Genomic DNA, 57,671 nt, shown 5'->3' with positions numbered 1-57,671 from the left:
GCTCGAACAGAATTACCTGAAGTCAACTGAATATTGACTTCAGGGAAACACCACATAACCGGAGAATTGGCGCATTCCTCCCACCAACCTTGACAGCTCCCCCCACCTTTTAGAACAAAAAGATGATTTACTCTGATAAGGCCGGAACTTAACCGCCGATGCAGAGAGCTTTTAAATCTCAGGTTGTTGTGTAAACTTTTAGTCATCACTCAAATGTTTAGGCTATTGGCTATTCTGTATTACTTGCTTCCGGTTTTGATTCAGAATGTTTATAGCCAGCGCCGTCTAGAAATTTATGTCCAAGGATGTCAATTGTAAGCGATCGGAATGCCAGTATTCAGTTTAATACAGTGATGGATAAAATGGCTAACATTTTTTCAGCCAGTAATCTTACCTCGTTCCTAATCTCGCTCCTAATGCTGAGAACTACTCACTTACCCGCTATCCCTTAAATCCGGCCCGGCAGAGTCCGAGCATTCTTTAAAGGTATCACAGCCTTGGTAACAGAGCTAGTTATTTAGGAAGATTTCAGTCTGAATTTAACGGAAACCACATCTGAATCACTTTTGAGAATTCATCCGGCACAGCAAAAATAGCGATCGAAAAAAAACAGCCGACAAGCGGCTGGCTGTACTTGCTGTGTTGGGATGTTGACAATTTTTACGCAATGCCTTATGGGATTTTAGCCAACTAAAGTTATCGCGCTGTTTGGTTCAATCCAATTGCTGTAAACTAATGTAACAGAATGCTGGCAAAAAAGCAACTTTTCTTTACGAAGGAAGAGGCAAGAAGGAAGAAGACTGTAGGCATTAGTGTCAACTTAAGGCTGAAACCCCTGATAAATCTCGCTTTTACCTAAGTCTAGATCCCCCTAAATCCCCCTTAATAAGGGGAGTAGGGGTTGACTTTGAGGATATTTCTTGTCCCCCCCCTTAGTAGGGGCGGTGCCCCCGTGCCCGCCCTTGGCTAGGGGCGATCGAACCCTAATCGTCAAACAGCAGACCGGTACTACGTTTGACGTTACGTTGACACCAATGGATAGTAGGCTGCGCCACCAGCACCGAGAACATCGCCCATCCGCTGTTTAACTCAAAACCGATCGAGGCTGCCCGTTGAGACCGATTCACCTGAGATGTTGCACCATTCTCAATAAGCTGTTTATGAACAGGCAAGATGCCTGTTCCACAAGAAAATGCACTCTTTGTGGAACAGGCATCTTGCCTGTTCTTGAGAATGGTGCAAGATGTGAGATCCACCCCACAATCGGACAACTATTCCTCACCTTGGGCCCTGGATAATGATGTATGCGCCCCAAATTGCAGCAGCAAAAGCCAAAATCGCAGACCAAATCGGATGTCCGCTGTCACTAATCCTCCCTCCTTGACTGCGGAGACTTTCAAGGTCGATCGCCACAGTAGCACCCCGGCGCAGCCAACCAGTCGCCACAACAGATGTTCCGATCAAATCGCTAGGGCGAGTAGTCTCTTTGAACAAAAATGGCCACAAAGAGCCAAGGTAGCCAAACCTCGAAACATAGTGCAACCTCACCAAACCCGTCGCCGTCTGCAAAATCAAATCTTGTCCCAGCCAATTACTCATACCCGATCGACCCAAAAGTTGCCCTTCCAGCCGCACCGGTTCAGCATCCAGCGGCAAACTATCGGGATTTGACAAAATTTCCGGCAAACTCGGCGAAGCGGTTTCTCGCGGTATAATATCCGGGAAGAAATAATTGATCCGCATCAAAGTACCGATGCTAAATCCGATCGGCAAACAGCCCCAAAGAATCGATCGATCGCCCCACAGCCAATCCAACTGCCAGATACTCGTCCTCGAAAAAATCCCCCCAATCAGCCAAAGCACCCCGACTATCGCCAAACTCATCGGAATTCCAAAAAACGGCGCACCCTGTAAAAATAGTTTTGAGTCTTTAAATTCGAGTATTGACTTCAACAGAGACAATTTTCCTTTGCGGGGTTGTTCTGGCACTCCCGCGTTTGCCAAATCTAACTCTGTCTCTAGCTTCCAGAATTGAGCATAAAGAGCCAACAGCTTCAAACGCTCTCCCAGCAAAGGATGCGCGCGGTTAACCGTCAACCAATTGCGCTCGCGATTGCTGACATCCCACAGCAAAATCTGTTCTAGCGGCGCGTGTAATGCAGCAGAACCAAGGCTTACAGCTTGTCCAACGCCTACAGGTAACAATAGATCGAAACTTTCCAGGAAAAAGCTAGTTTGTTTTTGCTGTTCGATATTATCAGCAATGCCGATCGCAATTTTAGACAATGCCCGCGTCAAACCGTTAGGATTCCCCGTAATTTCCGCAGCAGTGCGATCGCTAAAATATACTCTGCGGCGCGACAGCCACAACATCGGCCAGCGCAACAACTTATAAATCCCATAACTCGTAGCAGAAATTGCAGCGGCCACAAATTTGACAGCAGAACGCAAAAACTCGATCGTCATTAAATCACACAACCGCTCTTGCCAGTGCGCCACCTGCCAATAAATCAAGTAAGGAATCTGAATCACCAGCAGCGCCAGCGACATCGGCGCAAAATCCCAGTGAGAGATATGGCCCAACTCCCGCGCGAAAATAGTAGCAATTTCATCATCCGTCAATTGTTCCAACAGCCCCCGACTCACAGCAATCCGAGCAAAACGGGGCAAACCGCCGTAACTGAAAGCTACAGGAACATTCAGCGGCAAGAGTTTCAGCACCGGCACCGGCATATTTTGCTTGCTACAATAACTTCGCAGTACCCGGCTAGCTTCTTTGCTGTGCTTGGATAAAACTGACCCGCGCAGGGTTTCGATGCCGCAAAAAAGTTTCAGCAGCGCGTCTATCAGCCAGGGAGACGAGGCCAAAAGCAATCCAAAAACCATCTGAACAAACGGAGTTGGATCGCGGTAAAAAAGCTGAATCGGCGCGAAAATAGGCAGTCTACTGAATATGTAAAGCTGAACCAACAGAGAATTAGTGTTTGTCAGCAGGAGTTGCAGGACAAACCGGGCTAGGAAAAATAGGGCGATCGCACTTGCAACGGCTTGTATCCGAAACTCCAGCAACTTCAGCGGTTTGAGCGGGCGCGGGCTTTTGGCGCGCCCGGTGTCGCGCCAAGTGAGTTGGTAAGTATCTGGGCTGGCGACTCCGGGGATATCTGTTGGGGAACCGGAACTATTTTCGCCGCTAATTTCTGCGGTATCGGGTGCGGTTTCTGTCGAGTTTTCCGGTTCGGAAGTCTGGCCTGTGGGGGGTGGAGGTGGCGGGTAAATATGTTGCGATTTGGCGTTTCCAGACCCTACAGTCGGCTCTAAAGGTAAAAATCCTGTTTTTTTATCTGCGGTCGGTCGTAGCGAAGCGGGGCGTAAGCCATCGCCCCCAATCGATTTTTTCGGTGATTTTGTTCCGGCATCAAAGGCGACAAAGCCTGTTTCGGGGGGAGTTTCTGCGGATTTTGGTTTATTTTCCGGTGGTTTTGGGGGGCGAGGGGGGGTTAATTCTGTTAAAGCGCGATCGGCCCAAGTTTTGACTTGAGGGTTGGGACTTTTGGCGAGGGAAGAGCACAGGGCGATCGCCTTTTTGACATTACCGGTGGCTTTGTACGCAGCCACTAACCCCATCTGCGCGCGGATTCCCGACGACTGATTGGCGGCGGTTTGGGTAACGGATTCTAAAAGGGCGATCGCGGTGGGGTAATCCTGCTGTTTCAAAGCTGCTAGCCCAGCCTCTAGAGACTGTTTTGCAGATGAATCCGCCGGATTTGGATTAGTGGGAGGTGCCATGACTGTGCTTTCGCTAGCGTCCTTTCTAAGATAGCTTGGCTGGTCGATCGATAGCTGTTCTAACACAGCTATATTTCTCTGTCACCATTTGTTGCAGTTTCTTCGGCGGTTGAAACCGCTTAATAGTCAAACTTTCGGCCACTCTCAGCGGACGATCGTTGCGATCGGGCAGGAGTTTAAACCCCTGCCTCAAAGTTAAAGTCTTCGCTATGAAGACTGAAGATTTATGCTAAATCCGGGTTAAATACTTCCTTTATCTCTTAGTCCGCGAAGGCGGACTTTGTTTGACAAGAAGCGATTTCAATCGCCGATTCAATCTAATTTTTGCTTATAATTAAATTAACACCTCACCCGCACACTTATGCCAATTGACGACGAAGATTTTGAAAGCGAATCAATCGGGGACGATCGCAAACTCCAACTCTTCACCGACAGATACGAATTTACCCGCCGATTTGCCTTTTATTTAAACGAAGACCCGCCTCCAGAACAAATTTTGTATTTTTTCGGGGATGGAGGCAACGGCAAGTCATTGCTGCTAAAACACTTGGAGTTTCACTGCTGCAAAAGATTTGCACCGGAGGTGTGGCAAAAATGGCGCGAACTCCCTGACTCGCAAGCCGCCGAAGTTGCTAATTTCGTCCGCTATGCAGCAGCTAAAACCTACACTCCCATCCCCGCAGTCAGGCACGATTTCGGATTGATACCGATTAAAGAAGATAAACCGCAAGATAGATTTTACGGCTTGCTGATGCTGCGGCGCAATATTGCAGCAGCCACTAAGAAATATAAATTTAAATTTCCAAATTATGACTTTGCTTGCTTTTGGTATTTGCTGAACAAAGGCGAATCACAGGCAACTCTCAACCAACTTTTCCCCGATGATATGGCGGAATTGGTGGTACCTATAATTGAAACTTTTGCAGATTTTCCGGTGGTGGCGCAAGCTGTAGCGGTGCTCAAAGGGATAGATAAATTGGGCGGGATTAAGCGGGCGATGAAATTAATTCAAAATCGCTTGGGCGTCAGCGATGAAAAGGCGGAGGAAATTCGCCGTCTAGATATTGATACTGAGTTAACCGACTATTTGCCGAAATTGTTTGCTGGGGATTTGAATGCGGCAATGGCTGGCAAAAATAAACCCGATCGCCTCGTGATGCTGTTCGATACTCACGAGAAAATGTGGGATGAAAAACGCAATTCTCAAGGCGCAACTTTTTGGTATCAAGATGAGTGGTTTCGGCGGTTGTTGAGGGCCTTGGATTACAAATTGGGGATTGTAGTTGTTGTGGCGGGGCGAGAGTGTCCGGTGACGCAATTGCGGTGGCCGAATGCGTCGAGGTTTCCGATTCCTGAAGATTATATAGATGCACAATTGGTGTGGCATTTGTCGCCGGATGATGCGAGGGATTACTTGCACAAAGTGAAGATTGACAAGACAGATTTGGCAGATGCTGTGATTAAATATGCCAGCGTCAATCCCGACGATCCTTGGGAAAATTTGCAGGTACATCCGTTTTATTTGGGTTTGTGCACGGATGCGGTGCTGGCAGAAAGAAAGCGGGGAATTGAGTTGATGTCGTCGGATTTTGCGCGGATTCCGAAGTTGGAAAACAAGACTGCGGAATTAACAGATCGGTTGCTCAGTTATGTCGATCGCGAAGTGCGATCTGCCGTGCATTCGCTGAGTGCTAGCCGCGCTTTTGATGAAGATTTGTACGTGAAATTGGGATCGGGTTGCCACTTCCAGGCAAGCAGTGCAAATTTTGAGATGTTGACGGGTTTTTCCTTTGTGTGGAAATCGCAGAAGCGGGGGGATAACTGGTATCGGATTCACGATTTATTGCGACGATTGGATGCCGATCGGGACGATCCGAAAACTCGCAAAGCTCATGAAATTTTAGAGCGGCATTACCGAGAAGTGGGGAATGTGGCGGAGGCAATTTTTCATGCTAATCGCTTGGATTGGCAGCGAGGTGTAGAAGAATGGAAAGAGGTGTTTGATGAAGCTTTGGAAAAAAGTCGCTATGGGGAATGCAAGTCGCTGCTGGAAGTTAGAGATGAGTTGTGGATTAAAAGTGATTATTGGCTTGGTAGAGTTTCGCGATCGGAGGGAGATTACTATGCTCAGTTTGCTCGATATGTAGAGGCAAAACAAGAATATTTAGAGGCAGTTGCAGCCTATAATTCTGCTTTACTTATTGCACCGGATGATATCAATGCTCTCAACAACAAAGGGAATGCGCTGCAAAGTCTGGGTAAATTGCAAGCAAAGCTAAGTGAATTTGAGGCAGCAAAACAGTCTTACTTTGAGGCGCTCGCAGCCTATAATTCTGGTTTACTTATTGCACCGGATTTTATCAATGCTCTCGCCAGCAAAGGGATTGCGCTACTACGTCTGGGTAAATTGCAAGCAGAGCTCAGTGAATTTGAGGCAGCAAAACTTTCTTACTTTGAGGCGATCGCAGCCTGTAATTCTGCTTTACTTATTGCACCGGATTTTATCTGTGCTCTCAACAGCAAAGGGATTGCGCTACTACGTCTGGGTAATTTGCAAGCAATCCTAAGTGAATTTGAGGCGGCAAAACAGTCTTACTTTGAAGCGCTCGCAGCCTGTAATTCTGCTTTACTTATTGCACCGGATGATATCGCTGCTCTCAAAAACAAAGGGAATGCGCTGCGAAGTCTGGGTGAATTACAAGCAAAGCTCAGTGAATTTGAGGCGGCAAAACAGTCTTACTTTGAAGCGCTCGCATCCTGTAATTCTGCTTTACTTATTGCACCGGATGATATCGCTGCTCTCCACAACAAAGGGAATGCGCTGCAAAGTCTGGGTGAATTGCAAGCAAAGCTAAGTGAATTTGAGGCGGCAAAACAGTCTTACTTTGAGGCCATCGCTGCCTTGAATTCTGTTTTACTTATTGCACCGGATGATCTCGGTGTTCTCAACAACAAAGGGAAGGCGCTGTTAAGCCTGGGTAAATTGCAAGCACAGCTAAGTGAATTTGAGGCGGCAAAACAGTCTTGCTTTGAGGCGCTCGCAGCCTTGAATTCTGTTTTACTTATTGCACCGGATTATATCGCTGCTCTCACCAACAAAGGAAATGCGCTGCGATGTCTGGGTGATTTGCAAGAAAAATTATTTGAGAGACAGGAAGCACTCAAGAATTGGCAAGAGGCGCTGGAAATGTTCGATCGCTCTTTAGCCATTGCTCCTAATCGCGATTCTGTTCGCAGTGGCCGCGATGCGCTGCAAGAATCTCTCAATAATTTTGGTGAGGATACTGTCAGCAGTTAGCTCGATCGCAAGGAGTAAAAACGCCGCATTAAGGAGGAGGATGTGTCGAGTTAACTTACACCGAAAGTTCACAGGATTTACGCACTCCGACAAAGAAACCGGGTTTTTGGTCGAATCTGCGAATCACAACGAATTATTCAAGGGAAAACCCGGTTTCTGGCTACCCGTGCGTCAGCCCTCAAAGAAACTGCGGGGTAAGTACCGATCGCTATTTTTTGATGCTAAAATTGAAAACAGTAGCTAAAGGAAAAATGCCATGTCAGAACAAGACATCGCTAAGATCATTACGATCGAACCGGGTAAGCGAGGTGGTAAACCTTGTATTCGAGGTATGAGAATTACGGTTTATGACGTGTTGGAATATCTCGCTTCTGGGATGACTTATCAAGAAATCCTAGAGGATTTTCCCTATCTCACCCAACAGGATATTTTAGCTTGCTTGAGTTTCGCAGCTAAACGAGAGCAGTTTATGTTAGTTGTTGGGTGATGAAACTACTGTTATTTGACCAAAATCTCTCTCCTCGTCTTGTCAATCTCCTTGCTGATATTTATCCAGATTCCGCTCATGTTGATGCAATTGGATTACCTACCGCACCCGATCGCGAAGTTTGGGAGTATGCTCGTCAGCATGACTATATTGTCGTTACCAAGGATGCGGATTTTAGCGAATTGAGTCTATTGTTGGGATTTCCTCCGAAGGTAATTTGGATACGGCGCGGAAATTGCTCGACGCGGGATATCGAGAGGCTACTAAGAGAGAACTATGATGCGATCGCAGTTTTAAGTGACACTCCTAATAGCGGTATTATCAGTTTATTTTAACTCATATCTTGCACCATTCTCAAGAACAGGCAAGATGCCTGTTCCACAAGAAAATTCACTCTTTGTGGAACAGGCAAGATGCCTGTTCCTAAACAAGTAATGGAGAATGGTGCAACATCTCAGTTTTAATAAAAACGTTTAAAGAAACCTGGTTTTTGGCCGCATCTACGCATCACAACCAAGAATTATCGAAAAAACCCGGTTTCTGGCCACCCGCGCGTCAGGCCTAAATTTGCTAAAATAGACCCAGAAAATATCAAAATATAAATATGAACGAATCCCAAATACCGCAAATTCCTTGGCTGCCATTAAGCCGAGAAGCCCACAAACTATCAGTTACCGACAGATTAGCTCTAGTCAACGCGATTGTTGAGTCCATCAGACAGGAACTCAGACCCCGCCAACCTCTGCTAGATGACTTTGTGGAACCCATGACGGGGCTAGCAAAAACTGATGCACCACCCGCAACAGATGCCGAAATTAAACTCAGATTGCGGCCCGATCGCAAAGGTGCGGCCAAGCGACTCAGAGGCCTAGCAAAAACCGATACGCCACCTCCAACAGATGCCGAAGTGGCAGCCATGCTAGAAGAACGTTTGGTGGAGAAATACCTAAAATGAAGGTATTAATAGACACCAACATTATCCTCGATAGTTTGCTAGAACGAGAACCGTTTGTAGAGGATGCTGATGCTTTATTTGAGGCGATTGAAAATGAGCAAATTGAGGGATATGTAACGGCAACAACCTTAACAAATATCTTCTATATTGTCAGAAGGCAAACTCGCAGCCTCGATCGCGCTAGGCAAGCTATTGCTGAAACACTAGCATTAATGAAAGTATCTGCCGTCGATCGCCACGTTTTGGAAATAGCATTTGCATCTAATTTAACCGATTTTGAAGATGCCGTGCAGTTAGCTTGTGCGCTGTCAGATAACTTGGAGGCGATTGTAACCCGCGATGCAGGAGATTTCGCCGGCGCGACCTTACCAATTCTCTCACCTAAAGAGTTATTAGAACGTTTGAGATAAGCTTGTAGGGTGCATCAGTCTTCAGTTTACTCATAAAAATTAGGGTTTTCCAACTGACGCACCTTACGAATTGGGCGACACTCCGACAAAGAAACCCGGTTTTTGGCAGAATCTACGCATCACAACGAATTATTCAAGGGAAAAACCCGGTTTCTGACCACCCGCGCGTCAGCCCTAAGACTTGATACCTGATGGCGCATAATTCTTGCCCTTTTCCGATTCCAGGTATTGCTTGTAAGCCACTTCATCGCCACCAAAAGAATCGATCGATACCTGTCGTTTCGGCATCGATTTCAGAGGAGCATCGATCGGGCTATACCGACAGTAACACATCACAATTACGTCATAGTCGCTCATCGGAGTTGGAATATCAGGCGTGTATGTTTGCACCCGTACAACTTCCCAATCGCTGACGCGATAATGAGTATTGTGCGCGTGCTCGTTTGGATCGTGTTCTGACTCCACCCGCACAAATTCTACAGGGCGATATCCCGGTTCAGGAATCGGTTCCTCAGAAGAATCCCAGTTTTCTGCAATGATAAAAGTTAGAGCTTGGCTGTGTTGGAGTTTTCTCTGTCTCCAGCCTTCATCTTCACCTGACTCAGCTTGAAAAACAATGTATTTTTGCATTACTCTTCCTCCTTTTCTTCGAGATAGTTTCGATCGCCTCCTTCATCTCTTTAATCATTCACATAACTTACGCACTCCGACAAAGAAACCGGGTTTTTTACCGAATTTACGGTGTGTAATGCGTCTTCTCGTAAAAAAACCCGGTTTCTGGGTTCCATGCGTAAGCCCTACTCCTCGCTAACAGCCAAACCAGACACCACAGGGGCGATCGCATTTAACTTCAAAACAGGATGCTCCCCTTCCACCTGGCGGCAATTCCACTCATTTCTAAACAGCAAAACCGGCCTTCCCCAAGTATCTTTCACCGTCACCGTATTAAACAGCCGCCCAACTTTTTCCAGCGCATCCCAACCGCCGTCAACCCAACGAGCTACACTGTAAGGCAACATATCGATCGTCGTTTCCACATTATATTCCGACTGCATTCTGAACTGCACAACTTCAAATTGCAACTGTCCGACTGCCGCCAAAATTGGCTCGCGTTTCGACTCATCAACCGAGTACATAATTTGCACTGCGCCTTCTTCCTGCAACTCCGAAACGCCTTTGCGGAACTGCTTAAACTTAGAAGGATTGGGATTTCTCAAAAAAGCAAAAAGTTCGGGAGAAAAACAGGGAATCCCTTCATATTCCAGTTTTTGACCGGTGTAAATAGTATCCCCGATCGCAAATACTCCCGGATTGTTCAAACCGATCACGTCGCCCGGATACGCAACCTCGATCGACTCGCGATCCTGAGCAAATAACTTTTGAGGCCTTGACAAACGCACCGTTTTACCGCTGCGAGCGTGAGTCACGTTCATGTCCTTTTCAAACTTGCCCGTACAAACCCGAATAAACGCCACCCGATCGCGGTGTCGCGGGTCCATATTCGCTTGCAACTTAAACACAAACCCGGTAAAGTCTTCATAAGTTGGGGGCAAGTCTCCGGCGCTGCTCTTGCGGGCGATCGGCTTCATAGCGTAATCTAAAAACGCATCTAAAAACAGTTCGACCCCAAAATTGCTCATCGCGCTGCCAAAGAAAACTGGCGTCATTTTTCCAGCCCGAACTAAATCTAAATCGAGTTCAGTTCCCAACTCATCCAGCAGTTCTAACTCTTCTTTGAGCTGATAGTAAAGGTCTTGTTCCAACAAATCTTCAATGCGCGGATCGCCCAATTCGATGACGGTATCAACAGCAGCACGAGAACCGTGCTTAGCCCGCTCGAATAAGTGAATTTTGCGCGCCCTGCGATCGAAAACACCTTTAAAGCGATCGCCCGTACCTATAGGCCAATTTACCGGATAAGTCTGCAACCCCAATTCCTTCTCAATTTCGTCCAACAAATCCAAAGGTTCTCTGCTAGGGCGATCGAGCTTATTAAAGAAAGTAAAAATAGGCAAACTTCGCAGCTTACAAACTTCAAATAACTTCCGAGTTTGCGGTTCCAAACCCTTAGCAGCATCCTCAAGCATCACTGCATTGTCAGCCGCCGCCAGAGTTCGATAAGTATCTTCGCTAAAATCTTGGTGTCCCGGAGTATCGAGCAGATTAATGTGATATTTTTTGTACTCAAACTGCAAAACAGTAGAAGTAATAGAAATTCCCCGCTGCTGTTCCATCGCCATCCAGTCAGACGTAGCGTGTCGCTGGGCCCGCCGCGCTTTCACAGAACCTGCTTCGTGAATTGCACCTCCGTACAGCAGCAGCTTTTCTGTCAAAGTAGTTTTCCCCGCGTCGGGGTGCGAGATAATAGCAAAGTTGCGCCGGCGCTCAACAGCAGTTAGCAGTTCAGTTTCGAGTTCTGTTGTCATCACAATTAGGTAGGGGAATCATCACCCGATCGCCATTATAGCCTGTGCTACAGTTGCTATTAAAGGTAAAATTATCAATAAAGTCAAGGAAAAGTAATATGTACGACTCTGACAAACGGAAGCTGCTATCACTGGTGTGCCACGGGGCGATTTTTTTCAGCACGTTACTGTTCTCGATCGGAGCGCCGATCGCTGTATTGTTAGTATCAGATGACCCCGTTGTCAAAGAAAATGCCACAGAAGCGATCAATTTTCACCTTAATGTATGGGTGTACAGCGCCGTAATTGTGGCGTTAACTGTCGTCACTTTCGGTCTTGCTGGCTTTATCCTAGTGCCCCTAGGTTATCTGCTACACTGGGGACTGACAATAATGGCTATCCTCCACGTTTTGCAAACTCCTAACCAACCTTACCGCTACCCTTTTATTTTCCGAATAGTTTAGACAGCAAATCGCGCTTCACAATCGATTTCAACAACCCGATTTCTTTAAGCAGAAACCGGGTTTTTAATTGTTTTCTAACTCACATTAAAACTTCAAAAATTAGAGTCCAATCAACTATTAATTATGGTATCTTCGCCCTGTTGCAGCGCTGTTGTGAACGCTAAGTTGATCTTCCATTGATGTCGGTTCCCACACTATGCTACCGCCTTTGGGTTATTTCGCAGAGTTAAGGCGGATGTTCGATCGCTCGGAACCATCATTTTTGCTTTAGCTGTGCTATTTTTGCATCGGGCGATCGTTTTAGGCAAATGTTCCACCAATTCTATCTCTACCAGGTGTATTAAAACTTAATACAATATTTTTCCAATAAAAATCCCGCTCTTGTGGAACGGGAAAGCCATCAGGGTGCATCTATATATATTTCACTATAACTTATAGGGGGTATAACCCCTCGTAGCTTTATCGAATCTTTACAATCACAAAATTTTTGTAAAGATTGAGGTTTTTATTTGACTGATTAGCGGTTTTATGAAATTAAAATGGAAAATGCTGACATTTATAAAATCCAGTGAGTTTGCAAGGACAATTGCGATTAAACCAGGAGCGCGCTGTTTTTTCACCTTAATTCTACAAATATCAATAATGTGCGATCGCCTGGTTAGGCTGTTTAGGATTGAAAACTCAAAATTTAGTAGAGTGCGTCAGCAGTTAGCTAATCAATTAGAGAAAAAATAACGTGCTGCTGACACACCCTACTAAGGTTGAGGATAACGTTGTGCTAAGAAAGAGATAGCAGCAGCCCGATCGCCCAAATCGCCATCCAACCTCGCCGCCAACAAATCATCCAACATTCGTTTAAACCCAGGCCCCGGCTTATAACCCAAAGCCTTCAAATCGTTGCCATTTAAAGGCGGTTCAACATTCGCCAATTTGGTCAGATATTCCCAAATTTGGCGGCGTGCACTTCGCGGACTTTGCAGGGCGATCGCAATTAACACCGGCAACTCATAATTTCTCAACAGCAACACCAATTGACTCGGCAACTCGCACTTAGGCAAATTCTCTGCTAACTGCTTCTTTCCGGCTTCCAACACTTCCAACCGCTTAATACTGTCAGCAGGTAACTGAAGATTTGCAGCCACCTTGCCGCGATATTCCGGTGCTAAATAAGCTATCAAAACTTCCAGCCGCATCTGCCAATCGGGAATATTGATAATGGGGAATGGGGAATGGGGAATGGGGAATGGGGAATGGGGAATGGGGAATAGGGAATTATCTCTTCCTTCTTCCTTCTTCCTTCTTGTCTCTTCCTTCTTCCTTCTTCCTTCTTCCTTCTTCCTGACATCCGTTACATCCGTTACATCCGTTACACAATCCGTTGCCGAACTTCCTTCTTCCTTCTTCCTTCTTCCTTCTTCCTTCTTCCTTCTTCCATTCAAACACCGATCGAGCAAACGCAGTTGCCGCCACAACTCCCGATCCAACTCCAAACTAGGATGAATGCAGCGCAAAGCCTGCAAATCTCCCAGCATTTGCAAAGCAACTTTCCAGTAAGGAGCTTGCAAAATGTATTTCAATTCGCTTTTGAGCCGAGTTTCCAAAGCCGGAGCTCGGCCGTTTTCCCCCTGAATTCGGTAATAAATCCCGCTGGCCAAAGCATTGCGGATGTATCCTTCCGTCTGCGGCTCAATTTCAAATCCTAACCGCACCGCAAACCGCACAGCGCGATAAATTCGCGTCGGATCTTCGATAAAACTATTGGCGTGCAAAACTCGAATTTGCTTCGATTCCAAATCCAGCAAACCGCAAAAAAAATCTAACAATTCGCCACTGCGAGGAACACCCAACCGCACAGCCAGCGCATTAATTGTAAAATCCCTGCGGTACAAATCTTGGCGAATTGAACTCGCTTCAACTTCAGGATTTGCAGCCGGATAAGGATAAAATTCAGTGCGAGCCGTAGCGATATCCACCCACAGCGAGCCGAAAGCAGAGTCTTTGTGCCACAAAAGCGCGGCGGTTTGAAATTGACCGTGAACGTCCAAACGCGATTCGGGGTAAAGTTTTTGCAGCGATGAAGCTAACTCGACACCAGCACCGGAATCGTCGGAACCGCACTTTCCATCCACAACCAAATCGATATCTGTTAGCGCCAGTGTATCATCCGTGGCTAATAGTAAATCCCGGACTGCTCCACCCACAATATAAAGTTGCCAGCCGCGATTTTGGGCAATATTGGCGGCGATCGACAATAATTGCCATAATTCGGGACTGATGCGCGATCGCAACAACTGCTCAACCGATTCGGACACGGCACAATAAGAGAATTCTGCATTACTTCCCCTGTCTCGCGCTTTTTGCTGGTGCAATTCCCGCAACACATCAGTCCGAGTCACAATTCCCACCAGTTGACCGTTTTCCAATACTGGCAAGCGCCCGATATCGTATGTCACCATTAAAGATTCAATTTCCGGCAGCAAGGTATCTGGGGCGATCGTTTTTAACTGCGGACTCATGTAACCCTTGACGGGGGCGTGACTGAAACCGTGGTGTAGGGCAATGTCAATGTCGCGGCGCGAGATAATGCCGGCAAGTCGATCGCCCGCATCCACCACAGAAAGCCCCGAATGTCCGTAACGTAGGAGGATACGGTGAGCTTCCCCCACCGAGGTTTCCGGGCGAATACTCCGCACTGGAGACGACATTAATTCGCGCGCTGTTGGAGGATGGGGAATTTGAGTTTTGAGTTCGTCAGCTAACTGATTTAAAGTCAGCAGGGGGTCAACATCGCGGGTGGCGAGGGAAGCGGCGCGGGCGTGGCCTCCGCCGCCGAAGGGTTTGAACAATTCGCTGAGGTTTGTTCCTTCGATGCGCGATCGACCGATAATAGTTAATCGATTGGAAACTGGCGATTCTGAAGCGATGTTGCGGTTGTTTTCGTTTTCGCTAAATTTATAAACATTACCTAACAGCAGAGCATCGGTTTCAGTTAAATCGAGCAAGCGAGAAGCCAGCGAAGAAAGTCCCGGAACGTAAGCTTCAGTAGACAGCAGCACCCAGGCTATGCTGTAACCGTGCAAAGTTTCCGATCGCAAATTATTCAGCGCTTCTCTCAGCAAATCTTGCAATTGAGGAGACAAACCGGGTTCTACATATTCAGCGATGACCCCCAAACTCGCTCCCTGTTCCATCAACCAGGCCAAAGCTATGGCATCTCGCGCAGTTGCGCCCTCAAAGGTAAGGGAACCTGTATCGACGTGGATGCCGAGGGCCATTACTGTTGCTTCCGAAGGCAGAAGGCGGAAGGGTATGTCGCTGTTTTCTGCTTGATTTTTGAGCTTTTCGACAATTAATGTTGTGCTGGCTCCGACTGCTTCGATCTGCGTAACAGTAGCGGGGATGTCTGAATGCGCCTCTAGGTGGTGGTCGAAAATAGCAATTTCCCTTACTTGTGGCAAATCCAGCCACTCGGCGGCTTTTCCCAAACGATCGCGCCCGGAGGCATCAACTATAGTAATCGATCGAATTTGTTGCGGATTGACCGATCGGCGTTCAATCAGTGGGTACTCGTCGCGGTGTAGCGCCAAAAAATCCCGCACTGTCGGGTGACATCCGCCCGTCAATACGATCCTGCTACCGGGGCGCAGCACGCAAAGTCCCACCGCCGCCCCCAAGGCGTCAAAATCTGCTGTTGTGTGGCACAAAACTAAGTCCATAGCCGAAAATCCCGCATCTCTAACTCAAACAGTAGCAATTTCTCGCCCTCTGAAACCGGATGTGTCGATCGGGCTTTAAGTTAACCTTTCCAGTTTTCTGTGCTGTAACGAACAATGATAAAATTGATAAAAATCTTAAGAGCCGCTGATGCCTGTTCGCGCAACGCCCGAATTTGCCTGGGTTCTTTCGTATCAATCAACCGACAATCTCCCGATCAATTATCGGGAAACTGTCAAAAACTAGAATTTGGAAGATTTTTTTCGGTTCTGGGAAACTATTTCCGATCAACGCACGGTTATATCGAAAGGAGAAAAGATGTTATCAATTCTGTTTCAAGTGGTTTTACTGGGTCTGGTACTGCTGTCTTTTGTGATGGTCGTTGGCGTGCCAGTTGCTTATGCCTCTCCCCAAAACTGGAATCAGTCTAAATCCCTGATTTATGTCGGATCGGGTCTGTGGTTTTTGCTGGTTATTGCAGTGGGTGTATTGAACTTTTTAGTCGTTTAATTTCACCCAAGTCTATCGAATAAAGAAGGTAAAAGATAGAAGGATGAAGGCATTCACCAGTGATTGAAAGGCATTCGGCAGAAGCTAGGAATTTTCCAGACCGCGCGACCCTGTATGTTTTTGCACTTGAGATTCAGATGAGATGCTGCTGCTTTCTGACTTTTGCCTTCTCACAAAAAAAAACTAAAATCTAAAACCTAAAATCTAAAGTAGAGCATTATGACTGTTTTCGAGGGAACTTTTACTCACACCGAATCTTTGCGATTTGCGATTGTCATCGGTCGTTTTAACGATTTGGTGGTTAACAAACTTTTGGAGGGATGTCAAGATTGTTTGAAACGCCACGGGGTTGATATTAATCCTCATGGCTCTCAAGTGGACTTTTTTTGGGTTCCGGGAAGTTTTGAGATTCCTTTGGTGGCGCGCCAAGCTGCTCTTTCTCACCGCTACGATGCGGTAATTTGTCTGGGTGCGGTAATTCGGGGCCAAACTCCTCATTTCGATTTTGTGGCTGGTGAGGTTGCTAAGGGAATTGCGGCTGCTGCTTTTCAGACAGGGGTGCCGGTGATTTTTGGGGTGGTGACGACTGACACGATGCAGCAAGCTTTGGAAAGGGCTGGAATTAAAAGCAATTTGGGCTGGAATTATGCGATGAGTGCTTTGGAAATGGGCACTTTGATGCGCCAAGTTAAGGGTTTGGGAACACACTCTTACGATCATCGATTAGCTACAGGATCTGCTGGTCAAGTGCTTTCGGGTGAAGCAAATCTGGCGATCGCCCCCGATGTATCGTCCGATCAAATCCCCTCGTAAGTTCGGCTAACAGTATTTTTAAGCTCAAAAAACATCAAGATTTGCATTGGGAAAAATCTTAAGACTCTTGTGGGGTGGTGATTAGGCCCGCCCCCAAGGTAAAAATTCCACTCTGGGTCGATCGACAAATTATATCAAATCCGTTAGCATCGGAATAGTAAATTCTAGTTCACTGTTCACGGCGTTGACTGTTCACGGCCTCAACAGTCAACAGTCAACAGTCAACATCACCTGACGGTGTAACCGGAAATGATATTAGACCCATATCTTGCCAATTGGAAATGGGTACTTTGATGCCTCAAGTTCATGCTTTGGGCGGAAATTCTGACGCTTCATTACCTGAGTCTGCTGCTGTTCAAGTGCTGTCGGGCGAAGCAAATCTGGCTGTAGCCCCGGATCTATCGTCAGATAGAATACTGTAATTTCTACAAGGCATATTTTGCCAAAAATAGCCACAGTTCCCAATTCTGAATTTGAATTGTGGCAGCATTTGATTCACTTTTTGTTCTGCAACACATATACCTTTCAAAGACAGATATCCTCCTAAACTGTTGAATAATGTGGAATATCTAGATTATCGTCTATTCCCAAAGAGGTATTATGGGATTTTTGTGTTGAATAAGGTTGAATCAATATCAAAAATTCGTTATGTTAACTTAGGTGTAAGTATTGAGGTTCTCTAAACTCGCTCCTGGCAGGGATTTCAGTATAAATGCTGTAGTAGGATATGTATTTAACCTCTTCTTAATCAACAGCCCTGAAAACAGCTTTATAGATTAATTGTTCAGATAATATTGAATGACAATATTGTCAAGCGAATGCCTAGAAAGCTTTTCTGCTAAGGTATTCAGCGTTTTTGCTGTGACCTGAATACTTACAGTTACTTATCAACGAAAGTGCAAAAATTTTATGGGTGACATTCAAGCAACATTTACAGCTACCCATCGAGCTTTTCAGATTGAGGGGTACGAAAAAATAGATTTCAGCCTGCTCTACGTAGATGGTGCTTTTAAGCTGGAGAATCCTGAGATTGCAGATAGTTACCGCCAATTCGGTCGCTGTTTAATGGTTGTAGATGAAACAGTCTACAGTCTGTACGGTACACAGATGCAGGATTATTTCAAGCATCACGAGATAGATTTAACAGTCTTTCCAGTTAATATCAAGGAACCTGATAAGACGTTAACAACTTTTGAAAGCATCATAGATGCCTTCGTTGATTTCGGACTCGTCCGGAAGGAGCCTGTTTTGGTAGTCGGTGGTGGATTGACTACTGACGTAGCTGGTTTTGCCTGCTCATCCTATCGCCGTCGGACTAACTACATTCGCGTACCGACAACCTTAATTGGGCTGATTGATGCCAGTGTGGCTATCAAAGTAGCTGTGAACCACGGTAAGCTGAAAAACCGCCTCGGTGCTTACCACGCTTCGCAGAAAGTAATTTTAGATTTCTCCTTTCTGAAAACTCTGCCGATCGACCAAATACGAAACGGCATGGCAGAGTTAATTAAGATCGCCGTAGTAGGCAACAAAGAAATCTTCGAGTTGTTAGAAAACTACGGCGAAGCATTGCTGCACAGCCATTTTGGTTATTTAGACGGCACATCTGAACTGCGGGAAGTAGCCCATCGCTTAACCTACAACGCGATTCAGTCAATGCTGGCCCTAGAAGTACCAAACCTGCACGAGCTAGATTTGGATCGGGTGATTGCCTACGGTCACACCTGGAGTCCGACGCTGGAATTAACGCCGGAAATTCCGATGTTCCACGGCCACAGTGTCGCCATCGATATGGCTTTTTCGGCCACCATTGCCCAACTGCGGGGCTACATTTCGATCGCCGACCGCGATCGCATCTTAGGATTAATGAGCCGCCTCGGACTAGCAATTGATAGCCCTTATCTGACATCAGAACTGCTGTGGAAAGCGACAACATCGATCAGTCGTACCCGCGACGGCCTTCAGCGCGCTGCGGCTCCCCGCCCCATTGGCGAATGCTTTTTCATGAACGATTTGACTCGAGGTGAGTTGGATAAAGCCTTACTGGTTCATCGAGAAATCTGTCAGGGCTATCCGCGCCGCGGCGATGGCGAGGATATGTATGTGGTATTGCAGAAAGTTGCAACTCTTTCCACATCGGGGGTATGACCGTGAGACCCGTTACCCCTGTCGGGATTTTAGCCGCTAAACTCGAAAGTCTCGTCTCGCAAGTAGAAAAAATCGATAATCTCGATCGAGCTTTCAAAGCCGAATTACAACAAGCCTACGAATTGGCAAACGGTCTCGATCCGTACCTGAATCTTTGTACCACGCCGGAATCTCCCGCATTAGCCGCATTAGTAAAGCGCACTCAATCAGAAGATTGGAGTAAGCGATTCTCTGACGGCGAGACAGTGCGCCAATTGGAACAGGAGATGCTTTCGGGCCATGTGGAAGGCCAAATGCTGAAATTTCTCGTCCATCTCACCAAAGCACAGCGCGTGCTGGAAATCGGGATGTTTACCGGGTACTCAGCACTAGCAATGGCCGAAGCCCTGCCAGTGGATGGAGTGGTGGTAGCCTGCGAAGTAGATGCTTACGTCGCTGAATTTGCCCAGAAGTGTTTTCAGGAATCTACTGCCGGTCACAAAATCTCAGTGAAGGTGGCACCGGCTCTAGAAACCATGAAACAATTGGCCCAAGACGGGGAAGTCTTCGATTTGGTGTTTATCGATGCCGATAAAGCTGGATACATAGATTATCTCGATTTACTCCTAACTACGGGGCTGTTGGCTCCCAATGGCTTGATCTGCGCCGATAACACTTTGATGCAGGGACAGCCCTACTTGTCGGGTACTGCTACTGCTAACGGGGCTGCGATCGCCAAATTTAACCAGGCTCTAGTTGACGATCCGCGCGTAGAGCAAGTGTTACTGCCGCTGAGAGATGGATTGACTTTAATTCGGCGCGTTTAGTAGAACAAAACTTAGGCGTCAAAACCTTCACAACCGGGTTTTTTGCCCTATGCGGCGCGCTGTAACGGAGTCCGAGCGTCAAAAAACCCGGTTTTTAACCACCTGTGGGTAATATCAAATCCGCGCTTCATCGGCATGATTCATCTCTCTCTTCTGGAGACTCTGCGCCTGCGTAGCTTCAACAGCGGTTTAATCATTCAAAAACCACCGCTAATTAGAGCATTTACTTAGTAAAAAATTATGATCGAAACAGTTTCAACGGCAGCGATGCCATCTGAACAGGAAACAAACGCGACGACTAGACCCTTCCAGACAGTCAAAACCATAGCAACCTTAGTTTTGCTGCTATTGGTACTGCCTCTGAATCTCGCTTTAACAGCGATCGCCCTACTGAGATCCATCATCATCAAACCATTTCAGTCTCGAACGATCGCGGAGTCTCCCCAAACGATTTTGGTCGGCGGCGGCAAGAGGACCAAAGCATTACAGCTAGCGAGATCCTTCCATAAGGCCGGTCATCGGGTAATTTTGTTTGAAACCCACAAATACTGGCTGACAGGTCATCGTTACTCTTGGGCAGTCGATCGCTTTTACACAGTACCAAATCCCCAGGCAGAGGAATACCCTCACGCACTCTTAAAAATTGTCCAACAAGAGAAAGTTGATGTTTACGTTCCCGTCACTAGTGCAGGCGGCAGTTACTACGATGCCAAAGCCAAAAGCGTACTTTCTCCTCACTGTACGGTTATGCAGCTAGATGTCGAAACTCTGGAACGTTTGGATAATAAATATGAGATGGCAACAGCCGCCAAAGCGTTGGGGCTGCGAGTTCCGAAGTCCTACCGCATTACTAATCCGCAGCAAGTAATCGATTTTGATTTTAGTGACGCACAGCGTCCATATATTCTCAAAAGTATTCCCTACGATTCTATTCGCAGGTTAGACCTGAGGAAGTTACCCTGCGCAACTGAGGCGGAAACGGCCGCGTTTGTGAAATCTTTACCAATTTCCGAGAGTAAACCTTGGATTATGCAAGAGTATATTGCGGGGCAAGAATACTGCACTCACAGTACAATTCGTGATGGTCATCTTCAGTTGCATTGTTGTTGCAAATCGTCGGCGTTTCAGATAAATTACGAGCATGTCGCTCGCCCGGATATCGAAAATTGGATTCGTCACTTTGCCAAGAGTCTAAATCTGACAGGACAAGTTTCCTTTGATTTCATGGAGGCGGCGGATGATGGAGAGATATACGCGCTCGAATGCAACCCGCGCACCCATTCAGCCATCGCGGTGTTTTACAACCATCCCGATGTGGCAAAAGCTTATTTGGAACCAGACCCTTTACCACAGACAGTGCTGCCTTTGGCATCGAGTCGCCCGGCTTACTGGATTTACCATGAAATTTGGCGATTGGTGACTCATTTGTGGTCGCCCAAGCAAGTTTATGAGCGGTTACAAATTATCGCAAAAGGCAAAGATGCCATCTTCGAGTGGGACGATCCGCTGCCGTTTTTGATGGTGCATCATTGGCACATTCCATTGTTGTTATGGGCAGATTTAAAGAAGACGAATGAGTGGATTGGGATTGATTTTAATATTGGCGAACTTGTGGAAATAGGGGGAGAGTGAGTATAGCCTTTTGAGCGAAAGATGAGAACTGGGCATAGGGCATAGGGCATAGGGCATAGGGCATAGGCCTCCGTGGGCATAGGCCTCCGTGGGCATACCTCACTTTTTTGAGAACCGCTATATGTCAGTATTAGGGGTTTTGCATTTAGTCGGCTCGGCAGTTAGCGATTTTTACTGTGATTTATCAGGGTTAATGAGTCGCCTAGGACTAGCGATAGACAGCCCTTATCTCACATCAGACAGGCTCTAGTTGACGATCCGCGCGTAGAGCAAGTATTACTGCCGATCAGAGATGGATTGACCTTAATTCGGCGCGTTTAGAGCGTGTTCTCTTGCCCCGGAGATTCCCTTAATCAGGCGGGATCGGAGCGGTCAAAGTCCTAATGCGGATTTAGCCGGATCTGATCTGTGCAACCGGATTAGATCTAATTCATCTGCGTTAATCTGTGTTAATCTGCCCTCATCTGCGGTTGAAAAAAGATAATTTATGAACCGCAGATGACAATGGATGGACGCGGATTTACGCAGATGAAAACAAGAAAGATATGAATAATTCCGATGCTAACAGATTTGATATTACGTTTAATTAGAGTGTCTACTTACTAGAAAATTATGATCGAAACAGTTTCAACGGCAGCGATGCCATCTGAACAGGAAACAAACGCGGCTTTTAGGCGCTTCCAGACATCAGTCAAAACCATAGCAACCTTTATTTTGCTGCTATTGGTACTGCCCCTGAATCTCGCTTTAACTGCGATCGCCCTACTGAGATCCATCATCATCAAACCGTTTCAGTCTCGAACGATCGCGGAGTCTCCCCAAACGATTTTGATTAACGGCGGCAAGATGACCAAAGCATTACAGCTAGCGAGATCCTTCCATAAGGCCGGTCATCGGGTAATTTTGGTTGAAACCCACCAATACAGGCTGATGGGTAATCGATTCTCTTGGGCAGTCGATCGGTTTTACACAGTACCAAGTCTCCAGGCAGAGGAATACCCTCAAGCACTCTTAAAAATTGTCCAACAAGAGGGAGTTGATGTTTACGTTCCCGTCAGTAGTCCAGAGGGCAGTTACTACGATGCCAAAGCCAAAAAGGTACTTTCTCCTCACTGTACGGTAATGCACCTAGATGTCGAAACTCTGCAACGTTTGGATGATAAGTATGAGTTTGCCGCCGCCTCCGAAGCGTTGGGGCTGCGAGTTCCGAAGTCCTACCGGATTACTAATCCCCAACAAGTAATCGATTTTGATTTTAGTGACGCACAGCGTCCATATATTATCAAAAGTATTCCCTACGATTGTGTCCACAGGTTTGATCTCACTAAGTTACCCTGCGCGACCCCAGCAGAAACAGCCGCTTTTGTCAACTCATTACCAATTTCCGAGAGTAAACCTTGGATTATGCAAGAGTATATTCCAGGGCAAGAATTCTGCACTCACAGTACAATTCGTGATGGTCATCTTCAGTTGCACTGTTGCTGCAAATCATCGGCGTTTCAGCTCAATTACCAGAATGTCGATCGCCCGGATATCGAAAATTGGATTCGTCAGTTTGCCAAGAGTCTCAATCTGACTGGACAAGTTTCCTTTGATTTCATAGAGGCGGCGGATGATGGAGAGATTTACGCGATCGAATGCAACCCGCGCACCCATACAGCCATCACGATGTTTTACAACCATCCCGATGTGGCAAAAGCTTATTTGGAACCGGACCCTTTACCGCAGACAGTGCAGCCTTTGGCATCTAGCCGCCCGACTTACTGGATTTACCAGGAAATTTGGCGATTGGTGACTCATTTGTGGTCGCCCAAGCTAGTAGCTGAGCGGTTAAAAATTATCGCCCAAGGCAAAGATGCCATCTTCGAGTGGGACGATCCGCTACCGTTTTTCATGGTGCATCATTGGCACATTCCCTTGTTGTTATGGGAAGATTTAAAGAAGCCGAAAGAGTGGATTAAAGTTTATTTTCATAGTGGAATACTTCTGTAAATAGGGGGAAATTGAGTATGTCAGTATTACGGGTTTTGCATTTAGTCGGAGCTGCAGACAGTGAATTTTACGATAAATTGTCGCGCTTTTATGCCCCATATTGTCTGGAGCAAACTGCTAATCCAGCACTCTATGAATTTCATATAGCCTATATTTCTCCCGGTGGCGAATGGCGTTTTCCCACCTCTCTCGATCCGAGTGCGATCGCGGCCGCTAATCCCATGTCTCTAGCGGGCGCTGTACAGGTGCTGACACAGCTAAAGATTGACGTAATGGTACCGCAGATGTTTTGCATCCCCGGCATGACTCAATACCGTAGCTTGTTCGATCTGCTGAATATTCCTTATGTGGGTAATACCCCAGAGGTGATGGCACTGACTGCTGACAAAGCGAAGGCTAAGGCAGTAGTAGCGGCCGCTGGGGTAAGCGTACCGTTGGGAGAAGTTGTCCGCGCGGGCGTGAGACCTTCAATTGATTTTCCGGTGGTGCTCAAGCCACTGAATGCGGATAATTCTCTGGGAGTTGCCTTAGTTAAAAATGCTGCTGACTATGATGCGGCTTTGCAGACAGCATTGACTCATTCAGAGGAAGTGTTAGTAGAAAAATTCATTGAATTGGGTAGAGAAGTTCGCTGTGGGATTATTGTCCAAGATGGCGAGCTAGTCTGTTTGCCGCTGGAAGAGTATCCTGTAGATCCTGATACCCAACCGATTCGGACTTATGCCGATAAGCTCCAACAAAATGACGATGGTAGCTTAACTGGTTCCACTAAAAATACCAGGCCGTGGGTAGTTGACAAGAGCGATCCGATTACGGAGAGAGTTTGGGCCGAGGCCAGAAAATGCCACATCGCTTTGGGCTGTCGCCACTACAGTTTATTTGATTTTCGCATCGACCCCGATGGAAAACCTTGGTTCTTAGAAGCGGGGCTGTACTGTTGTTTGGCCGAAAAAAGTGTGATTGCGGTTATGGCCAAAGCATCAGGAATTTCTCTGGATACTTTGTTTCAGAGTATGCTGCAAAATGCCTTACAAGGTCGATCGGGTACAACGAACGGTGCAACAAGTAATGTAAATTCGGGTACGGCAGTGATGGTTGAGCGTTGACAGTCTAGCGATGAATGGGGAATTGGTGCAACTAACAAGGATAACTTGCAATTTTTGAAATTGTGTGATACCATAAAACGTTCTCAAAAATAGCGCAACACTAACTATTACTGCATGGCAACGAAGCCAACGATCGCATTTACTCACCTCGGCTGCGAAAAAAATCGCATCGATACCGAACACATGATTGGCTTGCTGGCTCAAGCGGGCTATCAAGTCGATTCTAATGAAGAATTAGCCGATTATGTTGTAGTCAATACTTGTAGTTTTATCCAAGCTGCGCGAGAAGAGTCAGTCCGCACCTTGGTAGAATTGGCAGAAGCTAATAAAAAAGTAGTAATCACCGGCTGCATGGCACAGCATTTTCAGCAGGAATTGCTGGATGAATTGCCCGAAGCAGTCGCAATTGTCGGCACTGGCGACTATCATAAAATCGTCAATGTTATGCAGCAGGTGGAAAAGGGCGATCGAGTTTCCCTCGTCTCTAGTGAACCTACTTACATCGCTGACGAAACTACTCCCCGCTACCGCACGACATCGGAAGGTGTCGCTTATCTGCGAATAGCAGAAGGCTGCGACTATCGCTGTGCATTTTGCATTATCCCGCACTTGCGCGGAAATCAAAGGTCGCGGACGATCGAGTCTATCGTCGCCGAAGCTAAGCAATTAGCCTCCGAAGGGGTAAAGGAAATTATCTTAATTTCTCAAATTACCACCAACTACGGCAAAGATATTTATGGCGAACCGAAACTCGCCGAACTGCTTCGCGCTTTGGGTGAAGTAGATGTGCCTTGGATTCGGATGCACTACGCCTATCCTACAGGTTTGACTCCGCAAGTTGTCGCAGCAATCCGCGAAACGCCCAACGTTTTGCCGTATTTGGATTTACCCCTGCAACACTCGCACCCGGAAATTCTGCGGGCGATGAATCGACCTTTTCAAGCTGGGATCAATGATGCTATAGTCGATCGGCTCAAAGCAGCACTTCCCGGCGCGGTGATGCGGACAACTTTTATTGTCGGCTTCCCCGGCGAAACCGATGAACACGCAGCACACTTGCTGGAATTTGTCAAGCGCCACGAATTCGATCACGTAGGAGTTTTTGTATTTTCGCCAGAAGAAGGAACCCCAGCCTTCAGCTTGCCCCAGCAAATACCTGCAGAAATAATGGAAATGCGGCGCAATTCGGTAATGGCGGCACAACAACCTATATCATTGAAGAAGAATCAAGAGTCTGTCGGTCAGGTAGTTGATGTCCTGATAGAACAAGAACAACCAGAGACAGGCGAGTTGATTGGTAGATCCGCTCGGTTTTCCCCAGAAGTAGATGGACTCGTCTATGTGACAGGAGAAGCGCGGCTGGGATCGATCGTATCTGTGAAAATTACTGGTGCAGATGTCTACGACCTCTACGGTCAAGTGTAAGTATTGCTGGAACTGTTGCCTGAGACGGTGCGGCGAACAAAAACCGGACACGAGCCAAAAATGATTAGCGGATTGTGCAACAAAAGTAACGGTTAGTACACAATTGTGCAAAGATATGTAGCAAAGGGGTTCTAAACTTTTTTAGCCCCTATCTGGCAATCGACCCTCCCCGTCGGGGTGCGGTAATCTCTACAGAACATCGGAAAATTTTAACGAATTTAATGTTTTGTTTCTGAATGTAAAGAGTTATGATGATAACAAGCCAGAAATAAGCGGGGATAATTTGAGATTGCTTCGCCGTCCGCCCTACACCACAACGGTATCCCGAAAGAGTGTTGAGATGGATAGGCGGTAACGGTCGCCCCATCCCCTGCTCAATCCCGCAGGCGACGGATTGCGGGATAGCGCCTGAACCAAACAACCTGTTACTACTATGTAGTGAAGTGGGGCTGGTCATGATCCTCACTATAAAATGCCTAAGAGGGAAAGCTTGCAAGTACCTCAAAGGAAGTCCAATGTCCTGTTTTAAGAATATTGGAAGCCTATAACCAGACCCCTGGCGGTTGGTATCGGTGATGTCACAAAATCAAAGACGGCTGTCGAATTGGTAAATTTAGTCACCATCGACGGAGCTGCCCTATACTCGATTGCTATTTAAGAAGGTGCGCGCAGGCGCAGCACCATAAAGAACTCTTATGAGTTCCTGCCCTAGAGCAGAAATCCGCATCCGAGTTGGGCAACTTAGAAGGCTAAGACTCGTTATTAGGAGCATTAATGAATTTATTGTTTGAAGGCTTAGGTCTTTCGGAAGAACTCGTTCTCCATCTGGAAACACTAGGCTTTACAGAACCTACTCCCATCCAAGTACAAGCAATTCCGCACCTGTTAGCAGGTCGCGACGTTGTGGGTCAAGCCCAAACAGGGACAGGCAAAACGGCAGCATTCTCGTTGCCCATCTTGGAGCGGATTGATTTAGATGTGACTGCGGTGCAAGCACTGGTGCTGACGCCGACTCGCGAATTGGCGATGCAAGTAACTGAAGCCATCCGCGATTTGAGCGGCATCAGCAGCGACGGCCCGGTAAAAGTGGGTCGCTCTCTGCAAGTTCTGACAGTGTACGGCGGTCAATCGATCGATCGTCAAATGCAGCGTTTGAAACGCGGCGTTCACGTCGTTGTCGGTACACCCGGACGCATATTGGATATGCTCAGCCGCGGCAGCCTGAAACTAGACAAGGTACAATGGCTGGTTTTGGATGAAGCTGACGAAATGCTGAGCATGGGCTTTATCCAAGATGTGGAAAAAATCTTGGATGCTGCACCAAAAGAACGTCAAACGGCATTTTTCTCGGCGACGATGGAACCTTCCATTCGGAAATTGGTGGCGCGGCATTTGCGTAACCCCGTCAACGTCACCGTAGAACAACCAAAAGCAACGCCCAAGCGCATCAGCCAAGGTGTGTACATGATTCCCCGTGGCTGGTCGAAGGCAAGAGCCCTACAGCCAATCCTAGAAATGGAAGACCCGGAATCTGCACTGATTTTTGTGCGGACTCGGCAGTCGGCGGCAGAACTCACCAGCCAACTGCAAGCAGCAGGTCACAGCGTTGATGAGTATCACGGTAATTTGAATCAGGCACAACGGGAACGTTTGTTGCATCGGTTCCGCCAATGTCAGGTGCGCTGGGTAGTGGCGACTGATATTGCGGCGCGGGGTTTGGACGTGGATCACTTGACTCACGTTATTAACTACGATTTGCCCGACAGTGTGGAAAGCTACGTTCACCGGATCGGACGCACGGGCCGGGCTGGTCGCGAAGGAACGGCGATTACGCTAATTCAACCGGTCGATCGCCGCAAACTGCGCTTGATTGAACGCCACGTGCGATCGAGCTTGACGGTGCGAAACATTCCGACACGGGCGCAAATTGAAGCTCGTCAGTTGGAAAAGATGCAGGGTAAAGTTCGTGAAGCTTTGGCTGGCGAACGGATGGCATCTTTCTTGCCTCTGGTGTCTCAGTTATCCGAGGAGTACGACTCCCACGCGATCGCCGCTGCTGCTTTGCAAATGGCTTTCGATCAAAGCCGTCCTGCTTGGATGGGCGCGGATTACGCTCAACAAGAAGATCCCCCGGTTGGTGGAGAAAACAGCGTCAAGCCTATCTTGATCAAAAAGCGGGCTAAGACTGGTGAGGCGACTTTTTCTGGAGCACCGAGTGCTCCTGTTCCCCAGAACCGCTAATTGGTAGGGTGCACAATGTGCACCTTATTTAGAATTTTTGTAGAGATGCGATCGATCGCACCTCTACTTTTTTTTATGGGTGTGATCCGAAATCCGAGCTCGGCGGTTGAAACCGCGAACAAACTTTCGTCCACTCCTAGCGGACTGAGAATTGGATAAGTAAAGATACAAGGAAAGCGATCGGACAATTGCTGTAACTAATTCTACGCTAAGAACGTTAATTGAGGAATTGGGTACTGAGTGTCAAAATGTGATTACTTTAATCCATGAGCTTCAGTTACCTGATTTGAGCGATCGACAAAAAGCTGAAATTCTAGCAGACTTCCTTCCTCTCTGCAATCCATATCAACGTTCACTGCGGAGAGGATTTTCAGACACTAATTGCTGAGGAAATGGCAATATTGTCGGATGATGATGAAGAGGATTAGGGAGACGCGGGCGATTCCCTACGGGATAGCTACGCTTCACGCACATCAGGAAAAAGCCCTCCAGTCAACTCACCGAAAGGCTAAAAATCCTCAGAAATAAGGAATAAAGTCCTTATTACAAACTTGTAAACCTGGACTTTTGCACAGTTGTTTAATATTTCAGTTTAGCTGCGTGCTCACAAGAATTTTTTGCACGCGATCGCCCTTAATTTCCACAATCAAATTAGAAGCCTTTTGGTCATTGCTGTAAGTCAACCGAGTCACTCCACCCTGCACAGATTGCGACCCGTAGCCGTAAGTTTTAACGACTTTTTGGCGGTTATCTCTTACCTTGACACCATCAATTGTCAGAAACTTGGGATTGGTAGTAGAAATTAAATAAACTTTGCCTTCCCATGCTGCTACCGTCAATCCTGAGTAGGTTAGCGTGCGAATCTTGCCGCCGAGGCCAGACCCAGCAGGTTTAGTTTGGTCGCGCTGCGGTTTTCCCAACTTACGTTTTGCCTCTTCTACAGACATCCCCAACCGAACGCCACCAATCCCCAGGCGCGAATAGTTCAGCGCCGCCGGCTTTTGTGTCGCGCTGAGCATTCTTTCTAGAGTCACAACAGTTTGATTCATAGCAGGAACCGGACGAACTAAAGCAGCAAATCCTAAGCTCGAAATTGCGAGATTCATCATGATGCCAGCGAGGGCTGTTGTCACAAACATTTTTACCATTTTTTTATAGCTTTATTTGGCAATGTATTCGCGCGATCGCCCGCTCGATCCGGATTGATACTAATAGGACTTACACAAACACTCCTGGAGGCACGGCGATGCTCTGAAAGCGAATTTTTTTACCCAAACTACACACAGAAACCAGGTTTTTACCATAAATTTTAGGTTTAACAGTGAGGTATTCAGCAAGAAACCGGGTTTGTAGCGCCACCTAGGTAAGTCCTGACTAATATTTTTTAAGCTTTGAAACCCGCCAATTTCGGGAGAACCGAATTTGCTCCCGCACAAGCTTGCTTCCGCCTGCGAGGACTGAAAGAAAGAATAAAGAGGTAAATCAACGGAAATTGCTGTGATATCCTAACAAAAGCCATATCTCGATAAAATTAGCAATTTAGATGACCGCAACAGATTCTACTAAACACCAAAAATCCAAAGCCCTCAAACCTGGTAGCCGCCGCCCTGCTAAAGAACTTTGCAGCGAGTGCGGTTTGTGTGATACATATTACATTCATTATGTCAAGGAATCTTGTGCTTTCTTAACACAACATATTGCAGAACTGGAAGAAGAGATTCACGGGCGATCGCGCAATCTCGATAATCCCGACGATTGGTATTTCGGAGTCAGTCAAAACATGATGGCGGCTCGGAAAAAAGAGCCGATCGAGGGCGCTCAATGGACGGGAATCGTCAGCACAATTGCCATTGAAATGCTAGAAAAAGGAATTGTAGAAGGGGTTGTTTGCGTCCAAAATACTAAGGAAGACCGCTTTCAACCGATGCCGATTATTGCTAGAAATCGCGAAGAAATTCTGGCGGCAAAAGTCAACAAACCAACTCTGTCTCCCAATCTTTCTGTATTAGAGCAAATCGAAAAATCTGGGATGAAGCGGCTGTTAGTAATTGGTGTCGGGTGTCAAATTCAAGCTTTGCGAACAGTCGAGAAAAAACTTGGTTTAGAAAAGCTCTACGTTTTAGGAACTCCCTGTGTAGATAATGTCAGCCGTGCAGGCTTGCAGAAATTCCTAGATACGACTAGCCGTTCTCCTGAAACGGTGGTTTCTTACGAGTTTATGCAAGACTTTAATGTTCACTTCAAACACGAAGATGGTTCGGAGGAAAAAGTGCCGTTTTTCGGTTTGAATACTAAGGAATTGAAAGATGTTTTTGCTCCTTCTTGTTTGAGCTGTTTTGATTATGTGAATTCTTTAGCAGATTTAGTGGTGGGCTACATGGGCGCACCTTTTGGCTGGCAGTGGATTGTGGTGCGAAATGACACCGGGCAAGAGATGTTAGATTTGGTAGCGGATCAGTTAAATACTCAGCCGGTGATGTCTAAGGGAAACAGAAAAGAAGCGGTTCAGCAAAGCATTCCGGCTTACGAAAAAGGAGTGACTTTGCCGATGTGGGCGGCGAAGTTAATGGGAGTTTTTATTGAGAGAATTGGGCCAAAGGGTTTGGAATATGCTCGGTTTTCGATTGATTCTCATTTCACTCGCAATTATCTGTACGTGAAGCGCAATTACCCGGAGAAATTAGAGGCTCATGTACCGGAATATGCTAAGCGGATTGTGGGGCAGTATAAGTTGCCTGAGTGAGGTAATTCGGAGAGTTTTTAAGAGCTGTTTTGCAGGAACATGATATTGCCTTCTTTCCTTCAGTCCGGCAGGGGTTTAAACCCCTGCCTCAAAGCTTAAGTCCTTTGAAAAGGACTGAATCAATTATTGGTTGTGTTTGTGGTGCAAGATGGCTTTAACTTTCAATTAGATATATAAGATTATGACACTTATAGTGGCACAGAAATATATCAATTTACTAAGGTCGATCGCACTTACTGGTTGTGTGCTTCTAGCATTATCTGCAAATGGAGTGTCGGCGAAAGCAGCAGAAGTGCGATCGGGAAACAAAACATTTGCTGAATGGTGTCGCGAAAAAGATTCTTTGAGTGATGAAAGTAAACATACTGTTGAGGTGCTGTTGAAGGAAGCAGGGACTACTGAGTGCGATGCGGCTAATCAGAAACTTTCTAGTCTCACGGGGCTGGTCCTCGCCAAAAATCAAATCAGCGACATCAAACCGCTAGAATCCTTGACTAACCTGAATGTGCTCTACCTCCAAAAAAATCAAATCAGCGACATCAAACCGCTAGAATCCTTGACTAACCTGACTGTGCTCTACCTCGATAACAATCAAATCAGCGACATCAAACCGCTAGAATCCTTGACTAACCTGACTGTGCTCTACGTCGATAACAATCCAATCAGCGACATCAAACCGCTAGAATCCTTGACTAGCCTGTACTATCTCCGTCTTAGCGGAAATCCGATCGCTCCCAAAACTTGCCCACTCAAGCCAGAGTCTATCTGTGAGTGGGAACCCCGAAATTAAATGCTCAAACTTTGCAGTTGGGAAAATTAGAGGTACAAGATTATGACACTTATAGTTGCACACAAACACATGAATTTACAAAAGTCGATCGCACTTACTTGTTGTGTGCTTCTAGCATTATCTGGAAATGGAGTGTCGGCGAAGGCTGCAGAAATGCGATCGGGAAACAAAACATTTGCTGAATGGTGTCGCGAAAAAAATTCTTTGAGTCCAGAAGCTAAACATACTGTTGAGGTGCTGTTGCAGTACGCTGAGACTACTGAGTGCGATGCGGCTAATCTGAAACTTTCAAGTCTCACCGCACTCTTCCTCTGGGGTAATCAAATCAGCGACATCAAACCGCTAGCATCTTTGCCTAACCTGATTACACTCCACATTAGTAACAATCAAATCAGTGACATCAAACCGCTAGCATCTTTGCCTAACCTGATTACACTCTCCGTCGGCAACAATCTAATCAGCGACATCAAACCGCTAGCATCCTTGACTAACCTGACTACTCTCCAACTCAACAACAATCAAATCAGCGACATCAAACCGCTGGCATCTTGGACTAACCTGACTTGGTTAGACATCAGCAACAATCAAATTAGTGACAGCAAACCGCTAGCATCCTTGACTAAACTGACTTGGTTAGACCTCAACAATAATAAAATCAGCGACATCAAACCATTGCTATCTTTGACTAAACTGGCTGCGATCAATCTCGAAAACAATCAAATCAATGACATCAAACCATTGCAATCCTTAACTAACCTGAATTGGTTACAACTCAGCGGAAATCCGATCGCTCCCAAAACTTGCCCACTCAAGCCAGAGTCTATCTGTAAGTGGGAACCACAAACTGAACCATAAAACTTTAGTAGAATTACACCCGATCGCACTTAAATTTTTCACTCGCGATTGAAACGGCATTTTGTATTACTATGCAACTCCAAAGCCTGTATGTTCGCGCGCATAAGTTGGCTGAATTCCTAGCACAATATCCTCTTTGGGTACTCCCATTTCTACTAATTCATCAGCAATCTGCCTGTCAGTTTGATTTCGCTGAATCCAGATTTTGCCATTTTTAATATCCAAATGAAACACACAGTTATACACGCGGCGGTGTCCGTCCCATCCTAAATCGACGGCTAGATAGCGATCGTTTTCTCGATCAAAAATTGTTTCTACCTCAATTTCTCCGTTAATTGGTGCTATCTTGCTGTCTTCAATTAAGAGTTTTTGAATGCACTGACGGTAATGCTCTAGTCGATCCATTTGACTATTGCCTCCTGAACTGGGTTATACACAATAAGCTTGACTTGATGTTGTCGAACCGACGCTTGAGGTAACTCCCGACTGAAAAAAGATTCGTAAGTTGCGATGGGAACTGCCAAATATAGAGTGCGATCGGGCTCGAGCTTTTCTAATACTAAACGGTAATTTAAAAATTGTCCCAACGCGGTATGAAAATCAGAGAGAGCTGAAGCGCTTAAAAAACTCTTGACTTCTACTGCAATTTTTTTTCCTGATTTTTCCGCCGCGAGGAGTCGTTCAGCTCCCAAATCGATTTCGACTCTCTCATTCTCGGCAAATTCTAGCCTGAGAGGATCGTGAGTAACCACCCACTCAGATTTTTCAAGACCTCGCTTCACAGCATTATGAAATATATCCTTAGCTGACACTGGTTATACCTCACCTCTAAACCTATCTTAACTGATTGGAGTAAACTTGTAGGGTGGGTCAGTGAAAAACCCCTGAATTATTGAAAAAATAACGCCAACTGACGCACCCTACAGTTGGTATAAGAGCCCGATCGCCCGTTAGCGAAAGCGTTGCGCTCCGAAGGAAAGCCCTCGAAGAGGATCGCACACCAACATCCTCCTACAAATCAACAGCGTGCTGCTTCAATTCATCCAAAGAAACGTATTCCAAAGTCAAGGCGTGAGTCGCGGCCAAAACCACAGGTGGCGCTACTCCCGCATCCATAGCTTCCTTCCAGCGAGAGGCGCACAAACACCAGCAATCCCCAGGCTTCAAACCGGGAAAGTTAAATTCGGGAACCGGAGTGCTCAAATCATTTCCGTTCGATTTAGTGAATTGCAAAAACTCTTCTGTCAGTTGAGCACAAACAGTGTGAGCCCCAAAGTCGCCACCACCTGTATTACATTTGCCGTCCCGATAATACCCCGTCATCGGAGACGTGCAGCAATTCTCTAACTTTCCGCCCAGCACATTTGTAGCTTCCGTCACCATCGCAACTCCTGAGTAAAACTCTTCGATCTAATTTTACACAACTCGTTGTTTATATATTTTTTTCCATCGCAAAGTTGATGAATTTTTGTCCTCTCCGTTCTACTTCTTGTTTTCTAATCACCATAAATCCCTGGGTTTCAAAAAAAGGTCGAGCTGTAATGCTGGCTTCTGTAAATAACTTGTTAATTCCTAAATCTTTGGCTTTTGACTCAATTTGTTTTAAAATTAACCTACCGACTCCTTGTCTTTGAAAATCTTGATGACAGTAAAAGCGATCGATATGGCCGCTTGCTTCTAATTCCCCAAAACCTGCAATTGTATCACCCTCTTCTGCTACAAAAGTAAATTTACTGCTTAAACTTTTAGTCCAACTTTCGATATCCATATCTGCTGGTGCCCAAGCATCTACTTGTGCTTGTGTGTAATCGCGGATGTTTACTTCGTGTACGGTGTCGTAAAACAGTTTTACAATTTGTTGGGTATCACCGATTTCGTAGGTTCGTACTCTCATAAATTCTTTCACTGCGATCGCTTGTTTAATATTAATTTGGGATTTTTAACCGCTTCGCAACACGGATGGATGTTGGCTTTTACCATTGTGTCTCATTTCTTGCAGGGCGATCGACCAAAAAATTCTCTCTCACCCTTGACAAACTCTACGACTCTGTGTTCTATTAAATATAACGATTGTTCGATATATCTCAATTCCGCCCGCTAACGCAAAAAATCAATTTTGTAGCGAGGGATACTATATCGCACGTTCGATATAGAATTATCAGACCAATAAATTTTAGACTTTAGATAATCTAAAATCTAAAATCTATTCACCCATGCCAAAAATAGTTGACCGCGATCAATACCGCAAAGAACTACTCAACAAATGCTTTGAGATATTTGCCGAAAAAGGTTACTCCTCAGTAACTATGCGCGAAATTGGATCGGGAATCGGAGTTTCTACAGGAACCCTTTACCACTACTTCCCGAGTAAAGAAAGTTTGTTCGAGCAGTTAATCGAATACTTGAGCTATGAAGATACAAAAGAAGAAGCACTTGCTGAATTGGGAAATCCGCCAACCCTAGCAAAAAAAGTTGACAAACTGATGGAATACCTCAGCCAAAATGAGGATTACATTCTGAAAAGCTTGTTAATGATATTTGATTTTTGTCAACAAAAAACTCGCCAAGAAATTAATAACAATCAAGCGCTTCAGCAATCGGGAAAGCGTTACGAAGAGGCACTAAATTGCTACTTAGGTATCTCCGACCCAGCGATCTCTAAATTTATCATTTGTTATGCTGACGGTTTGCTGGTAAGAAGGTTTTATCAAGGTGAAAGAATATCTATTGCAGAACAATCGATTGTACTAAAAGAGATGTTGCTCGCTTATTTAGAAAAAACCTAGCTGCAAATAGAGGACAAGTATGAACTTTCCATCTTTTATTAAACCTAAAAATCGATTAGGAATCGGAATGGCAATTGCTGGCAGCATAATTACCATCGGCACAGCTTTTTACGGGATTTCTCAGTTTGTACCGTTGGCTCAAAATACGGAACCTTTGCCAGCAGAAATACCGCCAGTGAGGAAAATAACGGCATTGGGAAGATTGGAACCGCAAGGAGAAGTGGTTCGCTTGGGAGTATCGCAGAGTTTAGATGGCGATCGCATTTCCCAGCTTTTAGTCAAAGAGGGCGATCGAGTCAAAGCAGGACAACTAATCGCGATTTTGGATGCGCGCGATCGGCTGCAATCTGTTTTAGATGAAACTCAAGAGAAAGTCAAAGTTGCTCGATCCCGTTTAGCACAAGTAAAAGCTGGTGCAAAGTCGGGAGAACTTGCCGCACAATCTGCCACAATTGCCAAGCTAGAAGCGGATCTGCAAGGCAACAAAGCTGCACAACAAGCAACAGTTGATCGCCTGCAAGCGCAATGGCAAGGCGACAGAACCGCACAGCAGGCAACTATCAGCCGAATCACGGCCCAGTGGCAAGGGGAGAGGAAAGCACAACAGGCAACAATTAGCCGAATAGCGGCACAATGGCAAGGAGAAAAAACTGCACAAATAGCAGCGATAGACAAATTGCAAGCCGAGTTTAATAATGCTAAAACTGAAGATTTCCGACATCAGCAACTCGCGGGTGAAGGTGCAGTTTCTAAATCCGTAAGAGATACTAAGCGGCTGGCATTAGAAACAAGTCGCCAGCAAATTAAAGAAGCACAAGCTAATCTCAGCCGAATTAATAATACGGCAAAGCAGCAACTTGAAGAAGCGCAAGCAAACCTCGATCGCATTAACAATACCGCCAAACAGCAAATTAACGAAGCAGAAGCAAATCTCGATCGCATTAACAGTACATCAATCCAGCAGCTTAACGAAGCTCAAGCAACACTCAAACGCATTCAAGAAACTGGCATCGAACAACTAGAAGAAGCGAAATCAACTCTTGACAAAATAGCCGAAGTGCGCCCCGTGGACGTGCAAGCAGCCGAAGCTGAGATCGAAAGTGCGATCGCCCAAGTGAAGCGCGCCCAAACCGAGTTAAATCAAGCTTCCATCCGCGCGCCAAATCCTGGAAAAATCCTGAAAATTCATACTCGTGCTGGTGAAAAAATCAGCGATGACGGCATTACAGACTTAGGAAAAACTGACCAAATGGTAGTCGTTGCGGAAATTTATCAAACCGACATCAGCAAAATTAAGCTGGGACAAAAAGCAGCGGTTATTAGCCAAGCATTCTCAGGAGAGTTGCAGGGAACTGTCAAAGAGATTGCGTTAAAAGTAAGTAAACAAAATGTGTTTAGTAACCAACCAGGAGAAAACTTGGATAGCCGAGTAGTAGAAGTAAAAATTTACCTGAATCCTGAAGCTAGCAAACAAGTTGCGGGATTGACCAATTTGCAGGTACAAGTAGCAATTAAACAAAACTAAAGTCTTTACTAAAAACCTTGGAGGATTGAAAGTTATGGTAGAATTTGGCCCCGATCCGAACCGACCTTATCCGATGGCAGACCAGCGCAGGGTTTGCTTTATCAAAAACTTCATAAAATCCCCCAATATTATCGTCGGCGATTACTCATATTATGACGATCCAATCGAGCCAGAAAACTTTGAAAAAAATGTACTTTACAATTACGGCAGTGACAAATTAATTATTGGTAAATTTTGTGCGATTGCCACTAACGTCAAATTCATTATGAACGGTGCAAATCACAAATTAGACGGCATTTCTACTTATCCTTTTCCCGTCTTTGGGAATGGTTGGGAAACAGCCATGAATCTATTAATGGAACTGCCAAGTAAAGGCGATACTGCGATCGGCAATGACGTTTGGATCGGCTATGAATCGGTGATTATGCCGGGAGTCAAAATCGGCGACGGTGCAATCGTGGCCGCCAAAACAGTTGTAGTAAAAGATGTTCCCGCTTACACCGTTGTCGGTGGAAACCCCGCACATTCAATCAGACAGCGTTTCAGCGATGCGGAAGTTGCACAACTATTAGAAATTCGGTGGTGGGATTGGGAAATTGACAAGATTTCTCGCAACATTAACTTAATTATGCAATCTGATATTAAAGCGCTCAGTAATGCTGAGTAAACTCGCAAATATAGCGATTTAAAATTAACAAACTGGAGGTTTACCAATGCTTCAAATTGCATACTTAGTTCTCTGTATTCTGGGTACTGCTTTACCGTATTCCCAGTTTCTCCCGTTTCTCTTAGAAAAAGGGTTGAATATTAACGCTTTCTTCGGACAATTGTTTGCCAATCAAATATCCGGCTTTTTTGGTATGGATGTAATCGTCTCTGCCGTGGTTTTTTTGTTTTTTGTATTTAGCGAAGGTTCGCGTCTGAGAATGAAAAACTTGTGGATTTATATTGCCACTTTACTGGTTGGTGTTTCCCTGGGTTTGCCTTTATTTCTCCTAATGCGACAACGCAAACTTGAAGAAACGGCTTTAAATAACCAACAATAAATTCCCAATTCCCAATTCCCAATTCCCACAATTTATGTTTCGCAAAACACCCCTGGCATGGTTGCAAGTAACTAGAGAAAAAACCCGCCTCGCTGTTGCTATTGCAGGAATTGCCTTTGCAGATATTCTGATTTTTGTGCAACTGGGATTTCAAGATGCACTATTCGATTCTGCTGTTAAGCCGCACCAAAGTTTACAGACAGATTTAGTTTTAATCAATCCTCAATTTGAAACTTTTGCTGCGGTAAAAGACTTTAACCGAGAGCGACTTTACCAAGCACAAGGAGTAGAAGGAGTAAAATCCGTTACTTCCTTATATATTGGTATGGGAGAGTGGCGAAATCCCACAACCCGCACTACTCGATCGATTTTAATTTTTGGAATCGACCCCGGCAACATAACATTTAATTTGCCTGATGTCAATGAAAAATTGCCTCAAATTCAAATGTTTAATCATGTGTTGTTTGACCAATCTTCTCGACCTGAATACGGCGAGATTGCCAATATTTTTCACAAACAATCTACCCTCGAAACTGAACTCAATAAACGCAATATTCAAGTAGGAGGAGTCTTTACTCTCGGTACTTCCTTCGTGGCTGACGGCAATGTCATTGCCAGCGATTCTACATTCATGAACTTATTTCCCGATCGCACACCCGATCAAGTTGATGTCGGCTTAATCAACCTACAACCCGATGCCGATATCAAAAAAACTCAGTCAATGCTCAAAGCTATATTGCCCGATGATGTCAAAGTTTTAACCCTAGCGGAATTTGCAGAAATTGAAAAAGCTTATTGGGCCAATGCTACTCCGATCGGCTTTATTTTCGGATTCGGTACAATTATCGGATTCGTTGTTGGTCTGATTATTGTTTACCAAATTCTTTACTCGGACGTTTCCGATCACTTAGCGGAATATGCGACTTTAAAAGCAATGGGATATAGCGATCGCTATTTAGTCGGAGTCTTAATTCAGGAAGCTCTGCTATTAGCTGTATTAGGTTTTATGCCGGGAATTGTTTTAGCCAACGGACTGTATTCGCTAGCACAATCTGCCACTTTACTGCCAATTGCGATGACCACAAATCGAGCGGTTGTAGTGTTAAGTTTGACGATCGTGATGTGTACAGGTTCCGGCGCCCTCGCCCTCCGCAAACTCCAATCAGCCGACCCCGCAGACATCTTCTAATCTGCCTTCATCAGGGTCAATCTGCCTGCATCTGCGGTCAAAAAAACTCCCAAAAATCATTATGCAAACCCTAAATTTTCCCGCTAACTCAACTACCGCAACCGAACCAGTAATTTCAGTCCAAAACCTCAACCATTACTTCGGTCAAGGCTCTCTCAAAAAACAAGCCTTATTTGACATAAATCTCGATATAAACCCCGGAGAAATAGTCATTATGACGGGGCCCTCTGGTTCCGGCAAAACAACTTTATTGACAATGTTAGGCGGGCTGCGTTCGGCTCAAGAAGGCAGTCTCAAAATTCTTGGGCAAGAAATACACGGAGCTAGCAAAACTCAGTTAACTAAACTCAGAAAGCAAATTGGCTATATTTTTCAAGCACATAACTTGATGACATTCTTGACAGCCAAGCAAAACGTGCGAATGTCTTTGGAACTGCACACAGAAATGCTAAATCAGAATATGGATGCTTTGTCCATAGCTATGTTAGAAGCAGTGGGTTTGGGAGAGCGGGCTAATTATTACCCCGAAAATTTGTCGGGAGGGCAAAAACAAAGAGTTGCGATCGCCCGCGCGTTAGTTAGCCACCCTAAAATAGTTTTAGCGGACGAACCAACCGCCGCTTTGGACAAAAAATCCGGGCGAGATGTCGTAGAAATTATGCAAAAACTAGCAAAAGAACAAGGCTGCACGATTTTGCTAGTAACGCACGATAACCGCATTCTCGATATTGCCGATCGAATTATCTACATGGAAGACGGTCGATTAGTGACAAATCTCGCCGATCGACCTCAATAGGGCGCACCATCATCAACGGAAGTGCGCCCGCGCCCTAATTAGCGGGGCCAACAGCCTCGATCGCATCCTCCAGGGCGATCGATACATGAGTCCAATGAGTCCCCCCCTGACAAAAAGCCACGTAAGGCTCCCGCAGAGGCCCGTCAGCCGAAAACTCCGACGTACTCCCATCAATAAAAGTACCCCCAGCCATCACTAACTGACTTTCATACCCGTGCATCGGAGCCGGCACCGGATCTAAATAGGAACCCACGGGAGAATTTTGCTGAACGGCGCGACAAAAAGCAATTAACTTATCAGCAGAACCGAATTCGATCGCCTGAATCACATCTCGTCTTCTAGCCAAAGGCATAGGATTCACTCGATAACCCAACTTATAAAAAATATAAGCCGTCAAATGATTTCCCTTCATTGCCTCCCCCACACAACCGGGAGCCATAAACAAACCCTGAAACAGCAACCGATTCAAATCAAAAGTTGCGCCGCCGCTGCTGCCGATTCCCGGCGCCGTCAAGCGACAAGTTGCCGCCTCCACTAAATCCGCCCTGCCGGCGACGTAACCGCCCGCAGGGACGATCGTACCCCCCGGATTTTTGATTAAAGAACCAGCCATCAGATCCGCACCCACAGCAGTAGGTTCGCAATCATCAACAAACTCTCCGTAACAATTATCAACAAAGCAAATTGTGTTAGGATTCTGATGTTTGACTATGGCGACGATTTTTTCGATCTCAGAAATAGACAAACTCGACCGCCAAGAATAGCCGCAAGAGCGCTGGATAAAAACCAGGCGAGTCTTTGCTGAAATAGTAGAGCTCAATGCCTGCCAATCCAAACTTCCTTCGCGAGTTAGAGGCAACTCACGGTAACTAATGCCAAACTCAAGCAGTGAACCTTGACCTTGCCCGCGCAAGCCGATCACTTCTTCTAAAGTATCGTAGGGAGAACCAGCCACTGCCAACATTTCGTCACCAGGACGCAGGATGCCAAAAAGAGCACAGGCGATCGCGTGAGTACCCGAAACAAACTGTACCCGGACAGCCGCAGCCTGGGCCCCTACCACTTCGGCAAACACCCCGTCCAAAGTCTCCCGACCCAAATCATCGTGGCCGTAACCCGTAACCCCTGCAAAATGGTGGACTCCAACCCGGTGGCTGCGAAAAGCTTTTAAGACTCGTTGAAGATTTTGCTTGACTGTAGTGTCAATACCAGAAAAAATCTGAAAGAGTGCCTGTTCTGCTTCCTGTAGCCGTGAAACGCTATTCATCTATACCTCGCTCACCCTTTGCGTGCGCGCTGTTCATTATGGCGTAGATGCGGCCCCTAGTTTGTAAACATAATATATTCATGACGATTGCAACTTCCAAAAAAACTTCTCCTGATTGGCCTGTCGTAGGCTTTATGGCCTTTCTGCACATCGGTGCTTTATTTGCTTTGCTGCCGGGTAATTTTAGCTGGTCTGCGGTCGGGCTAGCAGTCTTCCTGCATTGGGTAACAGGTGGTTTAGGAATTACTCTCGGATATCACCGCCTCGTCACCCACCGCAGTTTTCAAACACCGAAATGGCTAGAGTATTTTCTAGTTATTTGCGGTACCCTTTCCTGTGAAGGTGGCCCGATCGACTGGGTAGGAATGCACCGGTTACACCACATACATTCCGACACCGAAACAGATCCCCACGATTCCAATCAAGGCTTCTGGTGGAGCCACATGGGCTGGATGCTCTCGGATCTTCCGATCAGAGTTGAAATCCCCCGCTTTACTAAAGACATCGGCGACGACCCAGTATACAAGTTTCTCCAAGCATATTTTATCCCCATCCAAGTTGTCTTCGGTGTGTTGCTTTATTTATTAGGCGGCTGGTCTTTCGTGGTTTGGGGCGTGTTTATGCGGATCGTGGTGGTGTTCCACTGCACTTGGCTGGTTAACAGCGCTACCCACAAATTTGGCTACCGCACCTACGAGTCGGGCGATCGCTCGACCAACTGCTGGTGGGTTGCCCTGCTCACCTACGGCGAAGGCTGGCACAACAACCACCACGCCTTTCAATACTCGGCGCGCCACGGTCTTCAATGGTGGGAAATCGACTTCACCTGGATGACAATTCAACTGCTGCAATCGCTGGGTTTGGCAACCAAAGTGAAATTAGCAGAAAAATAGCGATCGGCAATTAGTCATTGGTTGTAGGTCATCAGTTCTGGACTAATGGCTGGTGACCAATGCCTAATCCTGTTTTTTGCGATCGGTATAGGTTGGGTTGAACACAGATCGAATCTCCTGGTGCGATCGACCCAACCAAAACCAGAATCAGTTATAATATAATTGGGAACAAAAAATTTTGTTTGGCAGCCAAATTTTTTATTTTCAGAATACAACCGTAAATCTTTTTCAATCCTAATCTCAAATCTATCATTGATTCTTTATTAGTTTGGGCAAGAGTGCAGAAAAAAAAGTTCACTGCTCAATCCCAACTATTATGCGTGAATCTAGATCGGCATCTCATCAGAAATCAAAAAGAGAATGACAATTGCAACGCAAGAAAAACTCCAATACAATTGGAAGCACGTTATTAGTTTAGCAGGACTTCATATCGGCGCTTTGTTCGCACTGCTACCCAGTAACTTCAATTGGACAGCAGTTGGTTTAACAGTATTCATGCACTGGATAACCGGCGGTTTGGGAATAACTCTCGGATGGCATCGTATGCTCACCCACCGCAGTTTTCAGACACCAAAATTCGTAGAATACTTTCTAGCATTTTGCGGAGCCCTTGCCTGTCAAGGAGGAATAATTGATTGGGTTGGGCTGCACCGATTGCACCACACCCACTCTGACCAAAATGCGATCGACCCTCACAATGCCCAAAAGGGTTTTTGGTGGAGTCACATTGGCTGGATGCTATATAAAGGTCCAGCTCACGCTGAAATTTCCCGCTGCACAAAAGACATTTCGAGCGATCCATTTTACCAATTTTTGCAAAACTACTTTCTCCCGATGCAAATCGTCTTTGGCGTCTTGCTTTACTTAGCAGCAGGCTGGCCGTTTGTAGTGTGGGTAATTTTTGTACGCTTAGTTTTGGTGTATCACTGCACGTGGTTTGTTAACAGCGCCACTCACAAATTTGGCTACCGCACCTACGAAACAAACGATAGTTCTACTAACTGTTGGTGGGTGGCTGTCCTGACTTACGGTGAAGGCTGGCACAACAACCACCATGCTTATCAATACTCTGCGCGTCACGGGATGGAATGGTGGGAAATTGACTTCACTTGGATGACAATTCAAGTTTTGGAAGCAGTAGGTTTGGCTACTAAGGTGAAATTACCAGCAGCAAAGTAGCAGCATGGGGCATGGGGCATGGGGCATGGGGCATGGGGCATTGGTAACAACTCACAAATAACCAACTGTCAACTGCCAACTGTCAACTGCCAACTGCCAACTGTCAACTGCCCACTGCCCACATCCTAATGAGTCCGTTTTTGCTCGCCCCGGCCGCGCAAATATTCGGCTAAAAATGCCAATCCTCCCGAACCTACTATCAACAGCACGCTGAGAGCATTAATATCCGGTTTTACCCCAGTCCGAATCCGGCTAAAAATTTCCATTGGCAGAGTTGTAGTCCCGCTACCTGCGGTAAAACTCGCAATCAAAAAATCGTCCATGCTGAGGACAAAAGACAGTAGACAACCCGAAACAATTCCGGGTATTAATTGAGGGAGCAAAACCTTAATAAAAGCTTCAACAGGCGTTGCACCCAAATCCAAGGCAGCCTCTTCTAAATACGGGTTTAAATCGGCCAATCTAGTAGAAACAGCTAGGGCGATGTAAGCCAGACAAAACACAATGTGAGCGGCGACAATTGTCCACAAACTTAGAGGAATAGCCAGCGCTGCTAAAAATACCAGAGTAGCAACTGCGGTAGCAATATCTGGAATAATAATCGGCAAGTAGGAAACTCCCTGATATAAACTCTTGCCAGGAAAGCGGTAGCGGGCTAAACCAACTGCCATCAAAGTGCCGAGAACAGCCGAGATTGCCACTGCACACACAGCCACTGTTAAACTGTTTCTCAGGGCAACTAAAATCCGCGTATCGCTAAATAATTTAACGTACCAATCTAAAGTAAATCCTTCCCAGCCGGCGCTAAAACGCGATTTGTTAAAGCTGTAAAATGTGAGTACCAGGATGGGCAGGTACATATAAAAAAACATCAAAACGGCAAATATTACCTGCCAAGAAATCTTAAATTTAGGTTTTAAGTACATATCGGCTTGTATTTCCTCCTGTGGATTGTCGGCGGTCTTTTCCATTTCTCGGTAATGGGTAATGGGTAATTGGTAATTAGTAATTGGTTATGGAACAGTCAACAGTCAACAGTCAACTAACTTAAATTGCATTACGATCGCCATATTTGAGCAAAAGGGCAATTCCGATACTCACTGCAAAGATTAATACCATACTCAGAGCCGAACCCAGCCCCCAATTTTGAGTCGCCCCCAAAAATTGATTGTAAATCAAACGAGCCGCCGTCATGCTCGAAGCTCCACCGAGCAACTCTGGATCGACAAAATCGCCCAAACAGCTAATAAATACTAGCAAAGAACCCGCAGCAATTCCCGGCATCGTCTGAGGTACTGTCACTTTCCAGAAAGTTTCCACTGGATTCGCACCCAAATCCTGAGATGCTTCTAGCAACCTGCGGTCTAACTTTTCCAAAGATGCGTAGAGAATTGTCACGATATAAGGCAAATAACTGTAAGCCATGCCGATTAAAACTGCGGAACTTTGATTAAGCAATTCCAGAGGAGGAATGCCTACAAGTGCCAGCAGCGAGTTGAGAACCCCCGTAGGACGCAGAATTGTAATCCAAGCATACGATCGCAACAGCGAAGAAGTCCACAGCGGCAACACAAAGCCTAACAAAGTTAAATTCCGCCACTTTTTTGAGACATTGAGGGCTATCCAGTAAGCGACGGGAAATCCCAGCAGCAAACACAGAATAGTAGTCCCCGTTGCGAAAAAGAGCGATCGACCCATCACCTGCAAATTCAGCGGCTCAAACACTCGCAGGTAATTGCCGATTCCCGAAGGATTCACCAAATCTCCCGGCTTAATATTCGGCACCAAACTAAGCTGAAAAATCACCAGGGTTGGTATGACTAATAATAAAAGCAGCAACAAGCCAGAAGGGCCCAATAATGCCAGTGGCCCAGCCCAAGCAGACCACGGGGAAACAGTCTCAGGCTTCAAAGAAGAATTGGGAGGAATAGGAGGGGGAGTTCTAGTTGAAACAGCCATAGAGCAATTTTTTTGAGTTTTTAACCGCTGATGAACGCGGATTAACGCGGATATAATACGGATAGATTGGGCGATCTGCTGTACGGGGGCGGGTTTATGTAAATATTGGGTGAGAATCAGAGATTGCGTGTAAAACCCGCCCTAGGTTTGATGATTAGCCGCTGGTTAATTGAGTCCAATAGCGATCGTACACTTCCATAAATTTCCCTACCGGAGCCACACCTTCGCACTTTTTCAAAATATCTTCCGAAGGGAAAAGAATCTCGTTTTCGCGGACTTCCGGCGTCAACAAACTAAAAGCATCTTCCGAAGGAGTTGAAAAACTGAGCCGTTCTACTAAAGAAGCAGCGACATCGGCTTGCAGCAAAAAGTTAATCCATTTATAAGCTGCTTCGGGATTGGGAGCACCTTGAGGAATTACTAAAGTGTCAGTCCACAGAGAAGAACCGCTTTTGGGCACGACATACTTCAATTTATCGTTATCTGAAATTACTTCATTAGCATCAGAAGAATAACACATAGCTACTTTCAAATCCCCCGTCAGCATTTGAGGCCGCCAAGCATCAGTCGTAAAAGATGCGATCGCAGGTTTGAGTTCCACCAACTTTTCGTAAGCTTGTTTCACTTGCTCTTGGTTCGTAGAATTCAGAGAATAGCCCAGCATCCGCAACGCAGCGCCCATGACTTCTCGAACATCACTCGCCAGCGTCATTCGCTTTGCTAACTCCTGTTTGTGCTGCCACAAATAGTCCCAATCTTCAGGAGCTTCTTTGAGTTGTTCGCTGTTGTAAATTAAGCCTGTGGTTCCCCAACTCAAAGGCACGCTGTAGCGGTTTCCTGGGTCATAAACAGGGTTTTGAAACTGTTTTTTGAGCCGATCTATCCCGCCCAAAATCGAGTGGTCTAATGGGCTCAACAGCCCCAGTTCCGTCATTTGAACCACCATGTAGTCAGATGGGTAAATGATGCTGTAGGCGCGGGCGCCACCGGCTTGAACTCTCGCCAGCATCTCTTCGTTGGAGCTAAACACGTCGGCCACTACGCGAATGCCAGTTTTTTCGGCAAAGCGATCGAGCAAAGCGTTATCTGTATAGCCGGCCCAAGTATAGATGAAAAGTTGGTCGGCAGCACCTTTGACGGGAGGAGCTGATTGTACGTCTGCAAGTCGCCAGCCGCAACTCGAAACAGCTAACCCGGAAATTGTCGCCGCCGAATTTTTTAGGAACTGACGGCGTGTAGAATTAGCCGGAAAAATCCTGGAAATTGGTAAGTTAGTCGGAGGCACAGTTCGATTTTAGATTTTAGATTTTAGATTTTAGATTTTAGATTTGGAGATTGAAGATTGGGGAATTGGTAATTGGGAATTGTTAATTGGGAATAGTCCTACGTTATTTGTTAGGAGAACCAACCACCCACAAATAACCAATGACTAATGACTAATGACTAATACCAACTACCAAATGCCAACTAATTCCGATCGGTCAAAGCCAGACAATCAGTAGTTCCCCAATAAGCGTAAATCGGCGTGTGCGGATCTGGGAAAGAACCGCCAGTATTTGGCTGGCGTACAGTAATTTTATCGCCCGAAGCCAACTCAACGACGTAATGAACGTGCGTCCCCATGTACATAGTATTTTTGAGCCGCCCTTCAAAACAGTTGACCGAAACTTCCGGCTGGTAGAGATTCAAATATACTTTTTCCGGCCGAACGCTGACCACAACAGAGTCGCCTGTGACACCATTCCACATATCCGACTGCTGAACGATTATTTTCAGATTGGCTGATGTGCGAACTGTGATAGTCGATCGGTCGATCGATTCTACCGTACCCGCAAACAAATTCGTATCGCCAATAAAATCCGCCACAAAAGCCGTCTGCGGACACTCATAAATTTCTTCAGGAGAGCCAATTTGCTCAATCCTCCCCTCGTGCATCACCGCAATCCGGTCAGACAGACTCATCGCCTCTTCTTGGTCGTGAGTCACCATCACAAAAGTCAAACCCAATTCTTGATGCAAATTCGACAGTTCCAACTGCATCTGCTTCCGCAACTTCAAATCCAGAGCACCCAGAGGTTCGTCCAGCAGCAGAACCGCCGGTCGATTTACCAGAGCTCTCGCCAAAGCCACCCGCTGCTGCTGACCGCCCGACATTTGACCGGGAAACCTGTTGGCGAAAGATTCCATTTTCACCAATTGCAAAACTTCCCGTACCCGTTCTTCAATTTCTGCTTTCCCCAGCTTTTTGATCCGCAATCCAAAAGCGATATTGTCCCAGACATTCATGTGTCCGAACAAAGCATAGCTTTGAAACACAGTATTTACCGGACGGCGGTAAGCTGGAGTGTTGGTCATCGACTGGCCCCGAATCATCAATTCGCCCGCCGAGGGAGTCTCGAACCCAGCGATTAAGCGCAGCGTCGTAGTCTTGCCGCAGCCACTCGGCCCGAGGATGCTAAAAAATTCTCCTTGGCGGATGTTGAGGTCAACTCCGCGGACTGCGGTTTCGCCGTTAAATACCTTAAATACCTTGCGGAGTTCAACGTCAAGCGCTGTATCCGTTGCTGTCGTACCTTGGTTGAGTGCTGTCTGAAACATATTCGCCCTTTCCTGGGGGTAATGCACGCCACTTAAATACAGTTTAAGTTTAGACTTTTCTGTATTTTAGGTGAGGAATGTTGGATGTAACAGGTTTTGGGATTTGTTCTTTAAATTCTATCCCAGAGTGCACCCTTGTCAGCAACAGGCGTCAGCAACAGGCAAGATGCCTGTTCCACAAAAAAATTTACTCTTTGTGGAACAGGCCGAAAAGCCTGTTCATAAAAGCCTTATTGAGAATGGTGCAACATCGAGGAGTGACTGGCCATTTATTGATTCTCAGGACTTGGCGTCGGAGAGGGTTTTTGCGGTTTGTCTGTTTTGGGTGCTTCTGCTTTTTTCCACTCTGACAAAGGTCGCTGGACGGCATTTTTAAAGTCAAAAGGCACTAGCAGCACGGGCAAATTTTGGGCTGAATTTTGAGGGGGCGCTTCCGGCGGATTGGCTTGAGCGTACAAGAAGCGGCCGCTAAAGTCTGTTTTCCCTAAAACTAGGCGGTGAGTTTCCTGGTTGTCCAGTTTTACTGTGACTGTAGCTTGGGGTTGGTCGAGACCGAATTCTGGCAGTTGAGCAGCAGTAGTATTAATCGTGCGATCGCTCTTTCCTGTTGCCAGCCTGTCTAGCAAAAAATCCACCGATGCCTGACTCGCGTGTGCTTGCACTGGCAATTTCATTTCCCAGCTAGACTTGCCTCCTTTTGTAGCATAAACTCGCTCAAAAGTCAAGATTTTTTCGGGAGTTTTGACTGTAAAGAATTGTATGCGATCGGAGTTAAAAGCAAAAATTTTCTGTTTTTCTTCCTTAGCTGCTTCCTGTTTCGGAGATACTTGCATCTCGAACAAAGCAACCAACCCCGTCATGCTCAGCGCGACGGCTATCAATACTAATGTATTTTTCTGCAATTTCATAATAACTGAGAATTGGGCATTGGGAATTGGGAATTGGGCATTGGGGAATCTGTTATTAATAACAACAGTCAACGGTCAACTGACAACGGTCAACTGACAACGGTCAACGGTCAACTGACAACAGTCAACAGTCAACAGTCAACAGTCAACAGTTAACAGTTAACAGTCAACTAACTTATCTTCTCTTCCACCAGATAGCGCCGCCAATTCCCAGTCCGAGTAAAGGCCACATTAGCCAAGCTAATACCAGCAATCCTACTTGGAGGGCCGTCATATTAATGCGGCGGTTAGTAGCTTTTTTCGGACTGATAGAAAAGCTTTGCTGGTCTGGTTTACTCAACCAACTAACTGAATTGAGAAACACGTCGCTATTGAGTTGTTGGTCAAACCAACCGTTAGTCACAAATTGAGATGTGCCAATTACTACCATTCGCGATGTTTTTCTAGAAGCTGAAGGCACAGAAGGAGTTGCGGTTGGACTGGGAGATGCTGTGGGAGATGCTGTGGGAGATGCTGTCGGTGTTGGCGAAGTCGTCGGTAATGCTGGAGGCGTTGCTTCTTGCGAGACAATCACCGAATAGCTGATTGGGGAAGCTGTTGGTGAAGTTGTCGGCGATGGGGAAGTTGTCGGAGATGGTGAATCTGTCGGAGATGGCGAATCTGTCGGAGATGGGGAAGTTGTCGGTGATGGTGAAGTTGTCGGAGATGGCGAATCTGTCGGCGATACTTGGGGTGAAGGCGATGGTGAGTCTGTCGGTGATGGTGAGTCTGTCGGTGATGGTGAATCTATCGGCGATGGCGAAGTTGTCGGCGATGGTGAATCTATCGGCGATGGGGAATCTATCGGCGATGGGGAAGTTGTCGGGGATGGTGATGTTGTCGGTGATGCTTGGGGTGAAGGCGAGGGCGAAGTTGGTGTTGGTGAAGGTGAGGGCTTTGAGGGAGTGCTGTCAGTGGACGATCGAACTAAAGCTACACCTAATAATAGCGGGCCTTGTCGATCGGTCTTCTGATCAAACTCCAATTTCTTAGTCGTTAAATCGCTTTCCGCCCAACTTTCCTGACTCGTCCAAATCAGCGGTTTTGCCTCTATCCCTTCTACTGGCGAGTTTTCCAAAGCACGCGCAAATGGATAAAATGAAATACCGTTGCCAAAACTTTGAGTAATCGGATGTTCGCCGTAGCGCCTGACTGTGGGAACCGTGGGGCCCAGCCCAAATCTTTGACCAGTGCCCGAAGCATCGATGGCCAAACGGGCGTCTAGTTTTACGCCCCATTCTTCCAGCAATTTGCCCAATCCCGTATCAATTGCCGGGTCTACCATTAACAATAAACTGCCGCCGCGATCGAGATAAGCTCTTAGTGCTTTAATTTCTGTATCGGAAAACGGTTTGTCCTGGCCGGGAACGATTAAAGCATCTGCATCTTCTGGCACTTCTTTGCGTTCGGTCAAATTCAGCGTTTGGACGTTGTAGTATTTATCTTTCAAAGCTTTTTCAGCTTGCTGAATTCCGCCTTGACCTTCCTGTAGCGGGCGGGCTCCTTTGCCTTGCAAAAAGTAAACTCTAGCAACGCGAGTGTTCAGGATTTCTTCTAAGCCATTGGTAAGTTTTATCTCTGAAAGACCTTGATTTGGGTCGCTACCAAAAGCAGTGCCACCTTTTTGCAGTACCTGTTTTCTGTCGCCGGATTGCAGGTAAACTTCTCCGATGCTAGTAATACTAAATTCCCGCGCTTTTCCAGGTTGGGCTTGCGGGTCAACAAACTCGAATTGGAATTTTTCGCCTCCCTCGCGTTTGTAGCTTTGCAGCAATTCTTTAATTTGGGGATTTTGGATGGGGTCAAATACCCAAACTTTGACTGTTTGTTGCAGGTTTCGCAGTATTTGTTGAGTCTGCGGGGCAAGGGTAAATTGTTGGCTTTCGGTTAAGTCGATGCGGACGGGATAGCGAACGGCTATGAAGTTAATTACTCCGAGAATCACAAAGACGGCGAGGGTAGCAATCAGGGCGTTGGTGCTGGCTTGAGTGGAACGCTGCCCCCAAAAGCTTTGTTCGTAACTCAAATATAGCAGCCAAAGGGCGATCGTCACTGCTCCGGCAATAACTAAACCGACTGTCAGGGGGTCCCATACTCCAGATACAAGTGCTGCTGTTACCCCCGCTGCGATGAGGAGGGGGCCCAGCAAAAAAACGTATTTCCAATTTGTTTTGCTAATTTTCATAACGTAAATATTGAGGGAAAAATTTCCGGGTCGAGGATGTTATTCTATATCGCATTAGCCTGCAACCATGCTGTTAAATCTGATGGCTTGTTGAAATCCAGCACGGCATCTCCTAGTTCTTCTAATTCCTGTATACCTAATTGACGGATGCTGTTTTCTGTTTCCGGTTGTATTGTGCCTAAGCGCTTCACTAGCTGACGCAATATTAACGAGAGTTGAGCGGTTTTTGTCACCTGTTCTCTTGCTACATCTATGGCAATCTGCTGGTCTTGAATCCACAGTTCTTGCTTGTGCAATTCATTTAATTCTTCCTGAGTGAAGTTTTCCTCGCTGGCAATTTTAAAAGCTTTCTGAATTTCGGGAACTGCACTGAGTGTTTCTGGTACTGTCTCCAGAGTGCTGGTATTTTCTAGAAAGTAAATCCATTGCTCTGCGGTTGTTTCTAATTCGGCTAATTCCTTACTAAATTTTGGCAGTTCGATAAATACTAATTCTATTTCAGTATCTGGACACTCAAACTGTTGCTCTTTTTCTTGAAAAACAAACCGCGACATAAATTCCGGCTGATTTTCAAACATTTCAAAGTCGGCAATTTTCAAGGAAATTACTGTTTTTAGTCTTTCGTAGCGTTCTTTTCCTGTTAATTGCTGGCTGTAGCTTTTGGCAGCGTTGTACAAAACTCTGTTCCCAAAGGAAGGCACGTTGAGCAGTTGAATTTCAACTAGGGCGATTCTGCCGCCGTTAATTGTGGCTTTGACATCTAGGTGTGTGTCTTGGGTTGCGAGAGTTTGAGGTTCTGGTTGGGAGTCGATTATTTCTAAGTCTTCTATGACCGGCTGTGCTTCATAAAGGATGGCGTTTAAAAAATTAATCAGGATGTCTTTGCTGTCGCTGGAACCGAATATTTTTTTGAACGCAAAGTCGATTTTGGGATTGATAAATCTCATTATTTCAAGAAATTAGTGGAATAACTAACATTAATTGGGGATGGGGAATGGGGAATGGGGCATTGGGCATTGGGCATTGGGCATTGGTGGTGTGTCCTTTAATGTGCAATTCTCCAAATCTCCTACTTTCCCAATCTTTCCTCTTTATTCCCCGAAGCCTTCCCGGATTTTTTTAAGAACGCTGATATCGCAAGGCATCGATGGATTGGGCGGTCAGAAATACTCCTAAAATGATGTAACTGGCAAACATAATTAAACTGCTGGTATCGAAAACTCCCTTGACAAGATTGGTGTAATTTGTTAGGAGCGACAAATGTCCTAATGCTGTTCCGAAGGGGCCACCGATACTGACGGCGACTGCATCGATCACCCAGAGAAATAATACTAGAGCGAAGGTGAGGATGGCGGATAAAATTGTGCTGTCGGTGAGGGAGGAAATAAACATTCCGAGGGACAATACTCCTGCTGCTAGTAAGATTAAGCCGCCGTGTCCTAGCAGAAGAACTCCGGGGGGTACGGGTGGGGTTGAGGAACTGAGGGCGATCGCCTCGCAGAACAGCAGGGGCAGCAACATTGTGGTATAAAATGTTAAAACACCGAGGAGTTTGCCGGTAGCAACTGCCCAGTTTGTTAAGGGCGATGTGGCTAATAGTTCTAAGGTGCCACGTTTGCGTTCTTCTGCGTAAAGTCCCATTGAGAGTGCGGGTAGTACGAACAAGGAAAGGGAACCCATGATTCGCAGGAAGAGTTGCAGGAACTCGTAAGCAACGTCGATGGGAGGTTCGGTAATTCCCATTTGGTCTCGCTGGCCGATTTGGGGAATTAACCCGTCGGGGGCTAGGAGGATGGCTATTAAAAAGTAGCCGGTGATTAGCCAAAAGACTGCTGCGATGGCATAGGCTAATGGCGATGCAAAATAGCTTTGTAGTTCTTTGCGGTAAATTGCGACAATATTACTAATCATTACTAACATTTAGGAATTGGGAATGGGTAATTAGCCATTGGTAATTGGTTCATTCTGAGTCGCCTGTCGGTGGTTTTTCGCTGTTGTCGCTATCCTGTTGCTTTCTTTCTATTTGTCCCTTTCTGGTAATAGGTGGCTGTTCTGGTCGAGAATCGCTAGTCGGTTGTGGCTTTTTTTTAAGTGGCCGTTTTTTTACAACTGGTTCGGATTCTGTTTGAGAAAGCTCGATCGACTTTGGTGTTTCTGAAACTTCGAGATTTTCGACAACCGGTTCGGGTTGAGAAGGTTGGCTCGACTTTGGTGTTTCTGAAACTTCGAGATTTTCGACAACCGGTTCTGTTTGAGAAAGCTCGATCGACTTTGGTGTTTCTGAAACTTCGAGATTTTCGACAACCGGTTCTGGTTGAGAAGGCTGGCTCGACTTTGGTGTTTCTGAAACTTCGAGATTTTCGACAATCGGTTCTGGTTGAGAAGGTTGGCTCGACTTTGGTGTTTCTGAAACTTCGAGATTTTCGACAACCGGTTCGGGTTGAGAAGGTTGGCTCGACTTTGGTGTTTCTGAAACTTCTAGATTTTCGACAATCGGTTCGGGTTGAGAAGGTTGGCTCGACTTTGGTGTTTCTGAAACTTCGAGATTTTCGACAATCGGTTCGGGTTGAGAAGGTTGGCTCGACTTTGGTGTTTCTACAATAAGTAGATTTTCGACAACCGGTTCTGGTGGAGAATGCTCGATCGACTTTGGCGCATCTAAAATCGGTTCGGGTTCGGGTTGAGAAGGTTGGCTCAACTCTACTGTTTCTACAACAAGCAGATTTTCAACAACCGGTTCTGGCTGAGAATGTTCGATCGACTCTACCGTTTCGACAACAAGCAGATTTTCGACAACCGGTTCTGGTTGAGAACGTTCGATCGACTTGGGCACATCTAAAATCGGTTGGGATTCTGGTGGAGAAAGTTCTATCGACTCTACTGTTTCGACAATGAGCAGATTTTCGACAACCGGTTCTGGCTGAGAATGCTCGATCGGCTCTACTGTTTCTACAATGAGTAGATTTTCGACAATCGGTTCTGGTTGAGGATGCTCGATCGACTCTACTGTTTCGACAATGAGCAGATTTTCACCAACCGGTTCTGGTGGAGAAGGTTGGCTCGACTCTACTGTTTCGACAATGAGCAGATTTTCGACAATCGGTTCTGGTTGAGGTTGCTCGATCGACTCTTGTCTTTCTACAGTTTCCAGAAACTCTGCGACTGGTTGCATTCCTGGTTCTAAATCGCTTATTTCCTCTGGTGTTTCTGTAATTTGTTCGGATTTTGGTTGAGAATAGTCTATCGACTCTTGCCTTTCGACAACAGGTTCGGATTCTGGTTGAGAATAGTCGATCGACTCTTGCGTTTCGACAACCAGCAGATTTTCGATAATCGGTTGTGGTTGAGGATGCTCGATCGACTCTACGGTTTCTGAAACTTCTACATTTTCGACAATCGGTTCTGGTTCATGATACTCGCTCAACTCTTGCCTTTCGACAACAGGTTCGGATTCTGGTTGAGGATGCTTGATCGACTCTACGGTTTCTGAAACTTCTACATTTTCGACAATCGGTTCTGGTTCATGATACTCGCTCAACTCTTGCCTTTCGACAACAGGTTCGGATGCTGGTTGAGAATGTTCTAGCGACTCTACGGTTTCTGAAACTTCTACATTTTGGACAATTGGTTCTGGTTCACGATGCTCGATCGACTCTTGCCTTTCGACAACAGGTTCGGATTCTGGTTGAGGATGCTCGATCGACTCTACGGTTTCTGAAACTTCTAGATTTTCGACAACTGGTGCTGGTGGAGAAGGTTCAATCGGGAGTCTCTCACTTTTATAAAAAACATTTTTTACAAAAGTGAGCATCCTGCTTGCTTGTTTAGAGATCTTTAGCGAGTAAGATCCTCGGGTTCCTGTGACACCCAAATTGAGATGCTTCGCTTCACTCAAATCTACGGTTTCTGCAACTGGTTCTGATTCTGGTTGAGGATGTTCAATCAACTCTGCGGTTTCTGCAACTGATTCTAATTCTGGTTGAGGATGTTCTATCGGCTCTACGGTTTCTGCAACTGGTTCTAATTCTGGTTGAGGATGTTCTATCGGCTCTACGGTTTCTGCAACTGATTCTAATTCTGGTGGAGAAAGTTCTATCGGCTCTACGGTTTCTGCAATTGGTTCGGATGGTGAAGGAGAATCATAGGTAGACTCTTCTCTATCTGAAACTGGCAGATTTTCCACAATCGGTTGCGATTCCGATTGATGAGCATCCGCGATCATCGGTTGCGATTCCGATTGAGCAGAATCCGCGATCGAGTTTTGAATTTCTGCCGCTTCTTGAAGATTTTGATCGACCTCCGGTTCGCTGTGAACCAGATTTTCTTCCGGTTTCTTTTCAGCCGCTGTCAGCCTTAAAAACACATCTTCGAGAGTAGCGCGAGAGCGACGCATTTCGCACAGTCCAAATCCAGAGGCGACGATAGCTGTAGCAATTTCTCGTCCCGGTTCTCTTTCCGGTTCGCACAAGGCCCGCAAGCGGCAGCGATTCACTAAAAATTGCTGGCTTGGAATCAATTCGATCGATCGAACTCCCGGCAAATTTTCCAAAGAAGGCAACAGCAGACTGTTTACCAAATCCGCCTCGCCTTCAACTTCGAGTTCGTAACCCTCTCCCACAGCCAACTCTCCCATCAAATTTTCGGGAGTACCCGCAGCGACGATTTTACCGCGATTGATGATGGTAACGCGGTTACAAGTCATGCTGACTTCCGGCAAAATGTGCGTGGAAAGGATGATTGTGTGCTGGCCCCCAAGACTTTTGATTAAATTGCGGACTTCGATGATTTGTCGGGGGTCGAGGCCGACGGTTGGTTCGTCTAAGATAATCACCGGCGGGTCGTGGACGATCGCCTGGGCGATACCGACGCGCTGCCGAAATCCTTTAGAAAGCTTGCGGATTAAAACTTTGCGTTTATCAACCAGGCCGCAGCGTTCGATCGCGGAGGTAACTCGTCGCGCGCGATCGCCCGCAGGTACTTGCTTAATCCTAGCCACAAAAAACAGAAACCCTTCCACAGTCATTTCTGGATACAGTGGCGGGTTTTCCGGCAGATAACCGATGCGCTGTCTGACTGCCATCGAGTTTTCGTGAACATCCATGCCGGCGATGCGGGCCGTACCGCTGGATGCCGGCAAATATCCCGACAAAATCCGCATCGTTGTGGTTTTGCCCGCGCCGTTTGGCCCCAAAAAACCGAGAATTTCTCCTGATTCGACCGAAAAAGACACGTCCGCGATCGCTGCGGTCGAACCGTAAGTTTTGCTTAAGTGTTCTACTTCAATCATTTGTCAGAAGTCACGCGATTTTAGGTTTTAGATTTTAGATTTACTTTACCAACCACAGGCGGGACGCCTGTTCCACGAAGTTGAGAGTCCCGCCCGATCGGCGGGTCGGTCGAATTTATGGCGAAATTTTTAATTTGATTTTGTCTTCCAGTGTAGTCTGGCAATAACCAAATCTATCATAAGTGTCGATCGTACTGGGAAACTGGCGGCGAGTTTTGGGCTGCTGTTGTCTCGCTTCGGCTAAGGTTGAGACTGCTTTTGGTTGTTTGAGGATTTTAGTCGCTCGCTAAAAATTCAATCAGGGGTTGACAAAATGACCAACATCTAGTTTTAGACTTATCCAAATTATTCAACAAGTGCGATCGCATTCAAAATCAACCTAAATATAAAGGGAATTCTTTAAAGTCTTGAAGGTAGTGATATAATTATCTTCAAGCACACACAAAAATGTTATTTAATTATTTCCAAAATCTATATTAGTCAGTAAGCAAATTGAAATATTTAAATTATGGTTTCGACTCAGCCTCCAGGCACACCTATTCAACTCATAGGAACTAAGCTATACTTCAGCAAAAGAACAGTGAGATTAGGAAACGCTGTGTATTTGATTCGTAACATTACCGGCTTTAGAGTTACTGAAGCTAATCGAAAAAAAGGAATAAAAAATAAAAAATTAGTGCCATTTGAGTTTATAGTTTTCATGTGTCTGGTGGGATTATTTCTTGTTATTAGAGAGATCGAAATAGCATGGGGTATAGGAATAATTATACTGATTATACTGGCTCTAATCTTTAATGAACTTGGACCCAAAACTTATGAGATCATCATAAGAGAGTATGTGCTTGAAGTATCTTTTACTTCGGGAGAGAAAGCAAACATTTTTCTCATAAATGAAAAAAATGTCGCCAGCGATGAAAATTTTTTGGATGAAGTGGTTTCAACATTATATAAAGTTTTAGATAGTAATGACGAAAGAACTTATGTAGTTAACATCGAAGATAAATCTATCAATATTCTTGACCAAAGTGGCTCCTCAATTGGTCTGGGCTATGCAGCAGGGGCTATTAGTGTTCGGGAAATAGGTGGTACAATAAATAATAGGGAACAATAGTTAGTAATTACTAAGCAGATAGTATGTCAGAACCCAAAATCGATCAAAGTCAAGCGTCAATAGGTGTTGGATTCAGCACAAACGTTAATGCTCAGCAAATAGGTGGAACTATTCACAATAATTCACCTGAACAAAGGCAAAATTTAGCTGAGGCAGCAGCAGAAATTAAGAAACTGTTAGAGCAACTAGCGCAAGATTATCCAACTGAAACTCTAACTCAAAAAGCCGCTGTAGCAGAAGAAGCTCTGGGAGCATCCCAATTTTGTAAAAGGGGAAAAGTATGATACAGTTCCCCTTTTATTTTAGCTTATCCCTATATTATA

50 protein-coding genes are annotated in these 57,671 nt (G+C 45.9%); 30 read left to right on the top strand and 20 right to left on the bottom strand.

Annotated elements, in window-relative coordinates:
* Positions 1–983: 983 nt before the first annotated feature.
* Both QUA83_RS13620 and QUA83_RS13615 read right to left on the bottom strand, forming a co-directional pair.
* Positions 984–1,256 (bottom strand): hypothetical protein, encoded by a 273-nt coding sequence (locus tag QUA83_RS13620; protein WP_333293652.1) that lies wholly within the window; start codon positions 1,254–1,256, stop codon positions 984–986.
* A 22-nt stretch (positions 1,257–1,278) separates the two neighbouring features.
* Entirely contained in the window at positions 1,279–3,852 is a 2,574-nt protein-coding gene (locus QUA83_RS13615; RefSeq protein WP_333293651.1) for a zinc metalloprotease HtpX, read from the bottom strand.
* Between the two features lie 295 nt (positions 3,853–4,147).
* Here QUA83_RS13615 and QUA83_RS13610 point away from each other — a divergent pair, with 295 nt between their 5' ends.
* The 5 genes from QUA83_RS13610 (at position 4,148) to QUA83_RS13590 (ending at position 8,936) form a co-directional block, all read left to right on the top strand.
* Positions 4,148–7,084 carry a hypothetical protein gene (locus QUA83_RS13610; protein WP_333293650.1) on the top strand — a complete coding sequence of 979 codons (2,937 nt, stop codon included), beginning with the start codon at positions 4,148–4,150 and terminating at the stop codon, positions 7,082–7,084.
* A 256-nt stretch (positions 7,085–7,340) separates the two neighbouring features.
* Positions 7,341–7,571 (top strand): DUF433 domain-containing protein, encoded by a 231-nt coding sequence (locus tag QUA83_RS13605; protein WP_242725088.1) that lies wholly within the window; start codon positions 7,341–7,343, stop codon positions 7,569–7,571.
* Positions 7,571–7,906, top strand: a complete 336-nt coding sequence (locus QUA83_RS13600) for a DUF5615 family PIN-like protein (RefSeq protein ID WP_333293649.1) — start codon at positions 7,571–7,573, stop codon at positions 7,904–7,906. Before QUA83_RS13605 ends, QUA83_RS13600 begins: the two co-directional genes overlap by 1 nt.
* A gap of 269 nt (positions 7,907–8,175) precedes the next feature.
* On the top strand, positions 8,176–8,526 hold the full coding sequence (locus QUA83_RS13595) for a hypothetical protein (RefSeq protein WP_333293648.1): 351 nt from the start codon (positions 8,176–8,178) through the stop codon (positions 8,524–8,526).
* Positions 8,523–8,936: a PIN domain-containing protein gene (locus QUA83_RS13590; protein ID WP_333293647.1), complete on the top strand. Its 414-nt coding sequence runs from the start codon at positions 8,523–8,525 to the stop codon at positions 8,934–8,936. Before QUA83_RS13595 ends, QUA83_RS13590 begins: the two co-directional genes overlap by 4 nt.
* Before the next feature lie 174 nt (positions 8,937–9,110).
* Here QUA83_RS13590 and QUA83_RS13585 read toward each other — a convergent pair whose 3' ends face one another.
* The gene (locus QUA83_RS13585; protein WP_333202986.1) at positions 9,111–9,566 is read right to left on the bottom strand and encodes a hypothetical protein; all 456 of its coding nucleotides are present in this window, start codon (positions 9,564–9,566) and stop codon (positions 9,111–9,113) included.
* A gap of 167 nt (positions 9,567–9,733) precedes the next feature.
* Positions 9,734–11,362 carry a peptide chain release factor 3 gene (gene prfC, locus QUA83_RS13580; protein WP_333050296.1) on the bottom strand — a complete coding sequence of 543 codons (1,629 nt, stop codon included), beginning with the start codon at positions 11,360–11,362 and terminating at the stop codon, positions 9,734–9,736.
* 98 nt (positions 11,363–11,460) lie between these two features.
* Between prfC and QUA83_RS13575 the strand changes: the two genes are divergently transcribed.
* Positions 11,461–11,805, top strand: a complete 345-nt coding sequence (locus QUA83_RS13575) for a DUF4870 domain-containing protein (protein ID WP_333067728.1) — start codon at positions 11,461–11,463, stop codon at positions 11,803–11,805.
* A 755-nt stretch (positions 11,806–12,560) separates the two neighbouring features.
* On the opposite strand, the gene QUA83_RS13570 is transcribed toward QUA83_RS13575, so the two are convergent.
* Entirely contained in the window at positions 12,561–15,521 is a 2,961-nt protein-coding gene (locus QUA83_RS13570; RefSeq protein ID WP_333293646.1) for a CBS domain-containing protein, read from the bottom strand.
* A gap of 316 nt (positions 15,522–15,837) precedes the next feature.
* Between QUA83_RS13570 and psbZ the strand changes: the two genes are divergently transcribed.
* The 11 genes from psbZ to QUA83_RS13515 all read left to right on the top strand — a co-directional run bounded on the left by psbZ (position 15,838) and on the right by QUA83_RS13515 (position 28,192).
* A complete protein-coding gene (gene psbZ, locus QUA83_RS13565; RefSeq protein ID WP_190735314.1) occupies positions 15,838–16,029 on the top strand; it encodes a photosystem II reaction center protein PsbZ in 192 nt (63 codons plus the stop codon).
* 219 nt (positions 16,030–16,248) lie between these two features.
* A complete protein-coding gene (gene ribH / locus QUA83_RS13560) occupies positions 16,249–16,842 on the top strand; it encodes a 6,7-dimethyl-8-ribityllumazine synthase (protein ID WP_333293645.1) in 594 nt (197 codons plus the stop codon).
* Positions 16,843–17,123: 281 nt separating this feature from the next.
* Positions 17,124–17,264 carry a hypothetical protein gene (locus QUA83_RS13555; protein WP_333293644.1) on the top strand — a complete coding sequence of 47 codons (141 nt, stop codon included), beginning with the start codon at positions 17,124–17,126 and terminating at the stop codon, positions 17,262–17,264.
* 487 nt (positions 17,265–17,751) lie between these two features.
* On the top strand, positions 17,752–18,990 hold the full coding sequence (locus QUA83_RS13550) for a sedoheptulose 7-phosphate cyclase (protein WP_333293643.1): 1,239 nt from the start codon (positions 17,752–17,754) through the stop codon (positions 18,988–18,990).
* On the top strand, positions 18,987–19,796 hold the full coding sequence (locus tag QUA83_RS13545; protein WP_333293642.1) for a class I SAM-dependent methyltransferase: 810 nt from the start codon (positions 18,987–18,989) through the stop codon (positions 19,794–19,796). Before QUA83_RS13550 ends, QUA83_RS13545 begins: the two co-directional genes overlap by 4 nt.
* A 240-nt stretch (positions 19,797–20,036) precedes the next feature.
* Positions 20,037–21,428 (top strand): ATP-grasp enzyme, encoded by a 1,392-nt coding sequence (locus QUA83_RS13540; RefSeq protein WP_333293641.1) that lies wholly within the window; start codon positions 20,037–20,039, stop codon positions 21,426–21,428.
* Positions 21,429–21,611: 183 nt separating this feature from the next.
* Positions 21,612–21,749, top strand: coding sequence for a hypothetical protein (locus tag QUA83_RS13535; protein ID WP_333221751.1), 138 nt, complete (start codon positions 21,612–21,614; stop codon positions 21,747–21,749).
* A 291-nt stretch (positions 21,750–22,040) separates the two neighbouring features.
* Positions 22,041–23,420, top strand: coding sequence for an ATP-grasp domain-containing protein (locus QUA83_RS13530; RefSeq protein ID WP_333293640.1), 1,380 nt, complete (start codon positions 22,041–22,043; stop codon positions 23,418–23,420).
* Between the two features lie 17 nt (positions 23,421–23,437).
* Positions 23,438–24,526, top strand: coding sequence for an ATP-binding protein (locus tag QUA83_RS13525; protein ID WP_333293639.1), 1,089 nt, complete (start codon positions 23,438–23,440; stop codon positions 24,524–24,526).
* Positions 24,527–24,640: 114 nt separating this feature from the next.
* The gene (gene rimO / locus QUA83_RS13520) at positions 24,641–25,951 is read left to right on the top strand and encodes a 30S ribosomal protein S12 methylthiotransferase RimO (protein ID WP_333059616.1); all 1,311 of its coding nucleotides are present in this window, start codon (positions 24,641–24,643) and stop codon (positions 25,949–25,951) included.
* Positions 25,952–26,725: 774 nt separating this feature from the next.
* Complete coding sequence (locus tag QUA83_RS13515; RefSeq protein WP_333293638.1) at positions 26,726–28,192, top strand: DEAD/DEAH box helicase; 1,467 nt, start codon at positions 26,726–26,728, stop codon at positions 28,190–28,192.
* A gap of 587 nt (positions 28,193–28,779) precedes the next feature.
* Here the strand turns inward: QUA83_RS13515 and QUA83_RS13510 are convergent.
* Positions 28,780–29,325 (bottom strand): hypothetical protein, encoded by a 546-nt coding sequence (locus tag QUA83_RS13510; protein WP_333293637.1) that lies wholly within the window; start codon positions 29,323–29,325, stop codon positions 28,780–28,782.
* Positions 29,326–29,735: 410 nt separating this feature from the next.
* Between QUA83_RS13510 and QUA83_RS13505 the strand changes: the two genes are divergently transcribed.
* The 3 genes from QUA83_RS13505 to QUA83_RS13495 all read left to right on the top strand — a co-directional run bounded on the left by QUA83_RS13505 (position 29,736) and on the right by QUA83_RS13495 (position 32,580).
* Complete coding sequence (locus QUA83_RS13505; RefSeq protein ID WP_333293636.1) at positions 29,736–30,935, top strand: Coenzyme F420 hydrogenase/dehydrogenase, beta subunit C-terminal domain; 1,200 nt, start codon at positions 29,736–29,738, stop codon at positions 30,933–30,935.
* 181 nt (positions 30,936–31,116) lie between these two features.
* Positions 31,117–31,725: a leucine-rich repeat domain-containing protein gene (locus QUA83_RS13500; protein ID WP_333293635.1), complete on the top strand. Its 609-nt coding sequence runs from the start codon at positions 31,117–31,119 to the stop codon at positions 31,723–31,725.
* A gap of 42 nt (positions 31,726–31,767) precedes the next feature.
* Positions 31,768–32,580: a leucine-rich repeat domain-containing protein gene (locus tag QUA83_RS13495; RefSeq protein ID WP_333293634.1), complete on the top strand. Its 813-nt coding sequence runs from the start codon at positions 31,768–31,770 to the stop codon at positions 32,578–32,580.
* Between the two features lie 69 nt (positions 32,581–32,649).
* Here QUA83_RS13495 and QUA83_RS13490 read toward each other — a convergent pair whose 3' ends face one another.
* The 4 genes from QUA83_RS13490 to QUA83_RS13475 form a co-directional block, all read right to left on the bottom strand.
* Entirely contained in the window at positions 32,650–32,985 is a 336-nt protein-coding gene (locus QUA83_RS13490) for a XisI protein (protein WP_333233992.1), read from the bottom strand.
* Entirely contained in the window at positions 32,973–33,392 is a 420-nt protein-coding gene (locus QUA83_RS13485) for a XisH family protein (RefSeq protein ID WP_333233991.1), read from the bottom strand. Before QUA83_RS13485 ends, QUA83_RS13490 begins: the two co-directional genes overlap by 13 nt.
* A 199-nt stretch (positions 33,393–33,591) precedes the next feature.
* On the bottom strand, positions 33,592–33,963 hold the full coding sequence (locus tag QUA83_RS13480) for a DUF2237 domain-containing protein (protein ID WP_333293633.1): 372 nt from the start codon (positions 33,961–33,963) through the stop codon (positions 33,592–33,594).
* Positions 33,964–34,012: 49 nt separating this feature from the next.
* Positions 34,013–34,486, bottom strand: a complete 474-nt coding sequence (locus QUA83_RS13475) for a GNAT family N-acetyltransferase (protein ID WP_333293632.1) — start codon at positions 34,484–34,486, stop codon at positions 34,013–34,015.
* 307 nt (positions 34,487–34,793) lie between these two features.
* Here QUA83_RS13475 and QUA83_RS13470 point away from each other — a divergent pair, with 307 nt between their 5' ends.
* The 6 genes from QUA83_RS13470 (at position 34,794) to QUA83_RS13445 (ending at position 39,922) form a co-directional block, all read left to right on the top strand.
* A complete protein-coding gene (locus QUA83_RS13470) occupies positions 34,794–35,366 on the top strand; it encodes a TetR/AcrR family transcriptional regulator (protein ID WP_333293631.1) in 573 nt (190 codons plus the stop codon).
* A gap of 19 nt (positions 35,367–35,385) precedes the next feature.
* Positions 35,386–36,891 carry an HlyD family efflux transporter periplasmic adaptor subunit gene (locus QUA83_RS13465; RefSeq protein ID WP_333293630.1) on the top strand — a complete coding sequence of 502 codons (1,506 nt, stop codon included), beginning with the start codon at positions 35,386–35,388 and terminating at the stop codon, positions 36,889–36,891.
* 34 nt (positions 36,892–36,925) lie between these two features.
* Positions 36,926–37,558 (top strand): Vat family streptogramin A O-acetyltransferase, encoded by a 633-nt coding sequence (locus tag QUA83_RS13460; RefSeq protein ID WP_333293629.1) that lies wholly within the window; start codon positions 36,926–36,928, stop codon positions 37,556–37,558.
* Between the two features lie 46 nt (positions 37,559–37,604).
* Positions 37,605–37,937 (top strand): DUF2834 domain-containing protein, encoded by a 333-nt coding sequence (locus QUA83_RS13455; RefSeq protein WP_333293628.1) that lies wholly within the window; start codon positions 37,605–37,607, stop codon positions 37,935–37,937.
* Between the two features lie 34 nt (positions 37,938–37,971).
* Positions 37,972–39,126 carry an ABC transporter permease DevC gene (gene devC / locus QUA83_RS13450; RefSeq protein WP_333293627.1) on the top strand — a complete coding sequence of 385 codons (1,155 nt, stop codon included), beginning with the start codon at positions 37,972–37,974 and terminating at the stop codon, positions 39,124–39,126.
* 61 nt (positions 39,127–39,187) lie between these two features.
* Positions 39,188–39,922: a DevA family ABC transporter ATP-binding protein gene (locus QUA83_RS13445; protein ID WP_333233985.1), complete on the top strand. Its 735-nt coding sequence runs from the start codon at positions 39,188–39,190 to the stop codon at positions 39,920–39,922.
* Positions 39,923–39,956: 34 nt separating this feature from the next.
* On the opposite strand, the gene QUA83_RS13440 is transcribed toward QUA83_RS13445, so the two are convergent.
* On the bottom strand, positions 39,957–41,189 hold the full coding sequence (locus QUA83_RS13440) for a methionine gamma-lyase family protein (protein ID WP_333293626.1): 1,233 nt from the start codon (positions 41,187–41,189) through the stop codon (positions 39,957–39,959).
* A gap of 80 nt (positions 41,190–41,269) precedes the next feature.
* On the opposite strand from QUA83_RS13440, the gene QUA83_RS13435 reads away from it, so the two are divergent.
* Together QUA83_RS13435 and QUA83_RS13430 are read left to right on the top strand one after the other, a co-directional pair.
* Entirely contained in the window at positions 41,270–42,082 is an 813-nt protein-coding gene (locus tag QUA83_RS13435) for an acyl-CoA desaturase (RefSeq protein WP_333079314.1), read from the top strand.
* Between the two features lie 360 nt (positions 42,083–42,442).
* On the top strand, positions 42,443–43,261 hold the full coding sequence (locus tag QUA83_RS13430; RefSeq protein WP_333293625.1) for a fatty acid desaturase: 819 nt from the start codon (positions 42,443–42,445) through the stop codon (positions 43,259–43,261).
* A gap of 125 nt (positions 43,262–43,386) precedes the next feature.
* Here the strand turns inward: QUA83_RS13430 and QUA83_RS13425 are convergent, their stop codons facing one another.
* The 9 genes from QUA83_RS13425 to QUA83_RS30560 all read right to left on the bottom strand — a co-directional run bounded on the left by QUA83_RS13425 (position 43,387) and on the right by QUA83_RS30560 (position 56,237).
* Positions 43,387–44,232, bottom strand: a complete 846-nt coding sequence (locus QUA83_RS13425) for an ABC transporter permease (RefSeq protein WP_333293624.1) — start codon at positions 44,230–44,232, stop codon at positions 43,387–43,389.
* A 76-nt stretch (positions 44,233–44,308) separates the two neighbouring features.
* Positions 44,309–45,220, bottom strand: coding sequence for an ABC transporter permease (locus QUA83_RS13420; RefSeq protein WP_333164447.1), 912 nt, complete (start codon positions 45,218–45,220; stop codon positions 44,309–44,311).
* Positions 45,221–45,374: 154 nt separating this feature from the next.
* Positions 45,375–46,505 (bottom strand): spermidine/putrescine ABC transporter substrate-binding protein, encoded by a 1,131-nt coding sequence (locus tag QUA83_RS13415; RefSeq protein ID WP_333293623.1) that lies wholly within the window; start codon positions 46,503–46,505, stop codon positions 45,375–45,377.
* Positions 46,506–46,687: 182 nt separating this feature from the next.
* Positions 46,688–47,818 carry an ABC transporter ATP-binding protein gene (locus QUA83_RS13410; protein ID WP_333161790.1) on the bottom strand — a complete coding sequence of 377 codons (1,131 nt, stop codon included), beginning with the start codon at positions 47,816–47,818 and terminating at the stop codon, positions 46,688–46,690.
* 269 nt (positions 47,819–48,087) lie between these two features.
* Entirely contained in the window at positions 48,088–48,726 is a 639-nt protein-coding gene (locus tag QUA83_RS13405) for a DUF4340 domain-containing protein (protein ID WP_333293622.1), read from the bottom strand.
* A gap of 175 nt (positions 48,727–48,901) precedes the next feature.
* Positions 48,902–50,950, bottom strand: a complete 2,049-nt coding sequence (locus tag QUA83_RS13400) for a Gldg family protein (RefSeq protein ID WP_333293621.1) — start codon at positions 50,948–50,950, stop codon at positions 48,902–48,904.
* Positions 50,951–50,994: 44 nt separating this feature from the next.
* Positions 50,995–51,897, bottom strand: coding sequence for an Rpn family recombination-promoting nuclease/putative transposase (locus QUA83_RS13395; RefSeq protein ID WP_333293620.1), 903 nt, complete (start codon positions 51,895–51,897; stop codon positions 50,995–50,997).
* Positions 51,898–52,069: 172 nt separating this feature from the next.
* Positions 52,070–52,870, bottom strand: a complete 801-nt coding sequence (locus QUA83_RS13390; RefSeq protein ID WP_333293619.1) for an ABC transporter permease — start codon at positions 52,868–52,870, stop codon at positions 52,070–52,072.
* A gap of 40 nt (positions 52,871–52,910) precedes the next feature.
* The gene (locus QUA83_RS30560; RefSeq protein WP_445301774.1) at positions 52,911–56,237 is read right to left on the bottom strand and encodes an ATP-binding cassette domain-containing protein; all 3,327 of its coding nucleotides are present in this window, start codon (positions 56,235–56,237) and stop codon (positions 52,911–52,913) included.
* Positions 56,238–56,745: 508 nt separating this feature from the next.
* Here QUA83_RS30560 and QUA83_RS13380 point away from each other — a divergent pair.
* Positions 56,746–57,348 (top strand): hypothetical protein, encoded by a 603-nt coding sequence (locus QUA83_RS13380; RefSeq protein ID WP_333293618.1) that lies wholly within the window; start codon positions 56,746–56,748, stop codon positions 57,346–57,348.
* A 23-nt stretch (positions 57,349–57,371) separates the two neighbouring features.
* Positions 57,372–57,632: a hypothetical protein gene (locus QUA83_RS13375; RefSeq protein WP_333293617.1), complete on the top strand. Its 261-nt coding sequence runs from the start codon at positions 57,372–57,374 to the stop codon at positions 57,630–57,632.
* Positions 57,633–57,671 lie beyond the last annotated feature (39 nt).

This window comes from Microcoleus sp. K1-B1, from assembly GCF_036704705.1.
Taxonomy (GTDB): Bacteria; Cyanobacteriota; Cyanobacteriia; order Cyanobacteriales; family Microcoleaceae; genus Microcoleus.
The sequence above is the reverse complement of the archived record's forward strand: the minus strand, read 5'-3'. Positions and strand labels throughout refer to the sequence as shown.

Excerpts from the sequence above, each read along its gene's own strand:
- prfC (WP_333050296.1), bottom strand. The coding sequence starts at position 11,362 with ATGACAACAGAACTCGAAACTGAACTGCTAACTGCTGTTGAGCGCCGG.
- QUA83_RS13445 (WP_333233985.1), top strand. The coding sequence starts at position 39,188 with ATGCAAACCCTAAATTTTCCCGCTAACTCAACTACCGCAACCGAACCA.
- QUA83_RS13515 (WP_333293638.1), top strand. The coding sequence starts at position 26,726 with ATGAATTTATTGTTTGAAGGCTTAGGTCTTTCGGAAGAACTCGTTCTC.
- QUA83_RS13420 (WP_333164447.1), bottom strand. The coding sequence starts at position 45,220 with ATGGCTGTTTCAACTAGAACTCCCCCTCCTATTCCTCCCAATTCTTCT.
- QUA83_RS13430 (WP_333293625.1), top strand. The coding sequence starts at position 42,443 with ATGACAATTGCAACGCAAGAAAAACTCCAATACAATTGGAAGCACGTT.
- QUA83_RS13550 (WP_333293643.1), top strand. The coding sequence starts at position 17,752 with ATGGGTGACATTCAAGCAACATTTACAGCTACCCATCGAGCTTTTCAG.
- QUA83_RS13555 (WP_333293644.1), top strand. The coding sequence starts at position 17,124 with ATGGGTACTTTGATGCCTCAAGTTCATGCTTTGGGCGGAAATTCTGAC.
- QUA83_RS13455 (WP_333293628.1), top strand. The coding sequence starts at position 37,605 with ATGCTTCAAATTGCATACTTAGTTCTCTGTATTCTGGGTACTGCTTTA.
- QUA83_RS13525 (WP_333293639.1), top strand. The coding sequence starts at position 23,438 with ATGTCAGTATTACGGGTTTTGCATTTAGTCGGAGCTGCAGACAGTGAA.
- QUA83_RS13490 (WP_333233992.1), bottom strand. The coding sequence starts at position 32,985 with ATGGATCGACTAGAGCATTACCGTCAGTGCATTCAAAAACTCTTAATT.
- QUA83_RS13570 (WP_333293646.1), bottom strand. The coding sequence starts at position 15,521 with ATGGACTTAGTTTTGTGCCACACAACAGCAGATTTTGACGCCTTGGGG.
- QUA83_RS13495 (WP_333293634.1), top strand. The coding sequence starts at position 31,768 with ATGACACTTATAGTTGCACACAAACACATGAATTTACAAAAGTCGATC.
- QUA83_RS13400 (WP_333293621.1), bottom strand. The coding sequence starts at position 50,950 with ATGAAAATTAGCAAAACAAATTGGAAATACGTTTTTTTGCTGGGCCCC.
- QUA83_RS13530 (WP_333293640.1), top strand. The coding sequence starts at position 22,041 with ATGATCGAAACAGTTTCAACGGCAGCGATGCCATCTGAACAGGAAACA.
- QUA83_RS13505 (WP_333293636.1), top strand. The coding sequence starts at position 29,736 with ATGACCGCAACAGATTCTACTAAACACCAAAAATCCAAAGCCCTCAAA.
- QUA83_RS13585 (WP_333202986.1), bottom strand. The coding sequence starts at position 9,566 with ATGCAAAAATACATTGTTTTTCAAGCTGAGTCAGGTGAAGATGAAGGC.
- QUA83_RS13595 (WP_333293648.1), top strand. The coding sequence starts at position 8,176 with ATGAACGAATCCCAAATACCGCAAATTCCTTGGCTGCCATTAAGCCGA.
- psbZ (WP_190735314.1), top strand. The coding sequence starts at position 15,838 with ATGTTATCAATTCTGTTTCAAGTGGTTTTACTGGGTCTGGTACTGCTG.
- QUA83_RS13375 (WP_333293617.1), top strand. The coding sequence starts at position 57,372 with ATGTCAGAACCCAAAATCGATCAAAGTCAAGCGTCAATAGGTGTTGGA.
- QUA83_RS13405 (WP_333293622.1), bottom strand. The coding sequence starts at position 48,726 with ATGAAATTGCAGAAAAATACATTAGTATTGATAGCCGTCGCGCTGAGC.
- QUA83_RS13540 (WP_333293641.1), top strand. The coding sequence starts at position 20,037 with ATGATCGAAACAGTTTCAACGGCAGCGATGCCATCTGAACAGGAAACA.
- QUA83_RS13605 (WP_242725088.1), top strand. The coding sequence starts at position 7,341 with ATGTCAGAACAAGACATCGCTAAGATCATTACGATCGAACCGGGTAAG.
- QUA83_RS13435 (WP_333079314.1), top strand. The coding sequence starts at position 41,270 with ATGACGATTGCAACTTCCAAAAAAACTTCTCCTGATTGGCCTGTCGTA.
- QUA83_RS13590 (WP_333293647.1), top strand. The coding sequence starts at position 8,523 with ATGAAGGTATTAATAGACACCAACATTATCCTCGATAGTTTGCTAGAA.
- QUA83_RS13480 (WP_333293633.1), bottom strand. The coding sequence starts at position 33,963 with ATGGTGACGGAAGCTACAAATGTGCTGGGCGGAAAGTTAGAGAATTGC.
- QUA83_RS13395 (WP_333293620.1), bottom strand. The coding sequence starts at position 51,897 with ATGAGATTTATCAATCCCAAAATCGACTTTGCGTTCAAAAAAATATTC.
- QUA83_RS13410 (WP_333161790.1), bottom strand. The coding sequence starts at position 47,818 with ATGTTTCAGACAGCACTCAACCAAGGTACGACAGCAACGGATACAGCG.
- QUA83_RS13610 (WP_333293650.1), top strand. The coding sequence starts at position 4,148 with ATGCCAATTGACGACGAAGATTTTGAAAGCGAATCAATCGGGGACGAT.
- QUA83_RS13600 (WP_333293649.1), top strand. The coding sequence starts at position 7,571 with ATGAAACTACTGTTATTTGACCAAAATCTCTCTCCTCGTCTTGTCAAT.
- QUA83_RS13545 (WP_333293642.1), top strand. The coding sequence starts at position 18,987 with ATGACCGTGAGACCCGTTACCCCTGTCGGGATTTTAGCCGCTAAACTC.
- devC (WP_333293627.1), top strand. The coding sequence starts at position 37,972 with ATGTTTCGCAAAACACCCCTGGCATGGTTGCAAGTAACTAGAGAAAAA.
- QUA83_RS13470 (WP_333293631.1), top strand. The coding sequence starts at position 34,794 with ATGCCAAAAATAGTTGACCGCGATCAATACCGCAAAGAACTACTCAAC.
- QUA83_RS13575 (WP_333067728.1), top strand. The coding sequence starts at position 11,461 with ATGTACGACTCTGACAAACGGAAGCTGCTATCACTGGTGTGCCACGGG.
- QUA83_RS13460 (WP_333293629.1), top strand. The coding sequence starts at position 36,926 with ATGGTAGAATTTGGCCCCGATCCGAACCGACCTTATCCGATGGCAGAC.
- QUA83_RS13465 (WP_333293630.1), top strand. The coding sequence starts at position 35,386 with ATGAACTTTCCATCTTTTATTAAACCTAAAAATCGATTAGGAATCGGA.
- QUA83_RS13380 (WP_333293618.1), top strand. The coding sequence starts at position 56,746 with ATGGTTTCGACTCAGCCTCCAGGCACACCTATTCAACTCATAGGAACT.
- QUA83_RS30560 (WP_445301774.1), bottom strand. The coding sequence starts at position 56,237 with ATGATTGAAGTAGAACACTTAAGCAAAACTTACGGTTCGACCGCAGCG.
- QUA83_RS13500 (WP_333293635.1), top strand. The coding sequence starts at position 31,117 with ATGACACTTATAGTGGCACAGAAATATATCAATTTACTAAGGTCGATC.
- QUA83_RS13425 (WP_333293624.1), bottom strand. The coding sequence starts at position 44,232 with ATGGAAAAGACCGCCGACAATCCACAGGAGGAAATACAAGCCGATATG.
- QUA83_RS13390 (WP_333293619.1), bottom strand. The coding sequence starts at position 52,870 with ATGTTAGTAATGATTAGTAATATTGTCGCAATTTACCGCAAAGAACTA.
- ribH (WP_333293645.1), top strand. The coding sequence starts at position 16,249 with ATGACTGTTTTCGAGGGAACTTTTACTCACACCGAATCTTTGCGATTT.
- QUA83_RS13440 (WP_333293626.1), bottom strand. The coding sequence starts at position 41,189 with ATGAATAGCGTTTCACGGCTACAGGAAGCAGAACAGGCACTCTTTCAG.
- rimO (WP_333059616.1), top strand. The coding sequence starts at position 24,641 with ATGGCAACGAAGCCAACGATCGCATTTACTCACCTCGGCTGCGAAAAA.